This is a genomic window from Nocardia sp. CDC159 (assembly GCF_023740735.1).
GTDB classification, from domain to species: Bacteria; Actinomycetota; Actinomycetes; order Mycobacteriales; family Mycobacteriaceae; genus Nocardia; species Nocardia pulmonis.
Genome location: NZ_JAMRXH010000004.1, coordinates 111309 through 165389 on the forward strand (window position 1 = coordinate 111309; position 54081 = coordinate 165389).

The window sequence follows — 54081 nt, forward strand, 5'->3', positions numbered from 1 at the left end:
CCGAGCGCCGCTTCTACCTCGCCAATTCCGTCGAACTGCGACCGCAGAACGCCGACGGTGAGGTGTATTTCGAGGTGCGCATGTCCGACGCCTGGGTATGGGACATGTACCGCCCCGCCCGGTTCGTCAAACACGTCCGGGTCATCACGTTCAAGGATGTGAACATCGAGGAGCTGGAGAAACCGGATCTGCGGCTGCCCGAGTAGGCCGGACTTGTCCACAGCCCCCCGGTTATCCACAGCCTTTCTGTTTCCCCAGGTCGGCCCCCCGGACCGAGTAGCCGTCCGAGTCATGCTGGGCGGGTGGCAGACAAGCTGGCGCTGGGCGCATTCGGGGAGAGACTGGCGGCGCGGCATCTGCGTGCCGCCGGAATGCGGATCGTCGATCGAAATTGGCGTTGCCGCTACGGTGAGCTGGATCTGATCGCCCGTGACGCGGCGGTGACCGCGTTCGTGGAGGTGAAGACCCGCACCGGACTGTCGTTCGGACGGCCCGCCGAGGCCGTGACCCGAGCCAAACAGCAGCGGATCAGACGCCTGGCCCTGCTGTGGCTGGCCGAACATCCCGGACCGCGGCGGCGCATCCGCTTCGACGTGGTGTCGGTGCTGGTGCTGCCCGACCGCCCGGCCGTGGTCGAACACCTCGAGGCGGTGTTCTGATGGCGCTCGGACGGGCGTATTCGGTGGCGGTGACCGGCGTGGAGGGCCAGCTGGTCGAGATCGAGGCCGATATCGGCCAGGGCCTGCCCTCGGTGCATCTGGTTGGCCTGCCCGACACCACGCTGCAGGAATCGCGCGACCGGGTCCGGGCGGCGGTCACCAATTCCGGGGAGAAATGGCCCGACGGCCGGGTGATCCTGGCCCTGTCCCCGGCGACCCTGCCCAAGGTGGGCAGCGTCTACGACCTGGCGCTGGCCGCGGCCGTACTGGACGCCGGTGACGCGATTCCCTCGGAGCGGCTGGTCGGGACCGTGCTGCTCGGCGAACTGGCGCTGGACGGGCGGGTGCGGCGGGTACGCGGCATCCTGCCCGCCGTGCTGGCCGCCCGCGCCGCGGGCCGCCCGACGGTCGTGGTTCCCGGCGCGGGTCTGGCCGAGGCCGGGTTGGTGGCCGGCATCCGGGTGCTGGGCGCCGATACGCTGCGGGCGCTGATCGACTGGCTGCGCGGCGAGGGCGAGTTGCGCGCCCCCGACGGCCTGCTCCCACCGGTGGACCGCACCTGCGGCGACCTCAGCGAGGTGGTCGGGCAGGACGAGGCGCGCTGGGCACTGGAGGTCGCCGCCGCGGGCGGGCACCACCTGTTGCTCACCGGACCGCCGGGCATCGGCAAAACCATGCTGGCGCAGCGTCTTCCGGGCCTGCTGCCGCCGCTGACCGAACGCGACGCGCTGGAGGTGACGGCGATTCACTCGGTGGCCGGGACACTGCCCAACGACCACCCGTTGATCACCTCCCCACCCTTCGTGGCGCCGCACCATTCGACCTCGGTCACCGCCATCGTCGGCGGCGGTTCCGGTTCGGCCCGCCCGGGTGCGGTGAGCCGGGCTCATCGCGGTGTGCTGTTCCTCGACGAATGCGCCGAGATCGGCACGAAGGTGTTGGAGGCGTTGCGAACGCCGTTGGAGGAGGGCGAGGTTCGCATCGCCCGCCGCGACGGGGTGGCGCGGTATCCGGCCCGCTTCCAATTGATCCTGGCCGCCAATCCGTGTCCGTGCGCCCCGGCCCGCGATGTCGACTGCATCTGCGCGCCACTGGCCCGGCGCAGATATCTGGGCAAACTGTCCGGACCGCTGATGGATCGCATCGATATCTGGGTTCAGATGTACGGCCAGGCGGCGGGTGCCTTCGCCGCGACCGAGGCCGAGAGCAGCGAAACGGTGCGCGGCAGAGTCACCGTCGCGCGGCAGGCGGCGGCGCGGCGCTGGCGGGAATACGGTTGGACCACCAATGCCGAGGTGCCCGGACATGTACTGCGCCAACGCTTCCGGTTGCCGCGCGAATCGCTCGCCCCGGTGGAGAACGCGCTTCGCCAGGGCCGGATGTCGGCCCGCGGGGCGGATCGCGCGATCCGCGTCGCGTGGACGATCTGTGATCTACGCGGCGCGGAGGTGCCGAGTGCGCAGGATGTCATGCAGGCGTTGAATTTTCGCCAGCGGGGTGCGTTGTGAGGTCCGGCGATGAGCGGCGGTTGCGCCTGTGGTGGGCGGCCGAGGCCGTCGCGTTGCTCCGGCGGGTGGGGCGCATGCGCGTTGTGGGGTGGGCGGATCCCGGGTCGTCTCGTCGTTGGGGGAGGGTCGATGATGCCTTCTCCGACCAGGAATCGCCCACTCGGGGCTGGTCTGTCGCGTCGTCGCGGGATGGTCGGGCTCGGGCGAGTACGGCAGCGACCGCCGGGGTTGAACCCGTGGACCGACCGCGGGCGGCTTATGGAGCGGTGGAAGCGGAGATACGCGACGGCGACGCGATGCCGTAGCCGAAGTATCGAATGCACGCGGGCTGGAACGACTCGAAGGGGGAGCGATGAGCGTCGGCGAGGAGGGGAGGGTAAGTGATATGGGCGTCGGAATCTTCGGGCGCACAGCGGATGTGGTGCGGCTCGACGCGGATGAGCGCCGACTGGCGTGGGTGTATCTGTCCCGCGTGGTGCAGGGGCCGTGTGCCGCGCTGTCGGCGCTGATCGAGCAGGTGGGCGTGGTGGAGGCGGCGCGGGCGGTGCGCGAATGCGAATTGCCGGAGTCGTTGCGTGGGCCGACCGAGAAGCGACGCGGAATATGCCGCGCGGAACGGGATCTCGACCTGATCACCCGCCTGGGCGGTCGCGTGGTGACGCCCGACGATGCCGAATGGCCCGCCTGGCGGATGCTCGGCCTCGGCCAGTTGGATCCGGGGCGGGACGCGGATGCGGCTGTGCCGCTGGTGTTGTGGGTGCGGGGGCCGTTGTCGCTGGTGACGTCCACCGAGCGGGCGCTGGCGGTGGTGGGTGCCCGGTGCAGCAGCGGTTACGGCGAACGGGTGACCGCCGAGATCGTCGCCGAGCTGGCGGCCCGCGGCTGGACCATCGTGTCCGGTGCGGCGTTCGGCATCGACGGTGCGGCGCATCGAACCGCACTCGCGATCGGCGGCGTCACCATCGCCGTCCTGGCCTGTGGGGTGGATCGTCCCTATCCCGCCCAGCACCACCGGCTACTGGCGGAAATAGCCGAAACCGGCCTGGTGATCAGCGAATACCCGCCGGGTGCCGTCGCGCACAAACACCACTTCCTGGCGCGTAATCGCCTCGTGGCGTCACTCGCCGACGGCGTCCTGGTCGTCGAGGCGGGTCTGCGCAGCGGCGCGCGCAACACGGTGAAATGGGCGCGCCGCATCGGCCGCCCCGCGCTGGCGGTGCCGGGCCCGGTGACCGCACCCTCCTCGGTCGGCTGCCACCGCATGATCCGCGAGGGTGAGGCCCTGCTGGTCACGCGGGCGGAGGAGGTCCTGGACGAGGCGGGCCCGCTGCATCTGCCGGTCCCCGCGGCCCGGTCCGACGACGAGAACCTCCGCGGCGATGAGGCTCTCGTCTACGCGGCGCTGCCGAAGATCGGTTCCCGGCGGCCCGGCGACCTGGCCGCCCAATTGGGCCTGTCCCTCGCGGCCGTCCGCGCGGCCCTTCCGGCCCTGGAACTCGCGGGCCTGGTCGGCTGCGACGCCACCGGGTGGTTCCGGGTGGCGAGGACAGCGCTATGAGCCCGCACGCCCCGGACGGTTACGAGGTGGACGGCGCGGTACGATTCCGACATGTTCTTCTTCCACCTGCGCTGAGGACCCGTCGGCAAGACGAGGACCCCCCATTGCCGACGAGGCGGGGCGACGCGGCGTCGCTTCGAACCTCGACGTGGGAGAAGAACATTCACATGTCCATCCGCCTGGTGGCGCGGTGTTTGCGTGGACTGGAATCCGTCGTGGCGGCGGAGATCCTCCGGCTCGGACTCGGCACGGTCACCGAGATGAGCCATCGCGAGGTGCATTTCCACACCTCCCGGCCGGATCCGATGATCATCCGCCTGCGGACCGCCGACGATGTGTTCCTGCTAGCCCGCAGCGGCCCGGATATCGGTTCCGGCCGGGCATCGGTGGCCGCGCTGGCCGAACTCGCCGCCGATCTCGATGCGGCGGCGCTGTGCGAATCGAGACGACTGTGCGGAGGCGCGGCGGGGCTGGGCGACGGGGTCGAGGTCTCGGCCTCGTTTCTGGGGAGGCGCAATTTCAACCGGTACGACGTCGAGGACGCCGTCGGCCGCGCACTGGCCGAGCGCACCGGACTCGCCTACCTCTCCCGGCGAAACGGTAACCGTCCGACCGTCTGTCGCGGCGGTTGGCGGGTCGGTCTGGACGGGCGCCGAGCCCAACTGTTGTTGCGCGTAGCCGAGCGCCCGCTGCACCGGCGAGCCTACAAACGGCAGAGCGTGCCGGGGAGCCTGCATCCGCCGTTGGCGGCGGCCATGGCGCAGCTGGCCGATATCCGGCCCGGCCACCGGGTGCTCGATCCGTGCTGTGGCGCGGGGACTTTACTCATCGAGGCCGCCCACCAGCAGGCCGACGCGTCCTACCGCGGCTTCGACCTGGACCCGGTCGCCGTATCTGCCGCCCGCTCGAATGCGCTGCGGCATATGGACATCGAGCGCGCGGACGCCGCGGATCTGCCGATCGCGACGTCCGAGGTCGACCGCATCCTCTGCAATCCGCCATGGGGCGAGCAGGTTCCGGCCCGCGGCCTGCTCGCCACCGCCCACCCGCGATTGTGGTCCGAACTGCACCGCGTGCTCGAATCGGACGGGGTCGCGGTGGTGTTGATTCCGGACACCCGCGAACTGCGCACCACCATCCACGCCGGGCTCGTTCCGACCCACGTCCAGCAGCTGCGGGTGGCGGGCCGACACTCGTACCTCACCCGCCTCACGCCCGTGGCTCACACCCATTCGAGCCGTGCACTCCGGGCGGATCTGCCCGGTGGCACCTGACGAAACCGCCGCCAGCGCACCGCGCCGGTTGCGCACGGCCATGGCGGCCACCACACCTCGGGTCGTGGACCCAGCCGGGCACGTCACCGGCGACATGCCGTTCCGAGAGCACCCGAGGCCAGAGGTGCGCCAGGCCGGTGATCGCGGGGTCGATCGATGAACCGAGTTGCCGACGGGCCACCGACTCGGGCGCACGCGGACTGTGGTGCGGTGGGCGGCCTTCGCCTCGGCGCGGTGGCTTGCCTGGGCGCGAGCGGGGGGTGAACGTGGACGGTATGGACGAGTTGCCCGAGGATCTGCGGGAATTGCTGGAGGAGTATGCGCGGCATCTGCGGCTCGGGCGGAATCGCTCGGCGCACACCGTGCGCGCCTATATCGGGGACGCCCGGTCGCTGCTGCTGCATCTGTGCGCGCGAGCGGCCGATTCCGGGGTGGGGGAGATCGACATCGCGCTGCTGCGGTCCTGGCTGTCGGAGCAGGCCGCGGGGGGCGCGGCGCGCTCGACGATGGCGCGCCGCGCCTCGGCGGCTCGCACCTTCACCGCCTGGCTCACCCGCACGGGCCGTCTCGCGGTGGACCCCGGCTCGCGGCTCGGCTCGGCCCGGGCCCACCGCACGCTGCCCGCGGTACTGGGCCGGGAACAGGCGCAGGCGGCCATGACAGCGGCGGAATCGGGTGCGGCGCAGCATGATCCGATGGCGCTGCGCGACCGCCTGATCGTCGAGATGCTGTACGCCACCGGCATTCGTGTGAGTGAGCTGTGCGGCCTGGACATCGACGACGTCGACCGGGAACGCCGACAGCTCCGCGTCCTGGGCAAGGGCAACAAGGAACGGTCGGTCCCCTTCGGGCTCCCTGCCGACCAGGCTCTCGAGACCTGGCTCCGATACGGCCGCCCCCTCCTGGCGAACGACGAATCCGGCCGCGCACTGCTTCTGGGCCGACGAGGACGCCGCCTCGACCAACGTCAAGCCAGAACCGTTGTCCACGAAGTGATCTCGGCGATCCCCGGCGCCCCCGACATCGGCCCGCACGGCCTCCGCCACACCGCCGCCACCCATCTCCTCGAAGGCGGCGCCGACCTCCGCATCGTCCAGGAACTACTCGGCCACGCCAGCATGGCCACCACCCAGCTCTACACCCACGTCTCCATCGACCGTCTCAAGAAGGCCCACGACCAGGCCCATCCCCGCGCCTGACCGCCGCGGCCCCGTCCCCGCGTACGGTCATGATCATGTCGACGCCCCCGAACGAGCTCCCCCCGCTGCGCTCACGCCTGCGCGCCGCTTTGCCCGCGGCCATGAAAAGCCGCGACCGCGCCGCCGCCGCGGCCCTGCGCTCGGCCCTGGCCGCGATCGACAACGCCGAGGCCGTCGCACCCGCGGAAACCAGCCCGGGAGCCATCGAGGCCAGCCCGATCGGCGCAGGCGCCGCCGAAGCCCCCCGCCGAGACCTCACCGAATCCGATATCGAGCAGATCGTCCGCAAAGAGCTCACCGAAAGACTCACCACCGCGGCGGAATACGACGCCCTCGGCCACACCGACCGCGCGAACCAACTACGGGCGGAGGCCGCGGCGCTCAGCGCACACCTGACGCCCGAGTGAGTGCGAGCAGCGCTGCTGAGGTCGCTCTAATCCGTGAGGACGAACGCATACCACCCTTCGGCGACCTTTTCGAAGGTGCGGATCGCGGTATCGGCAGGCGCGGCGTCGGGGGAGTAGACCCAGCCGCGGATGTGCGGCCCACCGGTGCTGTCGGCATCGTAAAAGTAGATCCGGCCATCCGGTCCCCGCTGTGCCGAGCTGATTTCCAGTCCGCCCAACCGAAGGTCTTCGCGACGATCGGGACCACCGCTCGCCATTTCCCGGGCGATTCGCTCCAGATCCGGTCGAGCCGAATCGAAATCGGCGGGCCTGACCGCGAACCCCACCACCAGACCCACCACCACAACCGCCGGAACCCCCAATACCCACCACGACCACTCGCGCTGCCGCCCCACCACATAGAGGCTTTTGATGGCCCACACGGCCACCGAGACCGCCAACCCGATGGCACCGACCGCCATCCCGATGAGCCTGTCGGCATCGGTCATGTCGCCGCCGAACGGCGGCCGGTCGTAATAACAGACGAGAAGCACCCCGACAGCGATTGCGGCCGTGACCGATACGACAATCCGCGGCGGCTTCACCGAGCCGGGACCGACCTCGTTCTCGCCGTCGCGTGGTCGCACAGTCGAGCCCTCCCGGATCAGCCGAGTCGAAACAGGTGAGAGCCTACCGAGCCGCAGTTACGCGTTCCGATTCCGTGGCGGGCTCAGCCACACCGAAACCCACGCCCGCGAGCGTTACAGTGAGCCCATGTCGACGCTGCTGACCGCCATCCGCGCGAACGACGAGGCGGTCGAATTCCTGAGCACACCAGGAGATTTCGATCTCGGCCGGGGTGACCATGTCGAGGAGGTGCACCTCGCTTCCGGTATGGCCATCGAGGGTTTTGCCGGAGACCACTCCGGCGGCACGTACTTCTTCTGCGGTGCGGGCGGCGAAGAACGGCCGGTTCTGTACGCCGACTCCGAAGGCCGTGCCGATCTCATAGCGGTCGGCCTGCCGGAGTTGTTGCGGCTCTTGCTCGCAGTGCCCTGGTGGCAAAGCTGCCGGGACTTCACCGCCGAGGAGAGCCGCGGGCTGGCGGAGGAGTTCCTGGAGTTCGTACCCGATTTGTTCGACCGGCGCGACCGGGTGGCGGCCGCGCTCGGTGTGGAACTTCCGCTGGAATCCGAAGTCCTGGAACGACTTCGCGCGGTGGTGACCCTGGGTCGCGCAGAGTACACCTTGATCTACACACCCGAGGGCACATGCTACGAACCGCTGTTCGCGCTGTAGCCCCGCCACCGGCTCCCCCGGGCATGTCGGCGAGTCGAATTCGACAGCCTCACCGCACAATTGATCGGCGCACGCCCTCGAGTGCCACGATCAGCACGGGCACGAGGGTCACGTGCATCAGCGACAGGGTGATCGTCGACGGGGTGTCGAAACCGGCGGCGAGGGTTATCGCGATGGTGCCCAATGACAGCACCGATCCGACGCCCGCGGCGACGCGGAGCACTCCGGTCCACAGATAGGAAAGCGCCACCGCGGCGGTGAGACCGACGAACAGCGGGACCGTGGACAACACCACGACGCCACCCGGAGCGACGTCCATCGGTGCGCCGTTGGCATCGACGGTTTGGAAAGAGCCTCCGGCCACTTCACCGATCAGCCAGAGAACCAGATTGGCCAGCACGGCCGCGGCGACACCCCCGAAGACGGCCACTGGGCGGCGGATGGCCGGGATCCAGGTGACGGCACGGGACGTGGCGGTAAGGGTCGACATGATGAACTCCTGATCATCCGATGTGGTTACGGGACTCATCGTCAAACATCAACAATTGTTCAGGTCAAGCCCGGGGCTACCGTTGCTCCGCCTGGGGCACAACGAGATCGAGATCACCGGGGAGTCGGCACGGGACCCTGGGGCCCGCCCGCCCACGCCGCACTGCGCCGCTCATCGCCACGCCGCAACGCTGATCACGTGTCGCGGCGGCACGCCATCGATCAGGCGGCGTCGCGGGTCTCGGCCAGGATGCGCGCCGACAGCAGGCTCATCCACGCGGCCGCCACGACCCCCGCGATCCACAGCGGGACGAAGTTGTAATAACCTTCGGCGTTGCGCATGTTCGTCGGCATCGCGGCCAGGACGAGGTAGCCGATGAGCATCACGACCGTGAGCGCGGCCGAACCGGATCGCCCGGCCCTGCGCCACCGCCACGCGAAAACCACAGCGGCACCGATGAATCCGACAGCGCCGACCATGGGGGCGACCCCGTGCAGCATGCCGTGCCAGCTCATCGTGTCGGGTTCGAGCGGCGGCGCTCCGGCCGGGAATCCGAACGACGGATCGGCGACGAACAACCCACCGGCGATCAGTCCTATCCCATTGAGCGCCAGCCAGCGCGGCCCCCACACCCCGCCCGGTTGCCCGTGCAGGACCCGGCCGATCCCGTAGGCCCCCGCGAGGTACAACAGCCCGGACACCACGAAGTTGGCGATGTTGATCCACCCCCATTCCCCGGTACTCAACAAGCTCAGCGGATGTTTCACCATGTCGAACCCGTCCCGCGTCAGCCCTTGCGCAATGCCTGCCCCGATGAACAGCGAGGCGCCCACTGCCACAGCGGGAACCAGGGCGCGGGCAGTATCCCTGGACGATTCGGCACTACGCTGCCGCTCGACGGTCATGATCGTTCCTCTCGGTCGTGCCCACCCCGATGGCGGGCCTCCGATAGGGCAGACGGCGCACGCCCGCCGGACTCATCGCCCACTCGTCCGTTTCCGGAATGTCTTGGGGTGGCGGTAGTTCGGTTCGGCACCGTGATCGCATTCGTAGGATGGGTGTCATGGAGAGGACGCCTCTGCGGGGTGGTGGCGGCTCGGGTTCGGCACGAAGGGTTTTCGCCGACAGGCTGAGCGAGTTGTTCGAGGCGGCTGGGAAACCGACCCTGAAGCAGGTGGTGCGGGCGACCGCCCGGCGCATGCGGGCCGCACAGGGTCCCGGCGGGCACCAGCCGGTGACGGTGCAACGGGTCAGCGATTGGCGGTCCGGTCGCAACCTGCCGCACACGTTCGAGGCCGCGGCGCCGGTGTTGGTGACATTGTTCGCGATGGCCAAAGCCCAGCCGGGACCCCTCGGTGAGGATCTCGTCGATCTCCGGGCGTGGAAACGGTTGTGGACCTCGGCGGTCACCGAGCCGCCCGGCGGGTCGTCGCCGCTGCGCCCGGTGGCGATTCGGGCGCTGCCTCGTGATGTGGACGCACTGGTCGGCCGCGAGGAACAGTTGCGGCGCATTGTGCAGACGGCGGGGTCGGAGCGGGTGGTGTCGATCCACACGATCAACGGCATGCCGGGTATCGGCAAGACCGCGCTGGCGATCCGTGCCGCCCACGAGTTGGCGCCACGGTTTCCCGACGGGCAGTACTTCGTGCAGTTGCACGCCCACACCCCGGGCCAACCAGTCGCGGATCCGGCGGAGGTGTTGGCCGGACTGCTGACCGATCTGGGCATCGACCCCCGCAGCCTGCCCGACACCCTGGCGGCGCGCCGGAATCTGTGGCGAGATCGGCTGGCCGACAAGCGGGTACTGCTGGTGCTCGACGATGCCCACGGTCTCGCGCAGATCGAACCGCTGCTGCCTTCCGGTGACGGGTGTCTGACGATCGTGACCAGTCGCCGCCGACTTGTCGCTCTCGACGGGGCCATGCCGTTGGCGCTCGAGGTGCTCGACCCCGACGCCGCGGTGAGCTTGTTCGCCTTTCTCGCCCGCCGCGGCATCACCGGTGACACCGATGCGGCCGCCGCGGAGCGAGCAGCGGCCGATCGCCTTGTCGAACTGTGCGGATATCTGCCGCTGGCGATCGTGCTGCTGGCCGGGCGGCTGGCTCATCACGCCGCGTGGAGCATCACCGATCTCGCCGAACGATTCACCGCCACGACCGACCGGCTCGCCGAACTCGACACCTCCGATCGGGCGGTGCGGGCCGCGTTCGAGCTGTCCTACCGGGATCTGCCGGTCGAGCAGCAGACCCTGTTCCGGCAGCTGGGCCTGCATCCGGGCACCGAATTCGATCCAGGGGCGGTGGCGGCGCTGGCCGCCATCCCGCTCGATGCCGCGCGGCGGCATCTGGACGCCCTCTACACCGACCATCTGCTCGAAGAGACCAGGCCCGGCCGTTATCGGCTGCACGACCTGCTGCGCGAATATGTCGGCACCCTCGCCGCGACCACCCCGGCCGCCGACGACATCGCGGCGGTGGAACGGCTGCTGGACTACTACCAGCACACCGCAACCCGTGCCAACCGGTGGCTGACCCACTACGCCCCGCCCACCGACCACGACACCGCACCACTGGCCGGGCCGGACGGTATCGCGGTGCGTGAGTTCGACGACCAGGTACGGGCACTGGCGTGGATGCGCACCGAGCGGGCCAACCTACTGGCATGCCTGGAACACGCCACCGGCCGTGATCCCGCGCGGATGATCGCGTTGACCGGGGTGCTGGCCGGTCTGCTGAGCCTGGAGGGGCCGTGGCCACTGGCCGCGCGGCTGCACCAGCGCGCGGCCGAGACCGCTGCCCGCCAGGGCGACTGCCTCGAGGAGGCGAACGCCCTCACCAACCTCGGCCTCGTGGGCCAGCTCACCGACGATTACGGGCAGGCGGTCAGGGTGCTGCGGCAGGCCCTGACGCTCCATCGCGATCTCGGCAACCGCCGCGGGGAAGCCGACGCCCTCACCAACCTCGGTCTGGCACTGTGGGTGACCGACGATTACGGGCAGGCGGCCAGCCTGTTGCGGCAGGCCCTGACCCTCTACCGCGATCTCGGCAACCGCCACGGGGAAGCCAACGCGCTCACCAACTTCGGCTTCGCACTGTGGCTCGCCGAGGATTACGGGCAAGCGGCCGATCTGCTGCGGCAGGCCCTGACCTGCTGCAGCGATCTCGGCAACCGCGTGGTCGAGGCCTACGCGCGCAACGCACTCGGTTATGTGTGCCGGGAAACCGGAGACTACGAGCAGGCCGTCGCCCTGCACGAACAGGCCCTGGCCCTCTCCCGGGACCTCGGCAATCGCGACCAGGAAGCGAGCGCCCTGACCGCCCTCGGCCAATTGCGCCGCGAAACCGGCGACCACGAGCAGGCCGCCGATCTGCATGAGCAGGCCCTGGCCCACTTCCGCGACGTCGGCAATCGCTACGGAGAAGCCACCGCCCTGAGCGGCCTCGGGCAGGTGCGCCGCGACACCGGCGACCATGCCCAGGCCGCCGACCTGCTGCGGCAGGCCTTGGCCCTGAACCGAGACATCGGCAACCGCCGCAATCAGGCCGACACCCTCGGTCAGCTCGCCATACTGTACGAGCGGACCGGGGACCCGCAGCGGGCCGCCGACCTGCATCGGCAGGCCCTGGTTCGCTACCGCGACCTCGGCAGCCGACTCGGCCGAGCCAGGGAACTCAATGGCGTCGGGCGAGTGTTGCTGGCCACCGGCGAACCGGGCGAGGCGTTGCCGGCCTTCACCGACGCGCTCGAGCTGGCTCGCGAGATCGGACACGCCCTCGAACGTGCCCGCGCTCTCGACGGTGCCGCCCACTGCCGCGCGGCCCTCGGCGATATCGCCGCCGCAGTGGCCGATCTGAGTGCCGCCACCGAGATCTACCGGCGCCTGCGCGTCTCCGAAACAGGTTGCGCCGCCGCCTATCTCGCGACGCTGGACACGCGGGCAACCGTGCGATCGGCGACAACGCCGGACGCAGGATGATCAGCGTGCTGGGTCACCGATCGCCGCAGGCGGTGACCTCGGTGAGCACGGCGCGGGCGAGTTCGCGGCCGCCGCCGGGCAGGGTCCGGAAGGCCCGCACCTCCGCCGCACCGAGGTCCACAACCTGGCTGACGCCGACGCCGGACCGTTCGACCCAGTTCACGAAATACGTACCGGGCGTCAGGTCGTCGACGTGGAGCTCGACCGTGGCGCACTCGCCTTCGGTGGGTCCGGAGAGCGCCCGCCAGTAGAGGGTGAACCCGTCCGGTGAATAACGGTTCTCGATGATCGTCCTGTCGCCGAAGTCGAGATGGAAGGCGCGTCCGGCGAACTCGGGGATGGGTACCCCGGGGCCGCCGTCGGCCTGCTCGTATTCGTAGCGGTAGAACTTGCGATGGTCGAGCAGCTCGTCGGCGGTGACCGGCCACGGGTCGAGCGGTTCGATGCGGCTGATGACCTGCCCGTGTTGCGGATCGGTTTCCGGAAGTGGGTGTGCCGGAAGGTATTCCGCGTCGGGATTGAGGTGCTGCCAGTCGGCCCACAGCTTGTCGATGAATGCGTGCAGTAGCCAGAACACGGGGTCGTTGGGTGAGGTGCCGCCCGCCATCTGGCCGCCGACCCACAGGTGGGCGCGGTTGTGCATCTCGAAGCCGCTCTCCTGCAGGCCGGCGCCCCACCCTTCGAGGGCGTTGCGGAAGCCCTCGTCGAGGGCGACGGTGGTGTCGTAGGGCCAGGCGTCGTAGGGCGTCGTCGACAGGGTACGAGCGGCCTCGGCGCGGGTCGGCAGGGCGACGGGGTCGGCGGGGCGGCCCAGGCGGCGCATGAGGAAGTCGTCTTCGGTCGCCTTGACGTTGATCCGCCAGTTCCCGTGCCGGAAGGCGAAGGGGCCGGTGGTCACCTGCCAGTCCTCGGGGCGGCCGGTGCCGCCGAGGAAGTCCTCGGTCCACGGCAGCCGGGTGGTGCTGGTGTCGCGGGTGAAGTCCCAGTACGGCAGCGAGATGCTGTCGTCGATCGCGCGGAGGTCGGCCTCGAAGTTCAGCAGGTACTGGCGGTGCCAAGCGGTGAACGACGGGGCCATGTGCGCGACCCGGCGGCGGCCCTCACCGTCGGAGATGAAGAACTGATTGTGCAGATGCACGTACTCGTCGTACTTGCCGCGCCTTTTGAGCTCGAGGACGGCGTTGACGTAACGCTTCTGCTCCGACGCGGTGAGGTTGCGGACGTTCTTGCGAATTCGCATGGATCGGTTTCCTGTCGGTTATGCGTGCGGGTGGCTGTGGTGGGGTGCGAGACCGCCGACCTTCATCTCGTCGACCGCGGCCCGGGCGACGCGGATGGGGTCGCGGTGCGGGATGTAGTGGCACACGCTGGAAATGTGTGCCCCGCTGGCCATCCGCATCAGGTGCAGCGGGCGGCCGTCGATGTGAACCGTGAAGGCGGTCTCGGTGGCGGGGTCGGCGTCGGGGTCGGTCTCGATACGGATCCGGCGGCCCCGGTAGACCTCCTCGTACACCTCGTCGTGCGGGTGGTCCGGGTGGGTGGTGTCGGTCATCGCGGTGGCGTCCTTTCGGAAAGTGAGGTCAACTCGTGGGTCGTTGTGCGGTGCAGAGATCGCTCGATCGGCCGTCCGGGCTGTCGGTGACGGCGGCGGTGGCGAGGGAGTGGGCGACATCGGCGGCCCGGTCGACCACCGAGGGCATGCCGGAGGTGAAGAACAGGGTTCCGGATTCGATGTCGCCCATGGCGTATACCGACGGGATCGGCCGACCGTCCACGACGGTGCGGCTGGTGGCCGGATCAACCCACAGCCCGCCGTCGGGGTGATGGCTGGCCAGACCGGCGGCGACCAGGCTGACCAGCAGATCGCGAGCGGCTGGCGGTTGCCGGTGCGCCGCGGCGCCGGTGGCGTTGAGCACCGTGTCGGCGCGGAAGACCCCGTCGGTGGTGAAGATGTCGAAGCCGCCCCCGGCGACCGGCTCGACGTTCCACAAACCGCGTTGCACCGCAAGGCGATTCTGTTCGATACCGGCGGCGATGACGCGGGCGTTGCCGGGCGGCATCGGGCAGCACAGCGACTGCACCGCCCGGTAGTAGCGGCTGCGTACCAGCGCCTGCGCCCTGGGCTGCAGCCGGACCCACAGGTCCGGGCCCGACAGCGGAACGGCCTTCTGGGCCAGCCGGATCGCCGGATCCGGATCGTCGATCATGGCCAGATGCCGGCGCAGCCGTGCCGTCGGGTCCTCGCATTCGACGGCGACGAGCTCGGTCAGCACCGCCGATGGGTCACCGCCCGCCGCGACGATGTCGTCGGCCAGCAGGTAAGCGACGTCGTCGAGTCCGAGTCGGCGGCCCCCGGCGGTGATCGCGGCGAGCGTGTGCGGCGTGCAGGCGGACAGGGCCAGATCGGCGGGACGCTGCCGCACCATCGGCAGCGATCCGCTGCGCGAGGCCAGCACGATCGGCCCGCGGTGCCCGCCCCCGAGCAGCGTCACCGCGACGTCCACCGCGGCCAGTCCCGTCCCCAGCACGGCCACCCCGGCATCCGGATCCAACCCGGCGACGGTCTCGCGCAGCGGATACGGGTCGGCGTGGAAACCTGGATGCCCGGTCAGCCCGAAGTGGTCGTCCGGGGTGGCGGCCCCGACACCGAGCACGAGCCGGTCGGTCCGATAGCGACTGCCGCTGACCGTCGACAGCCGGATGCCGCCGCCGCAGGGCAGCGCCGACACCACCCGGCGCGGCACGATCTCGACTCGGCAACCGCGCTCGCGTAGCCGCGCCACCGCACCCTCGGCCCGGTCGCACAGGTACTGCCCATAGACGTGCCGGGGCGGGAACCGGTCGACATCGGTGAAATCGCGCCCATCGTGATCGAATCCGCGCCCAGCCAGCCAGGTGCTGAAATCGCGGGGCTCCCCCGCGCGGACCGACATGTGTTCGGGCAGGATGTTGACCCGCACGGAATCCAGGTCGTGCTGGTAGGGGCGGCCCCGCCACAACTGCGGCGCCGGGTCGAAGACGGTGATGCGGCCCGGTACCGGATCCGGGCCTCGGGAGAGCCTGTCGAGGAGCGCTACGGTGGCCGCGCCTGCCCCCACAATGGCCAGCTTCATGAAACAGGTCCTTTCGCGGGTTCCTGGTCGCGAGGGATCGAGCCGCCGTCGTGGCACCCCGCCGAGTAGTGCCGGTAACTGTTGTGGCGCAACGTTTCCCGCTACCGGAGCCGGACGTTCGAGGAACACCCGAATGCCCCGGTCGGCTTCCAGGAACGACTTGTCGGTGCTTTTCGTGAATGCGTGCCGAGCCCCCGCGACACCCCCGCGTCGAGTGTGACCGCTGCGCGCTCTCGATCGCAGCCGCGAATCTTCGGGGCACCGATTCCTCGTTCACCGACGAGGTTGCCGACGCCGAGAACCGTGCGGTCCGTCGGTGGCGTGACAACGCCCGGTATTGCTATGCGCGCGCGGAACCGATTGCCGCCCTGTGTGTTTCGCGTAGGATTGTTTCGAGCTTGCCCGATCTGGATGTCAGGCCGTTGCGATGGTGACCAGCAGCGCGATCAGCGCGACCATCTGCAGGCCGACGCGGGGATGGAGAATGCTGTCCCAGCGTTCCTGCAGAGCGCGCGCATCCGGGGGTATGGTTCCAGTCTGTGCCGCCGCCTTCTGTGCGGTGTTGACCGGCTTCGCGATCCGCGCGTAGAGAACCAGCCAGGCCACCAGGGCCAGCACGCTCAGCCCCGCCGAAACGGCGGGCACGGTGTATCCGCCCACACCGGCCAACACCGTGGCGAGCAGTGCGCTCACCAGTCCGGTGATCCCGATCGGGGGCATCCGGAGATCGGCGTAGTAGTGACCCCATCCGGCACTGAGGGTCATGGTGGTGTCGTCGAGCCGGCGGTGGACCGATCGCGTGACGAGCGCGGCGACGGTATCGGTGCCGTAGACGACGGCATTGGTGAGAACCGCGAGGGCAGCGAGGATCTGGATCGGAACGGACATGGCTGGTGGCTCTCCTGGGTTCGCGCGTTCACGTGACTTGTGTTCGGTGGTTGACCACATCACTATGGTTGGGTAACTCTCCATCGGGAAGTACGCACCTCGAGGTGCGTTGGTCACCCCTCGGTAGGAAGGAGCGGTCGATGCCGACACTGACCGCGGCCCAGAAGCGGGCCCAGGCGCAGGTGGAGTACGACGCGTTCCTGGCGGGCTGCCCCAGTCGCCAGCTGCTCAACCGGATCTCCGACAAGTGGGTCGCGCTGATCCTGGCCGCGCTCAGCGGCGACGGCCCGCAGCGTCCCGGGAGCGACTGCGTCGGCGAGCCGCGGTCGATGCGGTACGCCGAGTTGTCTCGCCGGCTGGCCGGGGTCAGCCAGAAGATGCTCACCCAGACGCTGCGCTCCCTCGAGCGTGACGGCCTGCTCACCCGCACCGTGACGCCGACCGTCCCGGTCACGGTCACCTACGAGCTGACCGACCTCGGTCTCTCGCTACACCACGTGATGCGCGGCATCAAAGAGTGGGCCGAGGCGCATATGGACGAGGTGCACGCCAATCGCGAGAAGTATGACAGCCGCGTCGGCTGAACGACGCACCACTAGCAGAGCGGCCGATTGCTTTGTCACGGTGTCGATTTCGTCGGAGAGTGCGACGATCCCGCGACCGCGTGTCGCTGACCCTTGCTCACCCAGCTCTGGTTCGCGACTTCACCGCGGCCCGCGATCGACGGTCGCTCACCTCGGCCTGACGGTGTCGATGTACTTGCCCGCGAAATAGCGCTGCACCAAACGGGTCACGGGTCCGGCGAGGCGGGTGTACCACGTGGCGGGGCGGGAAAACGCGGCCACGACCCCGTACACCGAGTCGTCGGAGGGGTCGTATTCGACGGCGAACAGTTCCTCGCCGCGCTCCGGATGGCCGGGCAGGGTGCCGTAGGCGAATCCGCGGCGGTCGGGTTCGTCGAGGACATAGACCACGCGGCAGGGCGCGGTGATGGCGATCGGGCCCAGGCCGAGTCGGACCAGCACTCGGGTGCCGGGTTCGGCCACGGGGGTGCTCGCCTGGCAGAAGATGCCGGTGCCCTTCTGCATTCGGTAGGTCAGGATCTCGGCGGCGGCCGATTCGAACAGGGCGCGGCCCGATCCGATGCGGCGGCGGAGGCGGAAATGGTCGTAGCCGGGCGGGAATTCGTGGGCGGTGGCACCGACTTCCACATAGGAGAACGGCGGCTGATCGGACATGTCTCCATCCTCCTGCGTGCGGGGCCGCGAGAACAGGGCCGTGGCGCCGGGAAGTGGCGGCACATAGATATATCCCGAGCTATCGCCGATATCTCTTGCTAGGATGGCTTAGGTAACCCTAATTATGGAGGTGTCTTCCTTGGCGCGCACCCGTCACAGTTTCGTGGTCTGCGGCACCGAACGCCTGACCGACCATCTGATCCGGGTTCGGCTGGGCGGCCCCGGCTTCGCGGCCTTCCAGCCCAACGGCTTCACCGATGCCTACGTCAAGCTGCTGTTTCCCCGGCCCGACGGCGAGGTGATGCGCACGTACACCGTCCGCGCGATCGACCCCCGCGCCGAGGAGATCACCATCGACTTCGTGTATCACGGCGACGAGGGCATCGCCGGGCCGTGGGCGGCAGGCGCGCGTGCGGGTGACCCGATCGATCTGTTCGGCCCGGGCGGTGCCTACGCGCCGCGCCCCGATGCGGATTGGCATCTGCTGGCCGGTGACGAATCGGCGTTGCCCGCCATCGCCGCCGCCTGCGCCGCGCTGCCCGCGGACGCGGTCGGCCGCGTATTCATCGAAATCGCCGGTCCCGCAGACGAATTGGTCTTCGAGCGCCCCGCCGGTGTGGAACTCACCTGGCTCCACCGCGGCGACCGTGCGCCGGGCGAGGCCTTGGCGGCCGCGGTGCGTTCCGAGCCGTGGCGCGACGGCCAGGCCCACGTCTTCATCCACGGCGAGGCGCAGGCCGTCATGCACGAGCTGCGCCCCTACATCCGCAAGGAACGCGGCGTCCCGGCCCAGTTCGCCTCCATCTCCGGCTACTGGCGTCGCGGCCGCAGCGAGGAGGGCTTCCGGGAATGGAAGCGCGACCTCGCCGAGCGCGAAGCGGTTGCCGCGCAGTAACATCCGGTCCAGGGCCCGCGGAGTTCCGCGAAAATTCTTGGCGATCAAGGCTTCAGCGGTTTGAGGCGCAGACCGGTGGTGCGCACGAGCCCGAGTGGATCCAGATAGTCGTGACCGCGGCGAACGCCCCAGTGCAGACAGGCGGTGGGACAGCCGGTATGACCGGGTTCCAGCGTCCCCACGATCTCACCGCGCAGCACCCGGCGACCGGACGGGACGGTCGCGCGCACGGGCTCGTAGGTGGTGCGCAGGCCGCCGGGGTGATCGATGGAGACGACGGGTTTGCCGCCCACCTCGTCGGCGAAGGCCGTGACGCCCTCGCCCGCGGCGAGCACCGGTTGCCCGGTGACGCCGCCCAGATCGATCCCGCGGTGACCCGGCAGCCAGTCGCGCGCCGGTTTGTCGAAGGCCCGCACTACCGGTGGCCGCGGGCGCAGCGGCCAGTCGAAGCGGCCCGACGGTGCCGCGTCCGCATCGGGGGCGGGCAGCACGATCGGGAGCAGGAAGCAGATCAGCAGGGTCGTCGACCAGCGCATGTCGCCAGCCTGCTCGCCTCCGGCCGGGGGTGGAAAGATCCTCTTCGGCGAGTGTGGACAACTCGGGGGCTGTGGACAACTTCTCCCGGCCGTCGACCCACCGGGCCCTACCTCAACTGCGCGCCTTCACCGTCACCTCCACCGCCTGCGCGTCGTCGGCCGCCTCGACGGTGATCACCCGGCTGTTCGCCGCCGAGGTGACCCGCCCGCCCCGCACCTCCACGGTGTATCCCTGCGGATAGTGCAGATCCGATGTGCTGATCTCGGTTGGCGCGCCGCGTTTTTCGGGACGGTAGCGAAAGTGCGTCTCGCCGGTGGCCGCGTCGAAGGTCAGCGACAGCGGGATGCCGGACGTGGCGCGGGGATAGGTGCGGACGAGTTGTCTGCCCAGCTCACCGGTGAACGGGTCGGGGCGCACGGTCGGGCCGTCGATGCTGCTGTAATGCCACCACATCCAGCCGAGGAGGCGCTGATCGGCGCGGTCGAGGGTGCGGGCGACGGTGTCGGCTCGGGAGTCGCCGCCGAATTCGGTGACCAGAGCGGGAATCTTGGCGCGTTTGGCGAAGGTCTCGTAGTTGGACCAGGTGCGGTCGTGCTGTGCGCCGCACAGTCCGACCAGCTCGCGCGGCAGGCCCAGATAGATCGCCGCCTCGTTGAACGCGCAGTAGTCGTGGAAGGAGAACACGATCGAGGGATCGGTGATCGCCGGGGTCAGCGGCGGTTCCGCGATATGGGTGGGAATCGTCTGATTCCACATCACATGCGGCTCCCACAGCACCGGCGCGGCCGGATCCCCCTCGCGAATGCGCCGGGTCAGCTTCTCGTGGACGCCCTGATACTGCGCGTCGAACTTGGGACAGCCCGACGGGATGCAGCTGGGGTAGACGACGCCCGGCCAGGGTTCGTTCATGACCTCGTAGCCGAGGACTGCCGGATTGCCGCGCAGCCGCGCCGCGAGCGCCGACAGGGCATCGCCCAGCCGATCCACCACGCCGTGGCGGTTGGTCCAGAAGTTCGACCACGCCAGATTCAGCGACGCCATCGTCGCGCTGTTCAGCGGCCAGCCCGGATTCGGTTCGCCCGGAAACGGTTTCGGATCCACCGCCCACGCCGGGAATCCATTGCCGCGGAATACCGCGCTCATCGAGTCCTGATGGTTGTCCAGCAGCACGTAGATGCCCGCCCGCCCGAGCGCATCCACCGTCCGCGCCAACCGTTCGATGTAGTCGCGGTCGAGCCGCCCCCGCTCGGGCATGAGCCCGGCGAATTCGACACCCAGCCGGACGGCGTTGAAGCCGTGCCGGGCGAGCAACTCGGCGTCGCGGGCGGTGATGGTCAGGCCGTCGCCGGGCGTCACGTACGGCGGATCCTTGTCCACGTTGTTCACCCCGCGCAGCAGGACCACGCGGCCGTGCTCGTCGACGAACGACGACCCCCGCACGCTCAGCCGCGACAGCGGTGGGGGATCGGCCGCGGCCGGTTCGGGGACGGTGATTCCGAAGGTGAGCGCGATGGCCGCGGCCGCGACGGCGGCCCAGCGAGCGCGGGGAAACAGAGAGCGCATGACTTCACGGTGCGCCACGGTGTCCGAATCAGGGCATGTTCTGGACGATTGACCAGATATGCGGGATGTGAATAGGGGTTTCCGGCTCTCGGAACACCCGATGACCACCCCGTTTATGTCGCGACGCGCCGGCCCCGTAAACTGATCGAGCGGTCCGCTCATCACCGGATCGACTTCGCGCGCCCGCAACTGTGGGTCGTCGGCTGGTCCCGAACGTTTCGAGCTAGTGCCGAATCGGGTCCGACGGCCGCGGGCGCCAGGGCAGTGGTCGCCGACCCCTGCGTCAACCAGCAACGAAAGGTTGTTACGGAGCCATGGCTGTCGTAACCATGAAGCAGCTGCTCGACAGCGGCGCGCACTTCGGGCACCAGACCCGCCGGTGGAACCCGAAGATGAAGCGGTTCATCTTCACCGACCGCAACGGCATCTACATCATCGACCTGCAGCAGACGCTGACCTACATCGACAAGGCCTACGAGTTCGTCAAGGAGACCGTGGCCCACGGTGGCACCGTGCTGTTCGTCGGCACCAAGAAGCAGGCGCAGGAGGCCATCGCCTCCGAGGCGACCCGCGTCGGTATGCCGTATGTGAACCAGCGCTGGCTGGGCGGCATGCTCACCAACTTCTCGACCGTCCACAAGCGGCTGCAGCGCCTGAAGGAGCTGGAGTCGATGGAGCAGACCGGCGGTTTCGAGGGTCGCACCAAGAAGGAAATCCTCATGCTCACGCGTGAGAAGAACAAGCTGGAGCGCACCCTCGGCGGTATCCGCGATATGGCCAAGGTGCCCTCGGCCATCTGGGTCGTCGACACCAACAAGGAGCACATCGCCGTCGGCGAGGCCCGCAAGCTGAACATCCCGGTCGTCGCGATCCTGGACACCAACTGCGATCCGGACCTGGTCGACTACCCGATCCCGGGCAACGACGACGCCATCCGCTCGGCCGCGCTGCTGACCAAGGTCGTGGCCTCCGCCGTCGCCGAGGGCGTGCAGGCCCGCGCCGCGCGTGCCACCGGCGATGCCAAGCCCGAGGCCGGTGCCGGCGAGCCGCTCGCCGAGTGGGAGCAGGAGCTGCTGGCCCAGGCCAGCCCGAACGCCGAGACCGCCGAGGCGCCCGCCGAGGCCCCGGCCGCGGCCGAGAGCTGAGCAGTGTCCGACGGCGGCGGCAGCGGGGCCTACGTGGTTACGCAAGCTGCCGCCTTCGGCCCTGACGCTGCCACCGCGGTCCGCACCGCGACGGATTGTTCACCGTGCCGGCCCTTCCTGTTCGGAAGCGGTCGGCATGGTGGTGCTAGAGACCTAGAGACCAATATTCGAGGAGGCTCGCCAGGATGGCGAACTACACTGCCGCCGATGTGAAGCGGCTTCGCGAGCTCACCGGCTCCGGGATGATGGACTGCAAGAAGGCGCTGGAAGAGACCGACGGCGACTTCGACAAGGCCGTCGAGGTCCTGCGCATCAAGGGCGCCAAGGACGTCGGCAAGCGCGCCGAGCGGGCGACCGCCGAGGGCCTGGTCGCCGCGTCGGACGGCGTCATGTTCGAGATCAACTCCGAGACCGACTTCGTCGCCAAGAACGACGAGTTCCAGAACCTGGCCGGCGACATCGCCGAGGCCGCGGCCAAGGCCCGCCCGGCGGACCTGGACGCGCTGAAGGCGCTCGACGTCAACGGCAAGACCGCCGACCAGGCCGTGCAGGAGCTGGCCGCGCGCATCGGCGAGAAGCTGGAGCTGCGCCGCGTCGTGTCGTTCAACGCGCCGGTCGCGACCTACCTGCACAAGCGGTCCTCCGACCTGCCGCCGGCTGTCGGCGTGCTGGTCGAGTACCAGGGCGAGGGCGACAAGGCCGCCGAGGCCGCCCGCGCCGCCGCCATGCAGATCGCCGCGCTGAAGGCCCGCTACGTCACCCGTGACGAGGTTCCGGCCGAGGTCGTCGAGAAGGAGCGCAGCATCGCCGAGGCGACCGCCCGCGAGGAGGGCAAGCCCGAGGCCGCGCTGCCGAAGATCGTCGAGGGCCGCGTCAACGGCTTCTACAAGGACGTCGTCCTGCTGGAGCAGGCGTCGGTGACCGACAGCAAGAAGACCGTGAAGCAGCTGCTGGACGAGGCCGGTGTGACCGTGACCCGGTTCGCCCGCTTCGAGGTCGGCCAGGCCTGATTTCGTCGTAAAGGCCCCTCGCGCGATATTCGCGCGAGGGGCCTTCGCCGTCTTTGGACACCCGAGGGCCGGTGCTGGTAGTTCTGTGGGCTTTCGCCGAAACAGGTTGGGACCCAACGATCGAGTCATGACGATCAAAGTCGATTACGCCGAGCTCGAGAAACTCCAGACCGAGACCGCGCGGGCGCAGAGCGCCCTGGCCCACGGCCTGCAAATCCTCGGCGCCGCCGCCGCGGGTGCCTCGGGTAGAGGAGTACCGACATTCAATATGGGTCGCGTCAGCTATCAGCCGTACACCCCCTTCGGGAATACCTCGGAGGGCGGTGCCTGCGCAGCCGCGCACGGTGACGCGTTCGCCGGAGTGGGGGCGGCCGTGCGGGCGTTCGCCGCCACGGTCGATTCCGACGCCGAGCGTTTGAAGCTGGCGATCACGCTGTACAAGGTGATGGATCATCGCAATGCGGAGGAGTTCCTGCGGAACAATCGCAATGGCCTCGATCTGTTCAGCACCCATTTGAGTAAGAACGACACTTCTGAGCAGGCGCAGCAGCAGCTCATGCAGCTTCGTCATCTGCTCGGCCTGGCCGGGGGCCCGCTCAGCGGTAATACGGTGATCGCGGGTGATCTCAACGCTGTGGCCGATCCGCGTGACGTTCCCAAGGACAAGCCCTTCAAACTGCCGTCGGCGGAGGCGATCCGCAACTTCGACAATCAGAACTTCGACCACCGGGCCGGTGAGATCCACGACGGTCCGGACGGTCGGCTGAAGGGCACCTCGGCCGGTAACGCCCCGATCGATCATGTGCTGCCCAGGGGTGTGGGAACCGCCCCGGCCGAGCGTTGGCAGCGCTGGGAGTCCGACCACGACGGGCAGCGCGTCGATGTCGCGATGCCCGCCTGGTGATCGGACCGCTCAGCGGTTGACGTCGATGTGAACCTTCGTCGTCGAGCGGTTCTCCGTATCTTTCGGGCCGCCGGGCCCGAGGTCGGTGACCGTGGTGCCGCCGGTCGTCACGCCATGGCCGGTGCGCACCACCACGGCATTGCCGAATTCGCTCGGCCAGCCCAGGCGTTCACCCTGGTTCTTGTTCGACGCCGGGCCGAAATGGACCTCCCACTTCTCCCCGGGCGCGGCCCGCTTGTCCAGCTCGGCCTGGAGTTGTTGTGATCCGTTCTTGAAGACTTCCTGTAGCGTCGCCACGTCGACCTTGCCATCGATGATGCGCTGTGCGATCCGGCCGAAATCGCCGTTCTGGGTCCCCTGCTGGTTTTCTCCGGTGGACAGGAAGTTGCCCACCTTGTTGCCGTCGCCGCCCTGCTGAATATTCCAGTTGAGCATCCGCAGGGTGCGTTTGGTCCAGGTTGCTTCCAGGGCCTGCAACCGCGTCGCGGCCGCTCGGATGGTCGCGGTCTGCGCCTTCAGTTGCTGGTCGACCCGGCCGCGAATTTGCTCGTACGCCTTGGCCACCTGGGCGACGAGCTCGGTCTGCTCCTCGTCGGTCGGCATGAGCTCGATGAGCCCGGAGCCGTACTCTCGAATCGCCACCTTGCCGTCGAGTTTCGCCTTCTCGTTGTTCAGCAAGCCCTGATTGAATCGCAGCACGTGGATGCACGCGCCGACCGCCGTGGCCGCCTTGCCGGCGAGTTCCGCGCCCTCGTCGAGGTCGGCGACGAGCTTGCGCCGGTGCTGGTCGTACCGCTCGGAAGCCGGACCGGCCCAGTGTCCGCCGACCACGGTCCTGGCCGCGTTGTTGATGGTGTCCGCCGCCCACGACAGCTTTTCTTTTTGCGCTTTCCAGCCCGCCTCGAATTCTCCGAGTTGACCCAGATCGGCATCGAGATCCTGGACGGTAACCGTGTTCCCCATGCAACGACCTTGTGTTGCTACGCAATTGGGTACAAGCCCGCAATTTCATCGGCCAGACCCGGTTTATTTTGCGGAAATGTCAACCGAGGGCGTATTGCTTTGTCAACCACAAGAATACGTACCGAGGAAATTCGGCCGGTTTTACCGGCCGCCCCGGCCTTTCCGCATCCCACCGCAGCCCACAGCCGATCACACCGGCCCGCGTCCGCGATCGCGAGTCGCACGGCGTGGTGCATCGTCGACTCCGCGGGTACAGTGCCTGCAACGTCCGGACGCGCCCGTTCGACGTTTCGGAGCTCGTGTCCGCCTCGCCCGGTGGATTTTCCGGGGGTCGGGTAACGGTTCGGGCCGGTCGTAGGGCAGGATGGACAGAGCTTTGTCACCGTCTCGTGTCCATCCCGACACCGGATGGTCTTTTCGCATGTGTGTAAGCAGGCTGTCGAAGAGAATGGAGACCGATGTCGGACCCGCAACCCGCCCGTAAGGGCTTTCGCCGAGTACTCCTCAAGCTGGGTGGGGAGATGTTCGGTGGCGGCAGGGTCGGGCTCGACCCGGATGTGGTGCAGACGGTCGCCGAGCAGATCGCCGAGGTGGTGTCGACCGGCGTGCAGGTGGCGGTCGTCATCGGCGGCGGCAACTTCTTCCGCGGCGCCGAACTCGAGGAACGCGGGATGGAGCGCGCCCGTTCGGATTACATGGGCATGCTCGGCACCGTGATGAACAGCCTTGCGCTGCAAGATTTTCTGCAGAAGCAGGGCGTCGACACCCGAGTGCAGACCGCCATCACCATGGGTCAGGTCGCCGAGCCCTACATCCCGTTGCGAGCCAAGCGGCATCTGGAGAAGGGCCGCGTGGTGATCTTCGGTGCGGGCATGGGCATGCCGTACTTCTCCACCGACACCACCGCCGCGCAGCGTGCGTTGGAGATCGGTGCCGAAGTCGTGCTCATGGCCAAGGCGGTGGACGGGGTGTACACCGCCGACCCGCGCGAGGATCCGAACGCCGAGATGTTCTCCGAGATCACGCACAAGGAAGTGCTCGAGCGCGGGCTCAAGGTCGCCGACGCCACCGCATTCAGCCTCTGTATGGACAACCAGATGCCGATGTTGGTGTTCAATCTCTTGACCAAGGGCAATATCGCCCGTGCGGTGGCCGGTGAGAAGATCGGCACACTGGTTCGGTCCTGAACGGATCAACACGATGACGCTGTGGAGGAAACGGTCGTGATTGAAGAAGCGCTCTTCGACGCCGAGGAGAAGATGGAGAAGGCCGTCTCGGTGGCGAAGGACGACCTCGGTTCCATCCGAACGGGTCGCGCGAATCCGAGCATGTTCAACAGAGTCGTCGTCGACTACTACGGTTCGCCGACGCCGATCACCCAGATGTCGAGCATCACGGCCCCCGAGCCGCGCATGCTCGTCATCAAGCCCTACGAGCAGTCCCAGTTACAGCCGATCGAGACCGCGATCCGCAATTCGGATCTGGGCGTGAACCCCACCAATGACGGCAACATCATTCGCGTGGTGGTCCCGCAGCTGACCGAGGAGCGCCGCCGCGAACTCGTCAAGCAGGCCAAGAGCAAGGGCGAGGATGCCAAGATCGCGATCCGCAATGTGCGGCGTAAGGCGATGGACGAGCTGAATCGCATCCAGAAGGACGGCGAGGCCGGTGAGGACGAGGTGGGCCGCGCCGAAAAGGACCTGGACAAGACGACCCACAAATATGTCGCCCAGATCGACGAGTTGGTCAAGCACAAGGAATCGGAACTGCTCGAGGTCTAGGCCGGGTCGGCGCGCCGACCCGCGGTGACAGCTCGTGGGGGACGAAATGGACGACAAGTGAGCGACGGGACAATCGTGGCCGAACAAACCGCGGCCGGTGATGCGGGGCCCGCCGGTGACGTGACCGGTGTACCCGCAGACGAGGCACCGGCTCCGCAGGCGCAGCCCAGCGGTAAGTCTTCGCGTGCCGGTCGCAACCTACCCGCGGCCCTGGCCGTGGGGTTCGCCCTGGGGTTGTCGCTCATCGCGATCCTGCTGTTCGCGCCGAAGATCCTCATCGGCGTGATCGCGGTCGCCATCGCGGTCGCCACCTGGGAGGTCGCCAAGCGGTTACGCGAGGCCGATGTGCTGGTGCCGCGCATTCCCCTGATCGTGGGCGGGCAGGCGATCATCTGGCTGTCCTGGCCCTACGGGGCGCTGGGCGTGGTGGGCGCGTTCGGCACCACCGCGCTGCTGTGCATGATGTGGCGGCTGTTCGACCACGGTCTCGGCGGGCAGCCGCGAAACTTCCTGCGCGACACCGCTATCACGGTGTTCGTGCTGGCCTGGGTCCCGCTGCTGGCCGCGTTCGCCGCGCTGCTGTTGCTCGAGGACAACAAGGGCAATCTGCGGGTGCTGACGTTCATGATCCTGGTCGTCTGCTCGGACGTCGGCGGCTATGTGGCGGGGGTGCTGTTCGGCAAGCATCCGATGGTTCCGGCGATCAGCCCGAAGAAGTCGTGGGAGGGGTTCGCCGGATCCCTGGTGTTCTGCGTGATCGGTGGCCTGCTCACGGTGACGCTGCTGCTGCAGGCCAATTCGATGATCGGCGTGCTCGTCGGTGTCGCCGTCGTGCTCGTGGCGACCTGTGGGGACCTGATCGAATCCCAGGTCAAGCGCGAGCTCGGCATCAAGGACATGGGCACGCTGCTGCCCGGCCACGGCGGCATCATGGACCGCCTGGACTCGATGCTGCCCTCGGCGCTCGTGTCCTGGCTGGTGTTCACCGCCCTGCTGTAGTCAGTTCCGCTTGGCGGCCCGGCGCAGCTGCAGGATGCGCCCGCCGCCGACCAGGGCCATCACCAGTGCGCCCGCGATCACCGACAGCAGGATGGTGACGCCCAGCGGCTGGGTGAAGTCCCAGAAGAACAGGTGCGTCTGAACCTGATTGGAGTTCTGCAGGATGAAGATCAGCAGGACGATGCCGAGGATCGCGGCCGCCACCAGGGCGGTCCAGGTGTAGCCGGTGCGGGTGCGCAGGGATCGGCTGTGTTTGGTGGGTGCCGTCGTTGTCTGCGCCGGTGTGGTCGGTGTGGTCGGGGCGGGCGTACCGGCCGGGGGCGTCGGGGTGGTGGGCGCGGCCGGGTCGGCGCGCGAGACCGGATCCGGGCCGGGGGATGAGACTGCGTCGCTGGTCATGTCTCGATCATTCCCGATAGCTATGGTCGGTACACGTCTATCGCCGCATCGATCGGGGGCATGTCGCGCGATGTGACCGGGATATCGCGGCCTCGCGGCAGGACGGCGCGCGGCGGATGGGACACTGGAGGGGTTATGACTGCCTCCCTGCCGCTCGTCTTCGATGCTCCGCGCCGTGGCATGCCGCCGCGGCATCTCGCCGACCTCGACGCGGACGAGCGGCGCAAGGTGATCGAGGAACTGGGCCTGCCCAAGTTCCGCGCCGATCAGATCGCCCGGCAGTACTACGCCCGCCTGCAGGCCGATCCGGAGCAGATGACCGACCTGCCCGCGCCGATGCGGGCCAAGGTGGCCGAGGCGCTCTTTCCGCCGCTGCTCACCGAGGTGCGCCACGTGGTGTGCGACGACGGCACCACCCGCAAGACGCTGTGGCGGGCGGGCGACGGCACCCTGCTCGAGAGCGTGCTCATGCGCTATCCCGACCGCAACACCCTGTGCATCTCGAGCCAGGCGGGCTGCGGCATGGCCTGCCCGTTCTGCGCCACCGGTCAGGGCGGCCTGAACCGCAACCTGTCCACCGCCGAGATCGTCGACCAGGTCCGCGCCGCGGCCGCCGCGCTGCGCGACGGCGAGGTCGCCGGTGGACCCGGCCGCCTGTCCAACATCGTCTTCATGGGCATGGGCGAGCCCCTGGCCAACTACAAGCGCGTGGTCGCCGCCGTCCGCCGCATCACCTCGCCCGCCCCCGACGGCCTGGGCATCTCCCAGCGCAACGTCGTCGTCTCCACCGTCGGCCTGGCCCCCGCCATCCGCAAACTCGCCGACGAGGGCCTGTCGGTCACCCTGGCCGTCTCCCTGCACACCCCCGACGACGAACTCCGCGACACCCTGGTCCCGGTCAACAACCGCTGGCCGGTCGCCGAGGTCCTCGACGCCGCCCGCTACTACGCCGACAAGACCGGCCGCCGCGTCTCCGTCGAATACGCCCTGATCCGCGACATCAACGACCACCCCTGGCGCGCGGACATGCTGGGCGCGAAGCTACACCAGGCTTTGGGCCCCCGAGTCCACGTCAACCTCATCCCCTTGAACCCCACTCCCGGCAGCAAGTGGGACGCCTCCCCGAAACCTGTTGAGCGGGAATTCGTTCGGCGGGTGGAGGCTCAGGGAGTGCCGTGCACGGTGCGGGATACGCGTGGTCAGGAGATCGCGGCGGCCTGCGGGCAGCTGGCGGCGGAGGGGTAGCCACCGGCTCGGGCAACCGGTCGGGCGATCGCCGAACGCATCCCATGGCCGTGAGGTCTCACTCGACCCGCACCGTCTTCAGCGACTCGCCGGATACGTAGCGGCGCATGGCCGCCACCGCGTTGTCGAGGTTGTCCATATCGGTCGTGACCCGTTCGGGCTGGAAGGAATCGCCGGCCATGAGGTCCAGAACGGCTGGGATCAGGGGGCGGATCGACGGCATGCCGATGTGCAGGGAGATGTCGCGGAGGTACATCGGGGCGGCCGGGATTCGGCTGGTGTGGTGCAGGGTTCCGATGCTCGTGCAGACGCCGCCGGGGACCTCGGAGATGTCCAGCGCCTTGGCGGTCAGGCCCGCGTAGAAGGGCATGCCGACGCTGTGCGGCGGACGACGACGCAGGCCGCCCAGGATGAGCACGCGGGCCTCACCGCCGCGTGCGAGCACCTGCGCGGCATGTGGCGCGATCTTCCAGTAGCCGGCCCCGCGAGCCGCGACCATCAAGGTGCTCGGCCGCAGCCGATTTCACCCTTCCAGCCAGAACGCCGTCCGCTCCCGCCACAGGTGGACCAGCCTCTCGTCTCCGGTGATTTCGACGCGATGGGGTCGGTTGTAGACGAACAGGAGCAGGTCGGTGATCGCTCCGGTGACCGAGGCGGCGGCGGTGGCTCGGCCGCGTCGCCAGGTGGGTTCGGGGCCGGTCAGGTCCACCAGCCAACCGTGGCCGTCGGGGACATGGAAGGCCAGCGTGCGGCCGGGGCCGAGCAGCGGAGGATCCGGTAGATAAGCCTCGGGGGAGCGGGCGTTGTCGAGCCATTCCTCGAAGCAGTCGGCCGCGACGTCGGCGGTCAGCTCGAACGGGCGGTGCAGGGTCTCGGCGGCGTCGGCGCGATGTAGGGCGGTTTCGTGCAGGGCGTGGCGGACCCAGAATTCGGTGCTGCCCGGTCCGGCGGGGGTCCATACGCGGAGTCCGGGTCCGGCGTCGTGCAGTGCGTGCAGCAGTCGGTCCGCGCCCTCGCGTACCCAGGCGATCGCGGCGGTCGGATCGAGCTCGTAGACCGACAGATCGTTGACCAGATCGTCGTCCACGGGATCGGAAGATCGTTTCGCCACAACGGTTTCCACCCAGCGATGCACCCCGCCGACATGCCGCAACAATTGCCCGAGATTCCAGCCGGGGCACGACGGCACCGCGGCGGTCAGGTCGGCCTCGGCCACCGTCGCCGCCAACAGCTCCGTCTGCGCGCCGATCTCGGTGCGGCCGCGATCGAAGTCCAGTACTGCCATGACCTTCAAACTAGTGCTCCGAAATGGTTTCGGCCCAGCGAGATTCGCCCGGCTTAGAGTCTCGGGGGCGAAGCCGCAAGTGTGATCATGCGCACTGGTGCGACCCCTATTCGCGACTGTGAAACCCCTCGGCACAACGGATCCCGCCCCGCTCTCCGGGCTCGGCTGGGTACCCTGGGCGCGTCTGCGGATCCTTTGTCCACCAATGGATTACAGGAGTTTCGCCATGTCTCCATTAGCGCGCCTGTTCACGGTCGTGCTCGGCGCGACGCTCGCGGCAGGACTGTCCACCGCGACCGGCTCGGCCGCCGAAACCGAACAGCGAGAGGTGTTCTCGCCGGACGGTACCATCACCCGGGTCGACGTGCCCGTGCAGCGAGAGGCCCCGGCGCCGCGCTCGGCGGTGCGGGCCGACGTCGTGCCGATTCAACAGACCGGGCCCTCCAGCGAGCGGTTCGATCTGGTGTTCGTCGGTGACGGGTACACCTCGTCCCAGCTGGGCACCTACAAAGAGCATGTGGTCAACCGCTGGAACGAGCTGACCCAGGTCGAGCCGTTCAAGTCCTACAAGCAGCGCTTCAACGTCTGGGCCGTCAACGTGGTGTCGCGGCAGTCGGGCGTGGACCACGATCCACGCGGCACCCTGCGCGACACCGCGCTGGATATGACGTTCTGGTGCGGTGGTACCGAGCGCCTGCTGTGTGTCAACGAGACCAAGGCCTTCCAGTACGCCCGCCTCGCTCCCGAGGTCGACCAGGTGGTCGCGCTGGCCAACACCACCAAGTACGGCGGTGCGGGCGGCCGGGTCGCGACCTCCTCGGGCGGGAACGCCCAGGCCGGGCAGATCGTCGTGCACGAACTCGGACATTCCGTGGGCGGTCTGGCCGACGAGTACGACTACCCCAACGACCGTTACACCGGCCGCGAGCCCAGCGAGGTCAACGCCTCGAAGTACACCAGCGCGCAGATGCGCCAGAACAAGGCCAAGTGGTACCAGTACCTCGGCAAGCAGTCGCCCGACGGCGGCGTGGTCGGCACCTACGAGGGCGCCGTCTACCACAAGCGCGGCGTGTACCGGCCCACGGAGAATTCGCTGATGCGGTCGCTGGGACGTGAGTTCAACCTGATCGGGCTGGACGCGATGAAGGCCGCGATCGAACGCAAGAGCCGTCCGGCCACCGAGGGCGATTCGGTACATTCGCACAGTGGTCGATGACGAACTGCGTTTGGCTGATCTGACGCTGCCCGAGACGAATGCCGCTCGGGCGGCGTGGGTCGTGGCGGGGGAGTACTGCTCGCCCGCCCTACTGAATCATTCGGTGCGCTCCTACGTCTGGGCGGTCGCGCTGGCGCGCGCGGAGCGGATCGAATTCGACGCCGAACTGCTGTATGTGGCGGCGGTGCTGCACGATATCGGCCTGGTCGTCGAATTCGACAGCCACACACTGCCATTCGAGGAGGCGGGCGGGCATGTGGCGGGCGTGTTCGCCGCCGGGGCGGGCTGGTCGGTGCAGCGGCGGCGGCGGTTGCTGGAGATCATCGTGCGGCATATGTGGAGCGAGGTCGACCCGGCCGCCGATCCCGAGGGGTATTTGTTGGAGGCGTCCACGGGTGTCGACATCTCCGGGCGCGGGGTGGACCGCATCGGTGCCGGGCTGCGCGCGGAGGTGCTGGCGCGCTGGCCGCGGCTGGATCTGGCGCAGGAGTTCATCGGGCGCTTCGACGAGCAGGCGCGGCGCAAGCCCGGATGTGCCGCCGCCGCGGCCGTCCGGGGCGGCATCGCCGAACGGATTCGGCGCAATCCGCTCGACGAACCGGAGAATTTCGCGCGAATCGGGCGATAAGGGCCCCGCCCTTCCACTGCGGGGCAATCGGATTCGATGCGCGATTCGCGCGTGAGACTGAGGTCACAGTCCTACGATCGACGCATGACGGACCCGTTGAGCGGATCGATGATGATCGAGGGACGGGTGTCGCGCAGGGCGTCGGGCGAATTGCGGATCGAGTTCCGAAGCGGCCCAGGCGATCCGATCGCCGTGGCGGAACGGGAGGAATCGGTCGCGACCGGGCGTCGATTCCCGATTTCGTTGGGGCGCACGAAGTCTCGCGGTGACACCCACGTCCTGACCTACAGCGACGGATATCGGGTGCGGATCGAATCGAGCCGCGACGAGCCGACGGTGCTGAAGACCGCGACCGGTACGCGGGTCGGCCTCATCCTCGTCACCGACACCGCGACCGCCATCTCGATCACCGCGGGCACCATCTGCCACTTCGTGCCGCACCCCGAGGAGCCGCGCACCGGCGATGTCTTCCGGCTGCTGATCCTGGATGTCTTCGGCGCGGAGCTGGGTCGGCTGAGCCTGATTCGGAGCCCGGAGGGCTGGGGTCGGCGCGGCGACGAGCTGGCCGACAATCATCTGTGGTGGGACCGCGCCGGCGATACGCTGCCCGTCCCGATCCTGGGCACCCGGCTGGCGGTCGGACGTCGCCTGGATCGCGACGAGCGGGATGCCCTGTTGGCCGCGTGCGTCGACATCGCGCTGGGCCTGCGTCCCTACATCACCGAGCTGAAATGCCTCGACGGCTGAGCGGTGCAATACGCTGGCACGAATGAGTGGGTTTGCTCCCGATGCGCTGCGTGTCGGTTACGTGCCCGGCGTGATCGTGTCGAAATGGGAACGGGTCTGGGGTGAGCGATTCCCCGGCAGCCCGCTGGAACTGATCGGGGTGCCCCAGGCCGATCAGGAGACGGCCCTGCGTGCGGGCCGGGTCGACATGTGCTTCGTGCGGCTGCCCATCGAGCGCGAGGGCATGCACGCGATCCCGCTGTATCGCGAGGTCCCCGTCGTCGTGGTCCCCAAGGACCATCCCATCTCGCTGTTCGAGGAGGTCACCCGCGCGGATCTGGCCGACGAGCGCATCCAGGATGCCGACGACATCGACGCGCTGGCCGACACCGTGGCTCTGGTCGCCGCGGTCAGCGGCGCGGCCATCATGCCGCAATCCCTGGCCCGCCTGCACCATCGCCGTGATCTGACCTATCGACCCGTCACCGACGCGCCCGACACCGAGATCGCCCTGGCGTGGCTCATCGACAACACCACCGAGACGGTCGAGGAATTCATCGGCATCGTCCGCGGGCGCACCGCCCGTAGCTCCAGGTCCAGCCGGTCGGAAGCCGTTGAGCCGCAACGCAAGAGCAAGCGTCCGGTGGCCGGGGGGAAGAAGGGTCCGGCCAATCGGGCGAGGCCGCGCCGACGCAGGTGATCACGCTCGAAATAGGGTGGGACGACAAAAACGGGCGCCCGTGTGGGCGCCCGTTTCGAGATCTGCCGACTACCGCGGCTTGTTCTTCAGCCAGCTGTCGCGGATCAGCACTCCGGCCAGCAGGAGGGCGAAGCCGATCAGGAACAGGTAGCCGATGTTGCCGGTGCCCGAGGAGCTGCCCTGGGGGCCCTCGAACAGCATGGCCAGCAGGATCACTACGACAACCCAGCCGGCGGCGCGGAAGGTGCGGCGGGATTCACCGCTCCAACCCCACGCGGCGGACGGAACCTCGGCGGGGTCGACCTTGGTGACGACACCGGCGCTCTTGGTGGGTTCCAGTTCCGTGGCGGCCACGTTCGCTCCCATCGGTTCGTTCAGGTACGTGCTGTCGCCAATATCGTGGCATACGACCGCCCGTCGTAGCCAGCCGACCCGCTCGCCGCGCGGCCCGCGCATGTCCGCGACAATATGGGGGTGTCCGACATCGTGAGAGTCCTGCTGCTGGGCAGCACCGGTTCCATTGGCACGCAGGCGCTGGAGGTGATCGCGGCCGATCCGGATCGGTTCCAGGTCGTGGGCCTGGCCGCCCGCGGCGGCAATACGGACCTGCTGGCCGAGCAGATGCGGGTCACCGGCACCACCAACGTCGCCGTCGCCGATCCGGCCGCCGCCGCGAAACTCGGTGTGGAGCTTGCCGGTCCGGACGCGGCGACCGAACTGGTCCGCCGCACCGAGGCCGATGTGGTGCTCAATGCGCTGGTCGGCTCGCTCGGCCTCGGACCGACCCTGGCCACGCTGGAGTCGGGCCGCCGCCTGGCTTTGGCGAACAAGGAATCGCTGGTGGCGGGCGGCTCGCTGGTCACTCGCGCGGCCGCGCCCGGCCAGATCGTCCCCGTCGACTCCGAACATTCGGCCATGGCCCAGTGCCTGCGCGGCGGCCGCGCGTCGGAGGTGGCCCGGCTGGTGCTGACCGCCTCGGGCGGCCCGTTCCGCGGTTGGACCACCGAGATGCTGGAGTCGGTCAGCCCGGACGAGGCCAAGGCGCATCCGACCTGGTCGATGGGCCAGATGAACACGCTGAACTCGGCGACCCTGGTGAACAAGGGTCTGGAGCTGATCGAGGCGCACATGCTGTTCGGCATCGGCTACGACGACATCGATGTGAGCGTGCACCCGCAGTCGATCGTGCATTCGATGGTCACCTTCACCGACGGCTCCACCATCGCCCAGGCCAGCCCGCCGGATATGAAGCTGCCGATCGCGCTCGCCCTGGGCTGGCCCGATCGCGTCCCCGGCGTCCTCGCCCCGATCGACTTCGGCCAGGCGTTCACCTGGGAGTTCGCCCCGGTCGACAACGAGGTCTTCCCGGCGGTCGAACTGGCCCGGCAGGCCGGGAAGGCGGGCGGCTGCGTGACCGCGGTCTACAACGCCGCCAACGAGATCGCCGTCCAGGCGTTCCTCGACGGCCACCTCCGCTTCCCCGATATCGTGCGCACCGTGGCACGCGTGGTCGAGTCGGCCGACCGTTGGAGCGCCGAACCCGCTACCTTGGACGAGGTGCTCGCGGCGGACGCGTGGGCGCGGGAGCGTGCGCGCACGCACGTGGGTAACTGACGCAGGAGGATTCGAGACCGCATGAGCTTCGCCATCGGATTCGTGCTGTTCGCCGTCTGCATCCTGCTGTCGGTCGCGCTGCACGAATGCGGACACATGTGGGCCGCCCAGGCGACCGGGATGAAGGTTCGCCGGTACTACATCGGCTTCGGGCCGACCCTGTTCTCCTTCCGCCGCGGCGAGACGGAGTACGGGCTCAAGGCCTTGCCGCTGGGCGGGTTCTGCGATATCGCGGGCATGACCGCGTTGGACGAGATCGATCCGCGGGATCTCGATCGCGCGATGTACCGGCAGGCCACCTGGAAACGTCTGGTGGTGATGTTCGGCGGGATCTTCATGAACTTCCTGATCGGCTTCCTCGCGGTCGTCACCATCGCCGTGGTCTGGGGTCTGCCCAGCCGGGAGCCGATACCGGCCACCGCGCTCGGCGACATGTCGTGCGTGGCGGCACAGACCCCGGATCGCAAGGTCCTGCCGTGTGAGGGCCTCGGCCCGGCCCAGCGCGCCGGACTGCAGCGCGGTGACGTCGTGACCGCGGTCAACGGCGTTCCGGTCGATACCTGGGAGAAGTTCGTCGCCGAGACCCGCAAGCACGACGGACCGGTCGCGTACACGATCAAACGCGGCGATCAGTCCCTCACCGTGGAGGTGTCGCCGGAGCGGGTGATGCGATACCCGAAGGACCAGCCCGGTGGTCAGATGACATCGATGATCGGTGTCGCCCCCGATGTTCCCGACACGATCCACTACAACGTGCTGACCGCGATCCCGGCCTCGGCTCTGTTCACCGTGGATACGATGAAGCAGGTCGCGCACTCGCTGGCCCAGATGCCAGCGAAGGTGTCGGCGCTGTGGCACGCGGTGACCGGCGGCGAGCGCGATCCGGAGACGCCGATGAGCGTGTACGGGGCCAGCCGGATCGGCGGCGAGTCCGTCGAGCGCGGCGCGTGGGTGATCTTCGTATCGTTGCTGGCCAGCCTGAATTTCTTCCTGGGCGCGTTCAATCTGCTGCCGTTGCTTCCGCTGGACGGCGGCCATATCGCGGTGGTGATCTACGAGAAGATCCGCAATCTCCTCCGCGGCCGCCGTGGCCTGCCGCCGGGCGCCCCGGTCGATTATCTGAAGCTACTGCCCGCCACCTACGTCGTCGTTGTGATAGGCGGTGCGTACATGCTGTTGACCCTGGCCGCCGATATCGTCAATCCGGTGCGGCTGTTCCAGTAGGTCGGCGGGCAGACGATCCTTTTCCGCTTCCGAAGGCCCTAGGGTCAGCGCCAGCGGTCGGCCCTCCTGGGATTCGCCGGTCGCGAAATGCCCGGCAGGGCGTGTCGACGCGATCGGGCGCATCGCGGCGATAGTGTGAGCTATCCGAAGGTCCTCCGGCAACGAAGGCTTCATCGGCGCGATCCTGTGCCGTTGTCGGACGCATCGCCACCGACACGGCCGAGGCGGTTGCGGTGGAGCTGTGGGTCCAGAAGGGGTGCCTGGAATCGTGATGGAAATACGGTATGACCGAGGTCGTTTTGCCTCCGCGTAAAACGGGCAGGAAACGTCGCTGGCCGTACGTTCTGACGGCCTGCGGTGTGACCGTGGTGTTGGTCGCCGCGACGGTCTGGTTCGTGATCCTGCGCAACCCCGGCTCGACATACGCGGAGCTGGACGCCACCGACAAGGCGATGTTCGACCAGCTGACGCGGCAGTACGAGGCGTTCGCGACGCAACCGGACAAGTTGTGGGACAACGACTATCGTTATGACAAGAAACCGCTGATACTGGTCCGTGCCCGGAAGGATCGCGGAATCGTCTGGCGCTACCTGTATCTGGTCAATGTCTCGGGAATCATCGATACCTCTGGCTACCGGAAAATCGACTTCCCGGGCAATGCCCACCTCCGCGACGTCCACGCCACCAAGACGCTGGGACCGTCCTCGCTCGCCTTGCTGTTCCCCGCGAACTTCACCTCCCTCGACCTGAACGGCACCGAGGTCCTCGCCTTCAAATATCACCCGGGCATGGTCGACCCTGACCGGGATCCGCTGATGAGTTTCCCGTATTTCTCCATGCACGAGGCTTTCCATTACTACAAGCAGGCGAACTGGACCTTCGACAGGAATGGCCGCAGCACCCACGTACAGGACTATCCGTACGACCCTGACCACATGTCTTTGTTGCGAACCGAATTCGCCCTGCTCGACCGCCTCGGCGCCGAGCCCGACCCGGCCGTCTTCACCACCATGGCCCGCGACCTCGCAGCGATCCGCGCCGCCCGCTATCACCGCTGGCCGCAGCTGGTCCCGCAGGACAACGCCGAGGCCATCGAAGGCTCCGCGCGATACCTGGAACGCCGCTACTCCGACCTGATCGGCGGCAAGGTCGGGCTCCTGACCAACAGGGACGGCGCGTCCACCACCTTCACCGCGGTACTGACCTGGATCGAGCAGAACCCCAGCCGAAACACGCTCCTCGAGCGAACCCTCGCCTACGAAACCGGCGCCCAACTCGGCTACATCCTGGACCGGCTCGAGCCGCGCTGGAAGAAACTGATGGACCCGGCCCCGATCGGCGAGCACCTGACCCAACACGACATTCTGAACCGCCACTTCGGCATCACCGCCCCGCCCGCCGACGACGAGCTGGTCCGCATCCAACAGTCCTATCGGTGAACTCGGCCGCCTGCCGCCGCGGGTATGCGGCCGCGTTCGACTCCGGGATTGATCAGTTTTGAAGAAGCCCGCCGCCCCACCCGCTTCATAGCATTGATGCAACGCCATCGAAGCAGGCAGGGAAGGGAAAGACAATGACCGCGAAGAAGCCCACCAAGGCCGCCGCCAAGAAGAACACCGCCTCCGTGGGCTTCTCCGAGGAGGAGCGCGCGGCGATGAAGGAGCACGCCGCGGAGCTGAAGGCCGCCGCGCGGCGCGGTGGCTCCAAGGCGAACTCGGAGCAGGATCTGCTCGCGAAGATCGCCGACCTGGACGAGCCCGACCGCACGATGGCCACCCGAATCCACGCCATCGTCAGGGAAAACGCCCCCGAGCTCACCGCGAAGACCTGGTACGGCATGCCCGCCTGGGCCCGCGACGGGAAGGTCGTCTGCTTCTTCCAGCCCGCCGCGAAGTTCAAATCGCGCTATGCGACTTTGGGTTTCAACGACATCGCGGCCCTCGACGACGGCGGCATGTGGCCCACCGCATACGCCCTCACGGAGCTGACCGCCGACCAGGAGAAGCTGATCGCCGAGCTCGTGCGCAAGGCGGTGGGCTGAGGCTCGCGTCGGCGCACCGCGACTTCGCCTGCGGTGCATGGAAATTCGCCGGAATTACGGCGCGTCGGGCCCGATTCTGCGCGGCTTGGCCTTGCGCCGGATACCGGCGGCCGGGGCATCGTCACCGGCTCGTCGTCGACGCAGTGCGGCGAGATCGATGACGCTCGCGTCCTGCTCTGCTGCGCTCGGGTCGCGCTGCGGGGCGACCGGCCACCCCTCGGTTTCGCCCTGCAGTTCCGATCGCATGACGGGCCTGGTTGCCGCGGGATCGAACAGGGAGTTGCTGCCCTCGGAGCGCCATGTTTTGCGGGGGTGCTCGCCGGGGTCGGGTGAGGTGCGTCGTGGACGGTTCGGCAGCCGGACGAGTTTCGACGCGCCGTCGCCCCGCTCCGGCACTTCCCGGTCCGACATCGCGCTAGCAGCCGACGAGTGCGAGGGCACCCGCCAGCATCATGATCGTCGGTTTCCCGAGCCGATCGCCGAACTTTTTTCTGATTGCATCGTGCACATTTGTATTCTGCCTCAGAATCGCCGCCCGCGGTTTCGTGCCTGTCCGCACCCAGCCGGGCCGCGGCCGGTGCCTGCTCCTCGCCATGGTGTGCGATGAGCCGGTACCGGGTCGCGGCCGCGGTGCGGGCCTGGAGCCCGGTGACGATCTTCCGCCGTGCGGTCAACCTCAACGAATGATCCGGCAACGCCGAATCGTGGGCCGCCTCAATTCCGCAGCAATGCCTGAAACATGCGGAACCCGCCGACGCGTCGCGAGATCCACGACTGGTCCTGCGGCGGGTGGACGTATTCGGCGTGGGCCTTCGCGATGCCGTCGTACCACGTCCGCAGGCGCAGCAGCGCTGCCTGGAAGGTGCCGTCGTCGAGTGCGTGCCCGATCGTTCCGTCGCTGAATCGTTCGGCCCGCGTGATCGCGGTCAGCACTCGGCAGGCGTCGGCCACCGGGGCAGCGGCCAGCTCTCGGCCGCCGCGATATCGCTGGAGACCGTCCCACTGCGTCCAATCGAATCCCACGATCGCGTCCACCTCGTACAGCGCGCGTTCGACGCGATTCACGGCCTCGCTGTAGACGGCGTAGGGCATGCACGTCGAGCCGTCGGCGTTCTGGGTGCGGATTTCCCACGGGCTGGGTTGTTCGGCGAGCAGATCGTCGGCGGCGGACCACAGTAGCTGCCAGCGCTCGGGTGGTGAGATGAGCAACTGCACCTTGATATCGGAATCGCTCGGCTCCATTCCGGGCACGATACCGCGCACGGCAGGCAAAATGTGCGGAGTGAGTCTCGATCTCGACATCCTGCGGTGGCTGTCCCAGCACCGCACCCCGGCGCTCACCACCGTGGCGAGATGGGCGATGGATATGGGGGCGGATGCCGCGGTCATCGCGGTGGCCGGGCTGGCGGGGTTGATCGTCGTGGTCGTGAAACGCTGGTGGTGGCAGGGGATCATGATCGCCGTGGCGGCTGCCGTGGCGGTGGTGACGGCCGGGGTGTTCAAGGTCCTGATCCAGCGGGCGCGGCCGTCGGGGGAGTTGGTTGTGGTTGAGGTGGGCGGGTTTTCGATGCCGTCGACCGTGGCCGCCATGACGGCCGCCGTCGTCGTCGCCACCTATCTGGCCCTGCCCTGGTCGGCGAAGGCCCGGGGCTGGGTCGCCGCCCCACTCGCGGTGATTGTCGGGCTGATCGGTCTTGCGATGGTCTACCTCGGGGCGCACTGGCCGACCGATGTCCTGGCCGGATGGGCCGTGGGAGCCGGTGCCGGTGCGGCGGTCGTGAGCTCGGCGCGCGTCGCCCTCCGCCTGGCGCGCTGAAAGCATTGGCGGAGAACCATACTCAGGTGGTGAGCAGTACTCCCGCATAGGAGACCGCGGCGATCGTCACCCAGGAGGCGAGTCCGAGCGCGGCCATCCGGCTGCCGGTGCGCGTCAGCGACGACAGGTTGATCATCGCGCCGAGGCCGAACAGCGCGGCCGCGAGCAGCAAACCCTGTGTGGCACTGGCGAACTCCAGGATCTCGGCGGGAACCCAGCCCGTGCCGCGAAGCAGGATCATCAGCAGAAAACCCGCGACGAACAGCGGAACGAGCGGAGGTCGTGCACCCCCATCCGATCGGCCTCCGGTGGCGCGACGATGAGCGGCCACCAGCGCGACGAGCGGGGCGAGCAACACGACCCGCATCAACTTCACCAGCACCGCGGCACTCAGCGCGGCCGCGCCCGCCGTCTGCGCCGCCGCGACCACCTGGCCCACATCGTGCACGCTGGCCCCGACCCACCGCCCGAAGGGCTCCGCCCCGAGGCCGAGCGGATGCTGCAGCAGCGGCAGCACGCCAATGGCGAGCGTGCCGCACAACGTCACGACCGCAACGGAATCCGCGATGTCCTCCTCCCGACTGCCCGACACGCGGCTCACCGCCCCGATCGCCGACGCCCCGCAGATCGAATAGCCGGTGGCGACCAGCAGCGGCTGATCACCGGGCAGCCCGATCCGGCGACCGAGCCACAGCGTGCCCAGAAAGGTCACGACCACCACGGTCAGCACCATGACCGCCGTCGCCCAGCCCAGCCGCCCCACATCGGACAGACTCAGCTGCAGGCCCAGCAGCACGATCGCCAGTCGCATCACCTGCTTGGACGCGATGCTCAGTCCGGCACGGGCGCTCGTCCGGACGAAGCCCCGCAACCCCGGCAGATGCGCCGCGATCACGCCCAGCACCACGGCCAGCGTCGGCACCGGGGCCATCGGGAACAGAGAGTGGATCAGCGTCGCCAGGCCGACACCGACGGCGGCCACACTCAGCCCCGTGATCGCGCGTCCACCGGTGGGCCGGAACTGCGGCGCGAGCCAGGAGGCGGACGGGCGCAGCCGCAGACTCATGCTTCCCCGACCGGCGCCGTGTAGACCCGGCGAATGCTGGTGCCGAGCCGGGAGACGTCCGCGCCATACAGATGAATCGAAATCGCTTTGGAGTCACCGGCATTGCGGACGCGATGAATATCGCCGGGCGGTGCGAAGGCCGACACCGCCCCGACCGGATTGAGCACATCCCCGGCCGTGACCAGACGGCAGCTCGATCCATCGGGCACGAGCCGGTACCGCCGCTCGCTCTCCTGACCCTCGTGCACCCCGGCGACACACCAGGACACATGGTCGTGGATCGAGGTCTGCTGGCCGGGCAGCCAGACCAGCGCGACGATCGAGAAGCTGCCGTCGTGCTCGGCGTGTAGGACATGCTGGCGGTAGCGATTCGGGTCGCCCTCGGTCTGCTCCGGAGTGAGCAGGCCGGGCTGGCCCAGCACGGGTTCCAGTGTCCGCCCGATCATTTCGGCCGTCGGCTGCGGCGCGAGGCCGCGCCACACGATGCGGCGGACGGATTCGATCAGTTCGTCGAGAAGCTCGGTATTACGGGTGGCGACCTTGCCGGAGGCAGCGAGTGCGGGCATGTCTGCAGTGTCGAACCGCCAACCTATAACGTCCAATGACTACCTGTTGGTCAATATCGAAGCACTGCTTATGGTTCGGGCCCAGGTAGGTCAGCATCCGACGCGCGCGGCGGCGGCATTCTCCAGTTCGGCCAGTACCAGACCGACCGCCGGGACCCGGCGGTGGTCGGCCAGGACGTAGGCGGAGACCCGGCGCGTCGGCCGCCCCGCCAGCACCCGCCCCGTCACATCCGGATGGCACAGGAACGACAGCACCAGGGCGGGCATCAGCGCGACACCGACTCCTGCCGCCACCAGGCTCTGGACGGCCAGGTTGTCGTCGGTGGTGAATACGATGTCGGGCACGAAGTTCTCCTCCGCGCACAGGTGCAGCAGATTCGCCCGGCACCGTGGGCAGCCCGCGATCCACCGCTCGTCGGCGAGGTCGGCCAGCCGGACGCTGTGGTGGCGGGCGAGCGGATGGCCGGTCGGCAGCAGAATGGTGAGCAGGTCCTCCATCAGCGCGATCCGCTCGATCTCCGCATCGGGTTCGGCCGACGGCTCATGGTAGGAGAAGGCAAGTGCGACATCGCATTCGCCGCGGCTGAGCCGCCACAGCGATTCCGGCGGCTCGGCCTCCTGCAGCTCCACCCGGATACCCGGATGCCCGGCCAGCAGACTGGCCGCCGCTCGCGGCACGAAAGTGGCGTTCGCGCTGGGGAATGCGCACAGCCGGACCAGTCCGGACTCCAGTTTGGCGAGTGCGCGCAGCTGATTGTGCGCCGCCGTCAGATCGCTCACGATGATCTCGGCATGCCGGGCGAGCGCCGTACCCGCCTCGGTCAGCTGCAGCCCGCGTCCCTGCCGAACGAACAGCGGCATACCGACCTCCCGCTCCAATGCCCGCATCTGCTGGGTGATCGCCGGTTGCGTGTAACCCAGACTGCGCGCGGCCGCCGAATGAGATCCGCAGCGAACGACTTCGAGGAACGTCTTGATGTGCCGGGACTCGAGCATCACCGAATCATAAGGAGAATTTTGGTTGTGCCTCCAACACATTCGGTGAATTCGCGCCCGGTCCCGGTGGCCTCATGGAGCGGTGCGGAGGCGTCGTTCCGCCGGGGTCGGCCAGCGGGGGTGGTCGGCATCGATGATGTAGGGGTGGGTGTGCAGGTAGAAGCGGTCGCTCACGCGGACGGCATCGGCCAGCCGGGACGGGTCGATGGTTCCCACCTCGTGCAGGTGGGTGATCATCTCGGGGTCGTGACGCGGCCACATCGACAGTGCCACAACCGTTCCCGCGGCCCCGAGCAGCGCCAGGGTCAGCCAGGTGGTGGTGAAATCGGTGGTGGTGGCCAGCCAACCGGCGATCGGGTAGGTGAGCAGCCACGCCAGGTGGGACAGCGAGAACTGCGCGGCGAAGAGGGCGGGGCGATCGGCGGGCTGCGCGGAGCGGCGCAGCACCTGTCCGGTCGGCGCCAGTATGGCGGCGGTGCCCGCGCCCACCAGCGCCCAGACCGTGATCGCGGCCGCCCAGCGCCAGTCGCCCGTATTCGCCAGTGAGAGAGCGACCGCCGATCCGAGTCCGGTGGTGAGTACGGCCGCACCGATGAGCATGACGGGCCGGGGGCCGAGCCGATCGAGCGTCCGAGGGAGCAGCAGCGCTAGGGCCATGGTTCCGAAACCGTTGGCCGCCAGCAGGATCGCCACCTCGGACTGCCCGCCACCCAGCACGTCACGCACGTAGTTGACGGTATTGACCATGATCACCGAACCGGCGACGGCGACCACGAGGTTCAGGCCGAGCAGACCGCGCAATCGCGGTGTCGCGACGAAGATTCGCATGCCGACGGTGATCCGTTTCCGCGGCGAGGCGGTGGGTGCGGTCGTCGCATCCGGGATGCGGGTGGTGATCACGAGGACCGCCGAGAACGCGAATCCGATTGCGGTGCCGACGAACAGCCAATGGAAGCCGACCACAGTGAGGGCAGCGGCGGCGAGCACCGGGCTGAGCAGGGTCTCCATGGTGGCGGCCAACTGCGCGGCCGACAGCGCCCGGGTGTACTCGCGCTCATCGGGCAAAATGTCGGGGATGATCGCCTGATAGGTGGGAGTGAAAGCGGCCGAGGCGGTTTGCAGGACCGCGATGAGGACGTAGATCTGCCAGATCTGGTCGATGAACGGCAGTGCCAGCACGACCGCGGCACGAACGACGTCGAGTGCGACCAGCAACGTCCGGCGCGGGAAGCGGTCGGCGTAGGCGGCTACGATCGGCGCGATCGTCACGTAGACAACCATTTTGATGGTCAGCGCGGTGCCGAGCACCGCAGCCGCCTCGGCGCCCGCGAGTTCGTACGCGAGCAGGCCGAGGGCGACGGTGGTCAAACCGGTGCCGAAGAGGGCCGATACCTGGGCGGTGAACAGCCGGAGATAGTCGCGGTTGCGGAACAGGGTGAATGTGGACGGGGAACGCATCGAATACATCCTGAATCTCGTCGGGCGGGGCACGGGTGCTGCGACAGTGGCACTCGCACATCGGATTCCTCGTAGGTTTCAGGTCGTCGGCAGGGTGAAGGCCGCGGTGTGGACCACGTCGCGGTGCTTGAAATCCAGGAACAGGCGATAGGTTCCGGGACCGGGGACCGCGGTGTGGAAGGTGACGTCCGGGCCGGGTGCGGTGATTCCGTCGCCGGGTTCGCCGTTCGGATGGACATGAACATAGGCCAGATCGCCCGCACGCAGGATCACCAGATGCCCATAGGCCGCCAGATACGGCTGCAGGTCGGTGACCGGCCGCCCGTCCTCGCGCACGGTCAGGGTGAGCAGGCGGCCCGCCCCGGGAACCAGCTCGCCGTCGAGGGTCACCTCGTAGCCGTCGACGATCGCGGTGCGCGCGGGTTCGGGAGTCGGACGCGGGTCGTATCCACCCGCCACGGCGAGATCGGCGCCGAGGGTGATGGTCCTACCGAGAGCGCGGGGAGCGATATCGGTGAAGACGCGGTAGGCACCCGCCTCCGGAAGATCCAGCCGCACCGCCCACACGCCGTCGGCGCCGAGTTCCGGGTGCACGTGCCAGAACCCGGTCAGCTCGCGCCGCGCCACGATCAGGTGCAACTCACGGTCGTGGATGACGTCGTAGTCGGTGACGGGATTGCCGTCGGGGCCGAGGATGCGGAAGCGGAGGTCGATCTCGCCGGGGGTGGTGATCGGAGTTGTGAGGTCGAGGGTGTAACCGTCCTGGGTGATTTGGAGGCCGCCGGGGGTGGCGGCGGTGTGGGCGTCGTGGTGGTCGGGGGTGGCGTGCTGGTCAGGCGTGGCGTGGTGGTCGGGTGTGGCGTGGTGGCTGTGGGTGGCGTGGTGGTCGATGCGCTGCGGTGCAGGCGCGTACCGCGCGGCCGGGGAGCTCGAAGAATCGAGGTGCGGCCCCTTCTTATTTCCCCGCCCGGTCCGCCCAGCGGGCCGGGCGGGGCTTTGGCCGGCAGTGGCGTATCCGCCATGGGCGGCCTGGACTTCCTGAGCGTGAGGGTGATTGGCGTGGGCCTGCTCGGTGGTCATCGCTGAACTCTTTCCGGCTCTCGTACTGTTCGACATACGTGAAAGTAATACCCCCAGGGGGTATTAGCAAGAGTGGGGGTGGTGATGCACCTCACGCGGTCGCTGCCTCGACCCGCGCGGTGGGAGTCGTTCTGCCTCTCGGTTATGGGCTGCCAGGGAGACGGCGGCGACCGGTGTGGAGTTCGTCGATCAGATCCTCGTAGCCGACGGCGAGCTCGGCGAGGTGCTCCCAGACGTCGCCGAGGGTGGTGGGATGGGAACCGGCCAGGGCGGCGTAGGCGATGGCGGTGAAGTGGGCCATGCGGTCGACGACCGCGCCGATGGTTTCGGTGTGGATGCGGGCGCTGCCGGGGGCAGGCGGAAGGGATCTGGCCACGTGCCGGTCGATCTCGGTGATCAGGCGGGCGCGGTGGGATTTCGATTCGGGAATTCCGGGATGCTCGGCCGCCAAGTGGCTTTCGTGGATTCCGGTGAGGGCGTGGGCCGCGTGCAGAATCGGGTGGTCCGCGTAGTCGATCCCCCGGCAGGCGTGCAGCAGTTGGGTTTTCGTGGGTAGCGGGTTCATGAGCAGCACGAATCGTCCCCCTTCGTTGTTTCGAAATGCGTTGTGTCGGTGCGCGAATGGTGTGTTGTCGGCGGATGTTGGCGTGCTCATAGTGTTACTCTTCGTGCTAGCGGGGTGGAAGTTGTCGGACGGCCTGTCGGCGTGAATGTCCCCTCTTTCCATGAGGGCCTATTCCAATTTGGCAACAAGTAGATAGCGAGGCGAAACTAATGAGTGGCTCGACTCATGCCAGCAGGGCGCTCGGTCGACAGCTGGAGAAGTTCCGGAAGCGTGCGGGGTTGTCGAAGTATGCGGTCTCCAAGATCATCGAGGCCTCACCGCAGACGTACGGGCGGTTGGAGGACGGGCTCAAGCACAACGTGCCCAGCATGGTGATCAACGCGATCTGTGACAAGCTGCAGGTCAGTGACGATGAGCGACGGTTCCTGCTGATGTTGGCCGACGAGACCCGAAAGGCGCAGAAGGCCGGGGGGAAGTGGTGGCGGTCCTACATCGATGAGATGAAGCTTGGCTTCGACTACTTCTTGAATATGGAGCAGTCCGCCAGTCGCGCAACGTCTGTCCAGTCTGCTCTCATTCCAGGTCTGCTGCAGACCACCGAATACCGGCGGCAAGTCGTCTGGGCCGGGCATCCGGAGTGGACACACGACGAGGTTGAGAAGAGCCTCGCGCTGGCCGTATTCAGGCAGGAGCGCCTCGAAGATTCGGGTTTTGAGTACGAGGCTCTTATTTCAGATGCGATTCTTCGGCAACACACCGGGAACCGCGCGATCATGGCCGATCAATTGCGGCACCTCTTGACTCTCAGTGAACAACCCAACGTTTCGATCAGGGTTGTTCCGTACACCGTTGGGAGTCCTATTGCCGCAGTGACAAGTCCGTGCGTCATGTTCGAGTTCCCGCCACACCCGTCCACCAAGCTGACCGAGCGCCCGGTGGTGTTCGTCGAAAGCCTCACCGGTGCGCTCTACCTCGAACGAGGCACCGAGGTCGATGTTTATCGCGATGCGATCGCCCGTGTCAGGCGTGTAGCGTTGGAACCGGATGCAACCAGGGATCTGGTCGTGGCGCTTGTAAGGGAGTATTCCGAGTGATCGGCGATCTATCGAAGGCGGCATGGTTCAAGTCGAGTCACAGCCACGGTGATGGCGATTGCGTCGAGATCGCGCACCTCGACGGTGGCATGATCGGAGTCCGCGACTCCAAGAATCCGGCCGGACCCCCACTCGTCTTCACGCCCGGCGAGTGGGATTCCTTCACATCAGGGGTAAAGAACGGCGACTTCGACCGAATCTAGCCTTCCCGCAACAACATCCGGCAAAGATGATCGGCCTGGCGCGTGGTCTCCGGCTGGCGATACCTGGGGGTCAGCGCCAGCACCTGCGCACAAGCCGTCTCGAGATCTATCCGGTGCCCCACCGAAACATAGACCGGCTTGACTCCGGACTGCGTCCGCACCGCCCGCCCGACCACCTCGCCATCGATGGTGATGTCCCCGAATGCCCCTCGCTCGCGCCCCGGCTCGACGTACTCCCCCCAAACCGTCTTGGCGACACCGATACTCGGCACCCCCGTCAATACCCCCAGATGGCAAGCAAGCCCGAACCGCCGCGGATGAGCAATCCCCTGCCCATCGCAAACCAACAGATCCGGCACGGTCCCAAGCTTCTCCAGCGCCGCAATAGTGGTCGGCAACTCCCGAAAGGCCAACAGCCCAGGCACATAAGGAAAGCTGACCCGCCCCCGAGCGGTAGCGGTATCGACCAGCTCCAGCGTCGCCACATTTAGAACCACCACGGCCGCAACAACATTCCCAGCATCGTCATAGGCCGAATCAACCCCGGCCACCGTCCGAAACTCGGCCCGCCCTGGATTCTCCGTCTCCACCAACCCCCGCAACCGATCCTGAAGCCCCACCGCCGCTCCCGGATCGGTCGGCAGCTCGGGCACCATCACCAACCGCACCCCCGCACCGTACCCCCGGCTATCCAGCTTCGTTCTTGCAGGGCGGAGCTATATGGAGCAACGACGCTGCTCAACTGGTCGGAGGTATCCGTACGATCTGGAGTCCGTCGACGAAGGCGTCGATATCGGGTTGGTACCTGTCCCGATCGGCGGCCGTGGCCTTGGCCGACATTCCTATCGGATACTTCATTCCGTCTGTCATGTAAGAGAATCCGAGGTACTCGTGGTAGAGGTCGACTCCATCGGCACCGGAGGCGGGCTCGATTCCGGAGGCCCGGATGGCGCGCTGGCCGCACACCCCGACGGTCTCGGATCGCGACTGCTGCCATGTATCGTCCACCATGAACGCGGTTATGGTGGTGACAGCGATCGCTGGACGGGACACGCCGACGGTGACGGTCGCGCCGCCGATCCGCCCCGCGTGCCGATCGAGACGATACAACACCAAATCGCCCCCTTCCCCCTGCCTGACCTGCCAGCCCGTCAGCCGTGGAAGCTGGATCGTGAACGGCGTATCAGGGCGCTGTTCGGTGGCAAAGACGGATCCGGTAGCCGCAGCGTCGCAGGTCGTCCGAAGCATCGGAGCCGATGTCCTCTCCGACGAATCCGACCCCGACACGCCGCTCGCGGTCACACTCATCGCCACGATGCCGGTCAATATCAGATGCCGACTCCTGATCACGATCACGGTCGCCAACCTATCGGCCGACCATCACATGACACAGACCGTAATACCTTTGTCCCGCACCCACTGTCGCAGTTCGACATGGTCGTATGCGTTTGGTATCGGCGGCCGATATCGCCGCCCTCGATCGACGCGGTTCGGGCCGGTCAGAGGTCCCCTTTTCCGCCCGGACCGATGCGCTGACCAAGACCGCGCGGTGCAGCCGCCGCCACATCCGGGCTTCGGTCCAATCAATGAAGCGTCGACGCGCGTCGGCACGAGTTCGCTTGGCAATCAACGGTTTCGACGGGATTATGGGCACTTCTGCTCGGCACGACAGGCTGAACCGATCGGATCATCGTGCCGCGCGGGCGGCGCTCCCCAGCGTGTCTGCGAGGTCTGGGTGCAATGTCAGGCGACTACGTGATCGGGCTGGATGTGGAGAATCACCCGCTCGACATTCCGTCTCTGCTCGTAGGGATAGGTATCCAGATCAAGGTACTTGCGCGCCAACCGGTCCAGGAATGCCTTCTCGGGATCTGGCTCGATCTCGACTACCCGGCCGCGGACTTCCAGATAGCGATAAGGGTCGTCAGGATCGAGGATCGAGACCGACACCCGCGGATCTCGCTCGATGTTGCGGTACTTTTGCCGGTCGGTGCCGGTCGACACCAGTAGTCGCCCGTGGACGGCGTCGAAGTCGAACCACACAGGATGTGACTGCGGCTCACCGTCGGGCCCCAGAGACGCGAGGTGCGCGAAGCCTTGCTTGTCCAGGATGTCGGTGTGGCTGCTGGAAATCGTGGCATGCCCTGTCTTCCTGCGTGTTCGCCGGTTGATGTCGTCGATATCGTCTGCCTTGTTGCGGATCTCAGCCATCGCCACTCCCTGCCATCGTGAATATCGAGTCAAAGCCGGGCGACCGCACCCCTTCGGGGGAATTGCACTCCGCCGGCATGTCAGCATGTTGACATACAGAGTTTGTGTCAACATGCTGACATGAGTCAAGAGGAGACAGTGGGCGAACTGGAGCAGTCGGTGGGCTATGTCCTCAAGCAGGCCCAGGCCACGCTGCACTCTGCGATGGACGCGGTGCTGCGCCCGCTGGAACTGACCGTGTCGCAATACGCTTGCCTCGAACTGCTCGGCCAGCGCCCTGGGATATCCAACGCCGAACTCGCCCGTGGCGCGTTCGTCACCCGTCAATCGATGAACCTGGTCCTTCGCGGGTTGCAAGATCGCGGACTGCTCACCCGACCCGAGCGAGCCCCCCACGGCCGCGTGCTGCCCACCCAGCTCACGAGCTCCGGACAGGAAAAACTGCACGCCGCCAGCGTGGCCGTGCGCGCCATCGAACGGCAAATGTTCTCCCCGCTGTCCGCGGAAGAGCAACGTCGGCTGCGCAACGACCTTGCGGTCTGCATTGCCGCCAATCCCCTGGCCACACCCAAGCAGTAACAGCCCCGCCATACGTCATCACCGACGACGCGAGACACGGACTTGGGGCGACAGGATCAGTCTTCGCATCGGTCCAGGCGATCAGTGAGGCACGTGCCGACTCGGTCAGCATCGCGTCCATCTCTGCGCGGATCGCGTTCGCGCCACGCACCGTGGCCGCGTCCGCGGCGTCCATCGCGGTCGGGTCGGCCCCAACCTCGCTGTGCATCTCGGTGCTGGCGGCCGTCTTGTCGTCATTTCCGGTCTATCGCCTGCGCGACAACCTATTTCGGGTCCCCGTCGGGGCAGTATATGCGCTGCCCGGTCGCGTCGTAGGCGGGCCGACCCTGCGCATCGCGCCATTCACCCGTGGCCGGATCGGTGGTCCAGCCTTCGAACTCGGTGCCCACCAAGTCGTCGCGATAATTCTTGCTGTCCAGATAGGTTGGGGTGCCTTCGGGAAGTGGTGGGGTATCGCGCTCGGTGTCGGCGAACATCTTCTTCAGCTCGGCGGTGCGCTCAAGGCTGTGCTCCGGCATTTTCCATCCCCGCGCTTCAGCTTCCTCTCGCGTATAAAAGCTCTTTCCTCCGACATGATCGGGCATGGCTTCCCCCTACGTTTCTTCTATTACAACTGGATTTCGGTTTCGGCGGTGTGGATTCCGGAGACCAGGGCCTGGGCGGTGTCTTGGACGAAGCGGCCCGCATCTTGCACGTTTTCGGGTATGATCGCGAGAGCTGTTGTCGGCGTGCCGGACTGGTCGGTCATGGGGTGCCTCCTCGAAGGTCGTGCGGTGATGCGGGTGCCGGGTCAGCGGCGGGTGCGTAGGTATTCGTCGTGTTCGCGGTCCTCGGTGTGGTAGCGCTGGGTGAGCGTGGTGAGGCGGTGGATTTCGGCTGTCATGCGGGTGGGGTCGAGGGGTTTGGCGATTATGGGGTCGCCGGTTTTCACGTAGTAGCGGCCGTCTTCGTAGTCCATCCACCAGAAGCCGCGGCCGGGGGTGGGGCGGGAGTCGAAAGCGGGGCTTGCGAGGACGGTGACTTCGCCCAGGCCCAGGCGTTGGCGTTTGAAGATGGTGTTGAGTTGGTCGACGACATTGCCGGGGGTGGTGATCGGGCGGTTGCGTTCGGCTGTGACCTGTTCGCGGCGGATCTCCAGCGGTGGGCGGGTGCCTGGGCCGCGCGGGGGGAGGGCGGCGACGGCCTGGTGGGCCACGTGGGCCGGATCGCCATAGGAGACAAGGACGTCCGCGCCGATGTCCTCGCTCGGGCCGGGGAATTGGCGCAGGGCCGCGCCCTCGCTGCCGCGGATGGCGCCGTGGAAGCGGATGACCTCGGCGAGGTCGGGGCCGGTGAAGCCCTTGATCTCCACGCGCACATCGGGTTCGAGGAGAACCTGGAGGGCGCGGGGGAGGTCGTCGGTGTACTTGGCCAGCAGGGCTGCCACGGCCGCCTCGCGCTGCTGCCGCAGGACCTCGAAATCGTTGACCAGCGGCCGGAATCGCAGCGGATACGGCAAACGGTCGCGACCGTAAGCGGCCCAGAGGATTTCGAATTCCTGGGCGGTGAATCTCCAATCAGGCACGGTCGTAATCTCCACCGATGACCGGGGGGACCGCCTTGGTGTTCGGGCCGATCAGTTCCTCACCGTGTTCCTTGGTCACGAGGTAGTCCGGGGTGGACTTGGTGCGGTCCTCGTCATCCTTCTTCGCGGCCGCACCGGGCGCGCCCATGCCGGGCATGCCCGCGTTGGGCTGCCCAGGCATGCCGGTGAGGCGGGCGGCGGCGGGAACGACCCCAGGCGTGCCCGAAGTGCCTGGCACGCCGGGGATTCCACGGCCCGGTGCGCCACCCGTGCTGCCGCCGCGGCCACTTGTCCCGCCGCCGGTGCCACCGCCCGATCCGCCACGGGCGAAGCCGCCGTAGCCGGTGGTTCCGGTGCTGCCGGAGGAGGATGTGCCGCCTGATCCGGCTGGGGTGGTGGAAGTTCCGGAGCCGGGCTGAGCACCGGCTGTGCCGGTCGTGTTGCCGGGCGAGGTCGAATCGGAAGCCGAACTCGGCGTTGTGCTCGCGGCCTGCGTTTCGGGATTCCGGGTGGGATCGTCGCCGGGCTTGTCGCCGCTCTGCTCCGTCGGATCGCCGGGTTTGCCGTCGCCCCCGCCGTTTTCGGTTCCGTCGCCCAGTCCGGAGGTACCGCCGGGCCACTGGTTGCCACCGGGGCCGACCGGCTCGACGGGGGCACCCTCGGCAATCTTCGGAGGCATCGGCAAAACCGGCACCCCTCTATCGGCTTGCACGACGACCTGACCGTAGACAGTTCGCAGGATGCGGCGGGCCTCCTCGGTCTGCTCCTCTTTGCTGTAGTCGTCCGCCTTCATCACCCCGTCCTGGGACAGGGTCTTGCCGACGACGGTTGGCCGCTCGTCCACTCCTGGGAACAGTGCTTGGGTCTGTTCGAGACCGGTGTGCAATTCCGCGAGTTTGAGTGCGATCAACTGTGCGGCCGACACGAGATCATGCGACCGATCGGAGTAGTTGTTGACGGCTCGGACCGCGGCGGAAGCGGATTGCCCTGTCCACCCGGCATGCGCACCGTCGCCGTTCACGGTCTTGGCGAATTCGCTATTGAAAGCGTTGGAGGCCGCAGTGAGTTCCGTTCCGATCTTCGACCAGACCTCTGCCGCCGCGCGCAACTGATCGGGACGCATGTCGTTGACGCACTTGCGCATTGCTTCCAGAGACATGCCGTCGTAAACCTCGCAATAATTGATAGCGAGTGGATCGAAGTCGCCTTGGAATGTCGAGTTCAGTGCTTGGGTCTGCCCGTAGATCCGCTGCCGCTCTTGGTTCCACTGGTCCTGGGCCTCGATGATACGTCGCTGGTAGTCCTCGTAGGAACTCATTGCTGCTGCCCGTCCATCCGGGGAGTACGGCCAGCGTTCTGCTGATCTATCTCGGTGAAGTTCGCAATAGCCTTTGCTACAACTTCTTTGGCTGTCTTCACAACATCGATGTGATGCTCGAGAACCTTGGTCAGTGATTGGGCGTTGCCTACCGCTTTTCCTCTGAACTTTTTCTCCAGGTCGATGCCCGATGGCAGAGAGCCGAAACCGCCGAGGACAAAGAGTTGGTTGGCCGCCCGCATGAGACCGTCGAGACGGTCCATGTAGTCGTCGCAAACTTTTTCCAGTCCTCTCCCGATCTCCGGGTCGAGCGACAACTGACCAGAATTCGCCTGCCCCAGCAGGTTTCGCCACTCGGCAGGATCAACTCCCGCTACCATGATCCCCTCCTCAATTCGCGGGTAGAAACTTGACCAGGTCGTCGGCGTGGCGGCGTGCCTCCACACACGGGTCTCCCTGCTTCCCGGCCGAGTACCGGGTCAGAGTCTGGAAGATGACGATGCCCTGCTTCAGGCCGACAGCCAGGCCGCACCGTTGTCGTCCCGGGTCGGTGGTCTCGAAGAACTGGACCGCTTCGTGTGAACCGACCGTCGTCGGAGTGAACTGCTCGAAGTCCGGGCGTTCGCGGACCTCCTGCAAGGTTCTGTTGATCGAGTAGACGCTGAGGTCGTACCACTTCGCGTCGGATCGCCAAGCGCACGTCTTCGATCCGGGGAACTGGTCTCCGAACAGGCCGGTCTGCTTCGAAGCCGGGTCCAACCCGCTGCTGCGCAACGCCGACTCCGGCAGCGTGCACGGGTCCCACAAGGCTGCTGCCTGGGTGGTCGTGGTGGTCGCCGCCGCACTACTCGTCGTAGTACCAGTCCCTCCACCCCCGGACTTCCCACACCCCGCAACCAACGCCACCACCCCCAGCGCTACCCCAACCCAGCGCACACCCATCCCATGGCCCGCCATACCTGCCCCTTCGCTCAGAACCCCGCCGACTGGCCAGCACACTACCGCTCGATAAATTGGACGCGCCCCGCTCGCCGTCGGTTCCCTGTCGCCCCACTCACACGGCGAGTGGTATGCGGACCGCACTAGACTCGGGGCGAACGGG

62 protein-coding genes (2 of these 62 running past the window's edge) are annotated in these 54081 nt (G+C 67.7%); 30 read left to right on the forward strand and 32 right to left on the reverse strand.

What is annotated here, in order from left to right; all coding sequences use genetic code 11:
* The 7 genes from NDR87_RS10415 to NDR87_RS10445 form a co-directional block, all read left to right on the forward strand.
* Positions 1 to 206 carry the 3' portion of a DUF2469 domain-containing protein gene (locus NDR87_RS10415; protein WP_011210678.1) on the forward strand. Its footprint begins 100 nt before the window's first position, so 206 of the gene's 306 nt are visible here — the last part of the coding sequence; its start codon lies beyond the left edge, outside the window; it ends in the stop codon at positions 204 to 206.
* Between the two features lie 96 nt (positions 207 to 302).
* Positions 303 to 659: a YraN family protein gene (locus tag NDR87_RS10420; RefSeq protein WP_251910961.1), complete on the forward strand. Its 357-nt coding sequence runs from the start codon at positions 303 to 305 to the stop codon at positions 657 to 659.
* Positions 659 to 2167 carry a YifB family Mg chelatase-like AAA ATPase gene (locus NDR87_RS10425; protein WP_251910962.1) on the forward strand — a complete coding sequence of 503 codons (1509 nt, stop codon included), beginning with the start codon at positions 659 to 661 and terminating at the stop codon, positions 2165 to 2167. The genes NDR87_RS10420 and NDR87_RS10425 overlap by 1 nt, the downstream gene beginning before the upstream one ends.
* 385 nt (positions 2168 to 2552) lie before the next feature.
* Complete coding sequence (gene dprA / locus NDR87_RS10430) at positions 2553 to 3725, forward strand: DNA-processing protein DprA (protein ID WP_251910963.1); 1173 nt, start codon at positions 2553 to 2555, stop codon at positions 3723 to 3725.
* Positions 3726 to 3892: 167 nt separating this feature from the next.
* A complete protein-coding gene (locus NDR87_RS10435; protein ID WP_251910964.1) occupies positions 3893 to 4999 on the forward strand; it encodes a methyltransferase domain-containing protein in 1107 nt (368 codons plus the stop codon).
* A gap of 275 nt (positions 5000 to 5274) precedes the next feature.
* The gene (locus NDR87_RS10440; RefSeq protein ID WP_251910965.1) at positions 5275 to 6198 is read left to right on the forward strand and encodes a tyrosine recombinase XerC; all 924 of its coding nucleotides are present in this window, start codon (positions 5275 to 5277) and stop codon (positions 6196 to 6198) included.
* A gap of 35 nt (positions 6199 to 6233) precedes the next feature.
* Positions 6234 to 6605, forward strand: a complete 372-nt coding sequence (locus NDR87_RS10445) for a GatB/YqeY domain-containing protein (protein ID WP_251910966.1) — start codon at positions 6234 to 6236, stop codon at positions 6603 to 6605.
* A 26-nt stretch (positions 6606 to 6631) separates the two neighbouring features.
* Here the strand turns inward: NDR87_RS10445 and NDR87_RS10450 are convergent, their stop codons facing one another.
* Positions 6632 to 7231 carry a hypothetical protein gene (locus tag NDR87_RS10450; RefSeq protein ID WP_251910967.1) on the reverse strand — a complete coding sequence of 200 codons (600 nt, stop codon included), beginning with the start codon at positions 7229 to 7231 and terminating at the stop codon, positions 6632 to 6634.
* Between the two features lie 127 nt (positions 7232 to 7358).
* Between NDR87_RS10450 and NDR87_RS10455 the strand changes: the two genes are divergently transcribed.
* Complete coding sequence (locus tag NDR87_RS10455) at positions 7359 to 7883, forward strand: hypothetical protein (protein WP_251910968.1); 525 nt, start codon at positions 7359 to 7361, stop codon at positions 7881 to 7883.
* A gap of 49 nt (positions 7884 to 7932) precedes the next feature.
* Here the strand turns inward: NDR87_RS10455 and NDR87_RS10460 are convergent, their stop codons facing one another.
* A complete protein-coding gene (locus NDR87_RS10460) occupies positions 7933 to 8373 on the reverse strand; it encodes a DUF6069 family protein (RefSeq protein WP_251910969.1) in 441 nt (146 codons plus the stop codon).
* A 221-nt stretch (positions 8374 to 8594) separates the two neighbouring features.
* Complete coding sequence (locus NDR87_RS10465) at positions 8595 to 9278, reverse strand: DUF998 domain-containing protein (protein ID WP_251910970.1); 684 nt, start codon at positions 9276 to 9278, stop codon at positions 8595 to 8597.
* Positions 9279 to 9436: 158 nt separating this feature from the next.
* On the opposite strand from NDR87_RS10465, the gene NDR87_RS10470 reads away from it, so the two are divergent.
* Positions 9437 to 12349 carry a tetratricopeptide repeat protein gene (locus NDR87_RS10470; protein WP_251910971.1) on the forward strand — a complete coding sequence of 971 codons (2913 nt, stop codon included), beginning with the start codon at positions 9437 to 9439 and terminating at the stop codon, positions 12347 to 12349.
* Positions 12350 to 12362: 13 nt separating this feature from the next.
* Here NDR87_RS10470 and NDR87_RS10475 read toward each other — a convergent pair whose 3' ends face one another.
* The 4 genes from NDR87_RS10475 to NDR87_RS10490 all read right to left on the reverse strand — a co-directional run bounded on the left by NDR87_RS10475 (position 12363) and on the right by NDR87_RS10490 (position 16350).
* Entirely contained in the window at positions 12363 to 13589 is a 1227-nt protein-coding gene (locus NDR87_RS10475) for a tyrosinase family protein (RefSeq protein WP_251910972.1), read from the reverse strand.
* A gap of 18 nt (positions 13590 to 13607) precedes the next feature.
* Positions 13608 to 13901 carry a tyrosinase cofactor gene (locus tag NDR87_RS10480; protein ID WP_251910973.1) on the reverse strand — a complete coding sequence of 98 codons (294 nt, stop codon included), beginning with the start codon at positions 13899 to 13901 and terminating at the stop codon, positions 13608 to 13610.
* 28 nt (positions 13902 to 13929) lie between these two features.
* Entirely contained in the window at positions 13930 to 15462 is a 1533-nt protein-coding gene (locus NDR87_RS10485; RefSeq protein ID WP_251910974.1) for an FAD/NAD(P)-binding protein, read from the reverse strand.
* Positions 15463 to 15876: 414 nt separating this feature from the next.
* The gene (locus NDR87_RS10490) at positions 15877 to 16350 is read right to left on the reverse strand and encodes a DUF1772 domain-containing protein (protein ID WP_251910975.1); all 474 of its coding nucleotides are present in this window, start codon (positions 16348 to 16350) and stop codon (positions 15877 to 15879) included.
* A gap of 140 nt (positions 16351 to 16490) precedes the next feature.
* Between NDR87_RS10490 and NDR87_RS10495 the strand changes: the two genes are divergently transcribed.
* Positions 16491 to 16934 carry a helix-turn-helix domain-containing protein gene (locus NDR87_RS10495; protein ID WP_251910976.1) on the forward strand — a complete coding sequence of 148 codons (444 nt, stop codon included), beginning with the start codon at positions 16491 to 16493 and terminating at the stop codon, positions 16932 to 16934.
* A 147-nt stretch (positions 16935 to 17081) separates the two neighbouring features.
* Here NDR87_RS10495 and NDR87_RS10500 read toward each other — a convergent pair whose 3' ends face one another.
* Positions 17082 to 17588: a DUF1990 family protein gene (locus tag NDR87_RS10500; RefSeq protein WP_251910977.1), complete on the reverse strand. Its 507-nt coding sequence runs from the start codon at positions 17586 to 17588 to the stop codon at positions 17082 to 17084.
* A 139-nt stretch (positions 17589 to 17727) separates the two neighbouring features.
* On the opposite strand from NDR87_RS10500, the gene NDR87_RS10505 reads away from it, so the two are divergent.
* Positions 17728 to 18483 (forward strand): siderophore-interacting protein, encoded by a 756-nt coding sequence (locus tag NDR87_RS10505; RefSeq protein WP_251910978.1) that lies wholly within the window; start codon positions 17728 to 17730, stop codon positions 18481 to 18483.
* Positions 18484 to 18527: 44 nt separating this feature from the next.
* Here NDR87_RS10505 and NDR87_RS10510 read toward each other — a convergent pair whose 3' ends face one another.
* Positions 18528 to 19019 carry a M23 family metallopeptidase gene (locus NDR87_RS10510; RefSeq protein WP_251910979.1) on the reverse strand — a complete coding sequence of 164 codons (492 nt, stop codon included), beginning with the start codon at positions 19017 to 19019 and terminating at the stop codon, positions 18528 to 18530.
* 112 nt (positions 19020 to 19131) lie between these two features.
* On the reverse strand, positions 19132 to 20583 hold the full coding sequence (locus NDR87_RS10515; RefSeq protein WP_251910980.1) for a cellulase family glycosylhydrolase: 1452 nt from the start codon (positions 20581 to 20583) through the stop codon (positions 19132 to 19134).
* Between the two features lie 314 nt (positions 20584 to 20897).
* Between NDR87_RS10515 and rpsB the strand changes: the two genes are divergently transcribed.
* The 3 genes from rpsB (at position 20898) to NDR87_RS10530 (ending at position 23642) form a co-directional block, all read left to right on the forward strand.
* A complete protein-coding gene (rpsB, locus tag NDR87_RS10520; RefSeq protein ID WP_251910981.1) occupies positions 20898 to 21728 on the forward strand; it encodes a 30S ribosomal protein S2 in 831 nt (276 codons plus the stop codon).
* 185 nt (positions 21729 to 21913) lie between these two features.
* A complete protein-coding gene (gene tsf / locus NDR87_RS10525) occupies positions 21914 to 22738 on the forward strand; it encodes a translation elongation factor Ts (protein WP_251910982.1) in 825 nt (274 codons plus the stop codon).
* A 127-nt stretch (positions 22739 to 22865) separates the two neighbouring features.
* On the forward strand, positions 22866 to 23642 hold the full coding sequence (locus NDR87_RS10530) for an endonuclease/exonuclease/phosphatase family protein (RefSeq protein WP_251910983.1): 777 nt from the start codon (positions 22866 to 22868) through the stop codon (positions 23640 to 23642).
* A 9-nt stretch (positions 23643 to 23651) separates the two neighbouring features.
* On the opposite strand, the gene NDR87_RS10535 is transcribed toward NDR87_RS10530, so the two are convergent.
* Positions 23652 to 24605, reverse strand: a complete 954-nt coding sequence (locus tag NDR87_RS10535; RefSeq protein WP_251910984.1) for a hypothetical protein — start codon at positions 24603 to 24605, stop codon at positions 23652 to 23654.
* A 458-nt stretch (positions 24606 to 25063) separates the two neighbouring features.
* Between NDR87_RS10535 and pyrH the strand changes: the two genes are divergently transcribed.
* The 3 genes from pyrH (at position 25064) to NDR87_RS10550 (ending at position 27385) form a co-directional block, all read left to right on the forward strand.
* Complete coding sequence (pyrH, locus tag NDR87_RS10540) at positions 25064 to 25792, forward strand: UMP kinase (protein ID WP_251910985.1); 729 nt, start codon at positions 25064 to 25066, stop codon at positions 25790 to 25792.
* 36 nt (positions 25793 to 25828) lie between these two features.
* Entirely contained in the window at positions 25829 to 26386 is a 558-nt protein-coding gene (gene frr / locus NDR87_RS10545) for a ribosome recycling factor (protein ID WP_251910986.1), read from the forward strand.
* A 75-nt stretch (positions 26387 to 26461) separates the two neighbouring features.
* Positions 26462 to 27385, forward strand: coding sequence for a phosphatidate cytidylyltransferase (locus tag NDR87_RS10550; RefSeq protein ID WP_372494145.1), 924 nt, complete (start codon positions 26462 to 26464; stop codon positions 27383 to 27385).
* Here NDR87_RS10550 and NDR87_RS10555 read toward each other — a convergent pair whose 3' ends face one another.
* Complete coding sequence (locus NDR87_RS10555; RefSeq protein ID WP_251910987.1) at positions 27386 to 27784, reverse strand: lipopolysaccharide assembly LapA domain-containing protein; 399 nt, start codon at positions 27782 to 27784, stop codon at positions 27386 to 27388.
* Between the two features lie 135 nt (positions 27785 to 27919).
* Between NDR87_RS10555 and rlmN the strand changes: the two genes are divergently transcribed.
* Entirely contained in the window at positions 27920 to 29029 is a 1110-nt protein-coding gene (gene rlmN / locus NDR87_RS10560) for a 23S rRNA (adenine(2503)-C(2))-methyltransferase RlmN (protein WP_251910989.1), read from the forward strand.
* Between the two features lie 58 nt (positions 29030 to 29087).
* Here the strand turns inward: rlmN and NDR87_RS10565 are convergent, their stop codons facing one another.
* Positions 29088 to 29528 carry a hypothetical protein gene (locus NDR87_RS10565; RefSeq protein ID WP_251910991.1) on the reverse strand — a complete coding sequence of 147 codons (441 nt, stop codon included), beginning with the start codon at positions 29526 to 29528 and terminating at the stop codon, positions 29088 to 29090.
* Positions 29529 to 29552: 24 nt separating this feature from the next.
* On the reverse strand, positions 29553 to 30314 hold the full coding sequence (locus NDR87_RS10570; protein WP_251910993.1) for a maleylpyruvate isomerase family mycothiol-dependent enzyme: 762 nt from the start codon (positions 30312 to 30314) through the stop codon (positions 29553 to 29555).
* Positions 30315 to 30540: 226 nt separating this feature from the next.
* Here NDR87_RS10570 and NDR87_RS10575 point away from each other — a divergent pair, with 226 nt between their 5' ends.
* The 4 genes from NDR87_RS10575 (at position 30541) to NDR87_RS10590 (ending at position 33584) form a co-directional block, all read left to right on the forward strand.
* Positions 30541 to 31530 carry a M64 family metallopeptidase gene (locus tag NDR87_RS10575; protein WP_251910995.1) on the forward strand — a complete coding sequence of 330 codons (990 nt, stop codon included), beginning with the start codon at positions 30541 to 30543 and terminating at the stop codon, positions 31528 to 31530.
* Positions 31520 to 32158, forward strand: coding sequence for an HD domain-containing protein (locus NDR87_RS10580; protein WP_251910997.1), 639 nt, complete (start codon positions 31520 to 31522; stop codon positions 32156 to 32158). The genes NDR87_RS10575 and NDR87_RS10580 overlap by 11 nt, the downstream gene beginning before the upstream one ends.
* Positions 32159 to 32242: 84 nt before the next feature.
* A complete protein-coding gene (locus tag NDR87_RS10585) occupies positions 32243 to 32905 on the forward strand; it encodes a hypothetical protein (protein WP_251910999.1) in 663 nt (220 codons plus the stop codon).
* A gap of 22 nt (positions 32906 to 32927) precedes the next feature.
* Positions 32928 to 33584, forward strand: a complete 657-nt coding sequence (locus tag NDR87_RS10590; RefSeq protein WP_251911001.1) for a LysR family substrate-binding domain-containing protein — start codon at positions 32928 to 32930, stop codon at positions 33582 to 33584.
* 69 nt (positions 33585 to 33653) lie between these two features.
* Here the strand turns inward: NDR87_RS10590 and NDR87_RS10595 are convergent, their stop codons facing one another.
* The gene (locus NDR87_RS10595; RefSeq protein ID WP_251911003.1) at positions 33654 to 33938 is read right to left on the reverse strand and encodes a DUF2631 domain-containing protein; all 285 of its coding nucleotides are present in this window, start codon (positions 33936 to 33938) and stop codon (positions 33654 to 33656) included.
* Positions 33939 to 34052: 114 nt separating this feature from the next.
* On the opposite strand from NDR87_RS10595, the gene dxr reads away from it, so the two are divergent.
* The 4 genes from dxr (at position 34053) to NDR87_RS10615 (ending at position 38463) form a co-directional block, all read left to right on the forward strand.
* On the forward strand, positions 34053 to 35198 hold the full coding sequence (gene dxr / locus NDR87_RS10600; RefSeq protein ID WP_251911005.1) for a 1-deoxy-D-xylulose-5-phosphate reductoisomerase: 1146 nt from the start codon (positions 34053 to 34055) through the stop codon (positions 35196 to 35198).
* Positions 35199 to 35219: 21 nt separating this feature from the next.
* Positions 35220 to 36422: an RIP metalloprotease gene (locus NDR87_RS10605; protein ID WP_251911007.1), complete on the forward strand. Its 1203-nt coding sequence runs from the start codon at positions 35220 to 35222 to the stop codon at positions 36420 to 36422.
* Positions 36423 to 36706: 284 nt separating this feature from the next.
* Positions 36707 to 37861 carry a hypothetical protein gene (locus tag NDR87_RS10610; RefSeq protein ID WP_251911008.1) on the forward strand — a complete coding sequence of 385 codons (1155 nt, stop codon included), beginning with the start codon at positions 36707 to 36709 and terminating at the stop codon, positions 37859 to 37861.
* Between the two features lie 134 nt (positions 37862 to 37995).
* Positions 37996 to 38463, forward strand: coding sequence for an iron chaperone (locus NDR87_RS10615; RefSeq protein ID WP_251911010.1), 468 nt, complete (start codon positions 37996 to 37998; stop codon positions 38461 to 38463).
* 54 nt (positions 38464 to 38517) lie between these two features.
* Here the strand turns inward: NDR87_RS10615 and NDR87_RS10620 are convergent, their stop codons facing one another.
* Together NDR87_RS10620 and NDR87_RS10625 are read right to left on the reverse strand one after the other, a co-directional pair.
* On the reverse strand, positions 38518 to 38874 hold the full coding sequence (locus NDR87_RS10620) for a hypothetical protein (protein WP_251941112.1): 357 nt from the start codon (positions 38872 to 38874) through the stop codon (positions 38518 to 38520).
* A gap of 303 nt (positions 38875 to 39177) precedes the next feature.
* Entirely contained in the window at positions 39178 to 39705 is a 528-nt protein-coding gene (locus tag NDR87_RS10625; protein WP_251911013.1) for a DUF6508 domain-containing protein, read from the reverse strand.
* Between the two features lie 40 nt (positions 39706 to 39745).
* Between NDR87_RS10625 and NDR87_RS10630 the strand changes: the two genes are divergently transcribed.
* Positions 39746 to 40279, forward strand: coding sequence for a phosphatase PAP2 family protein (locus NDR87_RS10630; RefSeq protein ID WP_251911015.1), 534 nt, complete (start codon positions 39746 to 39748; stop codon positions 40277 to 40279).
* 22 nt (positions 40280 to 40301) lie between these two features.
* On the opposite strand, the gene NDR87_RS10635 is transcribed toward NDR87_RS10630, so the two are convergent.
* From NDR87_RS10635 to NDR87_RS10660, 6 genes are all read right to left on the reverse strand, one after another.
* On the reverse strand, positions 40302 to 41345 hold the full coding sequence (locus NDR87_RS10635) for a YeiH family protein (protein ID WP_251911017.1): 1044 nt from the start codon (positions 41343 to 41345) through the stop codon (positions 40302 to 40304).
* On the reverse strand, positions 41342 to 41911 hold the full coding sequence (locus NDR87_RS10640; protein WP_251911019.1) for a cysteine dioxygenase family protein: 570 nt from the start codon (positions 41909 to 41911) through the stop codon (positions 41342 to 41344). Before NDR87_RS10640 ends, NDR87_RS10635 begins: the two co-directional genes overlap by 4 nt.
* A 90-nt stretch (positions 41912 to 42001) precedes the next feature.
* The gene (locus NDR87_RS10645) at positions 42002 to 42907 is read right to left on the reverse strand and encodes a LysR family transcriptional regulator (protein WP_251911020.1); all 906 of its coding nucleotides are present in this window, start codon (positions 42905 to 42907) and stop codon (positions 42002 to 42004) included.
* A gap of 72 nt (positions 42908 to 42979) precedes the next feature.
* Positions 42980 to 44365: an MFS transporter gene (locus NDR87_RS10650; RefSeq protein WP_251911022.1), complete on the reverse strand. Its 1386-nt coding sequence runs from the start codon at positions 44363 to 44365 to the stop codon at positions 42980 to 42982.
* A gap of 78 nt (positions 44366 to 44443) precedes the next feature.
* Positions 44444 to 45445 (reverse strand): hypothetical protein, encoded by a 1002-nt coding sequence (locus NDR87_RS10655; protein WP_251911024.1) that lies wholly within the window; start codon positions 45443 to 45445, stop codon positions 44444 to 44446.
* 142 nt (positions 45446 to 45587) lie between these two features.
* Positions 45588 to 46010, reverse strand: coding sequence for a DUF4254 domain-containing protein (locus tag NDR87_RS10660; protein ID WP_251911829.1), 423 nt, complete (start codon positions 46008 to 46010; stop codon positions 45588 to 45590).
* Positions 46011 to 46219: 209 nt separating this feature from the next.
* Between NDR87_RS10660 and NDR87_RS10665 the strand changes: the two genes are divergently transcribed.
* Both NDR87_RS10665 and NDR87_RS10670 read left to right on the forward strand, forming a co-directional pair.
* On the forward strand, positions 46220 to 47104 hold the full coding sequence (locus tag NDR87_RS10665) for a helix-turn-helix transcriptional regulator (protein ID WP_251911026.1): 885 nt from the start codon (positions 46220 to 46222) through the stop codon (positions 47102 to 47104).
* Positions 47101 to 47307, forward strand: a complete 207-nt coding sequence (locus tag NDR87_RS10670; protein WP_251911027.1) for a DUF397 domain-containing protein — start codon at positions 47101 to 47103, stop codon at positions 47305 to 47307. The genes NDR87_RS10665 and NDR87_RS10670 overlap by 4 nt, the downstream gene beginning before the upstream one ends.
* Here NDR87_RS10670 and NDR87_RS10675 read toward each other — a convergent pair.
* The 3 genes from NDR87_RS10675 to NDR87_RS10685 all read right to left on the reverse strand — a co-directional run bounded on the left by NDR87_RS10675 (position 47304) and on the right by NDR87_RS10685 (position 49518).
* A complete protein-coding gene (locus NDR87_RS10675) occupies positions 47304 to 47975 on the reverse strand; it encodes an endonuclease V (RefSeq protein WP_251911029.1) in 672 nt (223 codons plus the stop codon). The genes NDR87_RS10670 and NDR87_RS10675 overlap by 4 nt on opposite strands.
* A gap of 70 nt (positions 47976 to 48045) precedes the next feature.
* Positions 48046 to 48633: a hypothetical protein gene (locus tag NDR87_RS10680; RefSeq protein ID WP_251941115.1), complete on the reverse strand. Its 588-nt coding sequence runs from the start codon at positions 48631 to 48633 to the stop codon at positions 48046 to 48048.
* Between the two features lie 417 nt (positions 48634 to 49050).
* On the reverse strand, positions 49051 to 49518 hold the full coding sequence (locus NDR87_RS10685; RefSeq protein WP_251911033.1) for a PPOX class F420-dependent oxidoreductase: 468 nt from the start codon (positions 49516 to 49518) through the stop codon (positions 49051 to 49053).
* Between the two features lie 120 nt (positions 49519 to 49638).
* Between NDR87_RS10685 and NDR87_RS10690 the strand changes: the two genes are divergently transcribed.
* Positions 49639 to 50097 (forward strand): MarR family winged helix-turn-helix transcriptional regulator, encoded by a 459-nt coding sequence (locus NDR87_RS10690; protein ID WP_251911035.1) that lies wholly within the window; start codon positions 49639 to 49641, stop codon positions 50095 to 50097.
* 263 nt (positions 50098 to 50360) lie between these two features.
* On the opposite strand, the gene NDR87_RS10695 is transcribed toward NDR87_RS10690, so the two are convergent.
* The 6 genes in view from NDR87_RS10695 to NDR87_RS10720 are tightly spaced (at most 42 nt apart) and all read right to left on the reverse strand, a layout consistent with a single transcriptional unit that may run on beyond the window.
* Positions 50361 to 50681 (reverse strand): hypothetical protein, encoded by a 321-nt coding sequence (locus NDR87_RS10695; protein ID WP_251911037.1) that lies wholly within the window; start codon positions 50679 to 50681, stop codon positions 50361 to 50363.
* Between the two features lie 23 nt (positions 50682 to 50704).
* Positions 50705 to 50845, reverse strand: a complete 141-nt coding sequence (locus NDR87_RS10700) for a hypothetical protein (RefSeq protein ID WP_251911039.1) — start codon at positions 50843 to 50845, stop codon at positions 50705 to 50707.
* Between the two features lie 42 nt (positions 50846 to 50887).
* Entirely contained in the window at positions 50888 to 51661 is a 774-nt protein-coding gene (locus NDR87_RS10705; RefSeq protein ID WP_251911041.1) for an ESX secretion-associated protein EspG, read from the reverse strand.
* Entirely contained in the window at positions 51654 to 52979 is a 1326-nt protein-coding gene (locus NDR87_RS10710; RefSeq protein WP_251911042.1) for a hypothetical protein, read from the reverse strand. Before NDR87_RS10710 ends, NDR87_RS10705 begins: the two co-directional genes overlap by 8 nt.
* Positions 52976 to 53359 carry a hypothetical protein gene (locus tag NDR87_RS10715; protein WP_251911044.1) on the reverse strand — a complete coding sequence of 128 codons (384 nt, stop codon included), beginning with the start codon at positions 53357 to 53359 and terminating at the stop codon, positions 52976 to 52978. Before NDR87_RS10715 ends, NDR87_RS10710 begins: the two co-directional genes overlap by 4 nt.
* Before the next feature lie 10 nt (positions 53360 to 53369).
* Positions 53370 to 54081: the 3' portion of a DUF3558 domain-containing protein gene (locus tag NDR87_RS10720; protein ID WP_308212076.1), read on the reverse strand. The gene runs 47 nt beyond the window's last position; 712 of the gene's 759 nt are visible here — the last part of the coding sequence; its start codon lies off the right edge, out of view — the gene reads right to left on this strand; it ends in the stop codon at positions 53370 to 53372.

Bases quoted from the DNA above. Each gene is read 5' to 3' on its own strand.
- NDR87_RS10425 (WP_251910962.1), top strand. From the start codon at position 659: ATGGCGCTCGGACGGGCGTATTCGGTGGCGGTGACCGGCGTGGAGGGC.
- dprA (WP_251910963.1), top strand. From the start codon at position 2,553: ATGGGCGTCGGAATCTTCGGGCGCACAGCGGATGTGGTGCGGCTCGAC.
- NDR87_RS10435 (WP_251910964.1), top strand. From the start codon at position 3,893: ATGTCCATCCGCCTGGTGGCGCGGTGTTTGCGTGGACTGGAATCCGTC.
- NDR87_RS10440 (WP_251910965.1), top strand. From the start codon at position 5,275: ATGGACGAGTTGCCCGAGGATCTGCGGGAATTGCTGGAGGAGTATGCG.
- NDR87_RS10445 (WP_251910966.1), top strand. From the start codon at position 6,234: ATGTCGACGCCCCCGAACGAGCTCCCCCCGCTGCGCTCACGCCTGCGC.
- NDR87_RS10455 (WP_251910968.1), top strand. From the start codon at position 7,359: ATGTCGACGCTGCTGACCGCCATCCGCGCGAACGACGAGGCGGTCGAA.
- NDR87_RS10460 (WP_251910969.1), bottom strand. From the start codon at position 8,373: ATGTCGACCCTTACCGCCACGTCCCGTGCCGTCACCTGGATCCCGGCC.
- NDR87_RS10465 (WP_251910970.1), bottom strand. From the start codon at position 9,278: ATGACCGTCGAGCGGCAGCGTAGTGCCGAATCGTCCAGGGATACTGCC.
- NDR87_RS10470 (WP_251910971.1), top strand. From the start codon at position 9,437: ATGGAGAGGACGCCTCTGCGGGGTGGTGGCGGCTCGGGTTCGGCACGA.
- NDR87_RS10475 (WP_251910972.1), bottom strand. From the start codon at position 13,589: ATGCGAATTCGCAAGAACGTCCGCAACCTCACCGCGTCGGAGCAGAAG.
- NDR87_RS10480 (WP_251910973.1), bottom strand. From the start codon at position 13,901: ATGACCGACACCACCCACCCGGACCACCCGCACGACGAGGTGTACGAG.
- NDR87_RS10485 (WP_251910974.1), bottom strand. From the start codon at position 15,462: ATGAAGCTGGCCATTGTGGGGGCAGGCGCGGCCACCGTAGCGCTCCTC.
- NDR87_RS10490 (WP_251910975.1), bottom strand. From the start codon at position 16,350: ATGTCCGTTCCGATCCAGATCCTCGCTGCCCTCGCGGTTCTCACCAAT.
- NDR87_RS10495 (WP_251910976.1), top strand. From the start codon at position 16,491: ATGCCGACACTGACCGCGGCCCAGAAGCGGGCCCAGGCGCAGGTGGAG.
- NDR87_RS10500 (WP_251910977.1), bottom strand. From the start codon at position 17,588: ATGTCCGATCAGCCGCCGTTCTCCTATGTGGAAGTCGGTGCCACCGCC.
- NDR87_RS10510 (WP_251910979.1), bottom strand. From the start codon at position 19,019: ATGCGCTGGTCGACGACCCTGCTGATCTGCTTCCTGCTCCCGATCGTG.
- NDR87_RS10515 (WP_251910980.1), bottom strand. From the start codon at position 20,583: ATGCGCTCTCTGTTTCCCCGCGCTCGCTGGGCCGCCGTCGCGGCCGCG.
- rpsB (WP_251910981.1), top strand. From the start codon at position 20,898: ATGGCTGTCGTAACCATGAAGCAGCTGCTCGACAGCGGCGCGCACTTC.
- tsf (WP_251910982.1), top strand. From the start codon at position 21,914: ATGGCGAACTACACTGCCGCCGATGTGAAGCGGCTTCGCGAGCTCACC.
- NDR87_RS10530 (WP_251910983.1), top strand. From the start codon at position 22,866: ATGACGATCAAAGTCGATTACGCCGAGCTCGAGAAACTCCAGACCGAG.
- NDR87_RS10535 (WP_251910984.1), bottom strand. From the start codon at position 24,605: ATGGGGAACACGGTTACCGTCCAGGATCTCGATGCCGATCTGGGTCAA.
- pyrH (WP_251910985.1), top strand. From the start codon at position 25,064: ATGTCGGACCCGCAACCCGCCCGTAAGGGCTTTCGCCGAGTACTCCTC.
- NDR87_RS10555 (WP_251910987.1), bottom strand. From the start codon at position 27,784: ATGACCAGCGACGCAGTCTCATCCCCCGGCCCGGATCCGGTCTCGCGC.
- rlmN (WP_251910989.1), top strand. From the start codon at position 27,920: ATGACTGCCTCCCTGCCGCTCGTCTTCGATGCTCCGCGCCGTGGCATG.
- NDR87_RS10565 (WP_251910991.1), bottom strand. From the start codon at position 29,528: ATGGTCGCGGCTCGCGGGGCCGGCTACTGGAAGATCGCGCCACATGCC.
- NDR87_RS10570 (WP_251910993.1), bottom strand. From the start codon at position 30,314: ATGGCAGTACTGGACTTCGATCGCGGCCGCACCGAGATCGGCGCGCAG.
- NDR87_RS10575 (WP_251910995.1), top strand. From the start codon at position 30,541: ATGTCTCCATTAGCGCGCCTGTTCACGGTCGTGCTCGGCGCGACGCTC.
- NDR87_RS10585 (WP_251910999.1), top strand. From the start codon at position 32,243: ATGACGGACCCGTTGAGCGGATCGATGATGATCGAGGGACGGGTGTCG.
- NDR87_RS10590 (WP_251911001.1), top strand. From the start codon at position 32,928: ATGAGTGGGTTTGCTCCCGATGCGCTGCGTGTCGGTTACGTGCCCGGC.
- dxr (WP_251911005.1), top strand. From the start codon at position 34,053: ATGGGGGTGTCCGACATCGTGAGAGTCCTGCTGCTGGGCAGCACCGGT.
- NDR87_RS10605 (WP_251911007.1), top strand. From the start codon at position 35,220: ATGAGCTTCGCCATCGGATTCGTGCTGTTCGCCGTCTGCATCCTGCTG.
- NDR87_RS10610 (WP_251911008.1), top strand. From the start codon at position 36,707: ATGACCGAGGTCGTTTTGCCTCCGCGTAAAACGGGCAGGAAACGTCGC.
- NDR87_RS10615 (WP_251911010.1), top strand. From the start codon at position 37,996: ATGACCGCGAAGAAGCCCACCAAGGCCGCCGCCAAGAAGAACACCGCC.
- NDR87_RS10620 (WP_251941112.1), bottom strand. From the start codon at position 38,874: ATGTCGGACCGGGAAGTGCCGGAGCGGGGCGACGGCGCGTCGAAACTC.
- NDR87_RS10625 (WP_251911013.1), bottom strand. From the start codon at position 39,705: ATGGAGCCGAGCGATTCCGATATCAAGGTGCAGTTGCTCATCTCACCA.
- NDR87_RS10635 (WP_251911017.1), bottom strand. From the start codon at position 41,345: ATGAGTCTGCGGCTGCGCCCGTCCGCCTCCTGGCTCGCGCCGCAGTTC.
- NDR87_RS10640 (WP_251911019.1), bottom strand. From the start codon at position 41,911: ATGCCCGCACTCGCTGCCTCCGGCAAGGTCGCCACCCGTAATACCGAG.
- NDR87_RS10645 (WP_251911020.1), bottom strand. From the start codon at position 42,907: ATGCTCGAGTCCCGGCACATCAAGACGTTCCTCGAAGTCGTTCGCTGC.
- NDR87_RS10650 (WP_251911022.1), bottom strand. From the start codon at position 44,365: ATGCGTTCCCCGTCCACATTCACCCTGTTCCGCAACCGCGACTATCTC.
- NDR87_RS10655 (WP_251911024.1), bottom strand. From the start codon at position 45,445: ATGACCACCGAGCAGGCCCACGCCAATCACCCTCACGCTCAGGAAGTC.
- NDR87_RS10660 (WP_251911829.1), bottom strand. From the start codon at position 46,010: ATGAACCCGCTACCCACGAAAACCCAACTGCTGCACGCCTGCCGGGGG.
- NDR87_RS10665 (WP_251911026.1), top strand. From the start codon at position 46,220: ATGAGTGGCTCGACTCATGCCAGCAGGGCGCTCGGTCGACAGCTGGAG.
- NDR87_RS10685 (WP_251911033.1), bottom strand. From the start codon at position 49,518: ATGGCTGAGATCCGCAACAAGGCAGACGATATCGACGACATCAACCGG.
- NDR87_RS10690 (WP_251911035.1), top strand. From the start codon at position 49,639: ATGAGTCAAGAGGAGACAGTGGGCGAACTGGAGCAGTCGGTGGGCTAT.
- NDR87_RS10695 (WP_251911037.1), bottom strand. From the start codon at position 50,681: ATGCCCGATCATGTCGGAGGAAAGAGCTTTTATACGCGAGAGGAAGCT.
- NDR87_RS10700 (WP_251911039.1), bottom strand. From the start codon at position 50,845: ATGACCGACCAGTCCGGCACGCCGACAACAGCTCTCGCGATCATACCC.
- NDR87_RS10710 (WP_251911042.1), bottom strand. From the start codon at position 52,979: ATGAGTTCCTACGAGGACTACCAGCGACGTATCATCGAGGCCCAGGAC.
- NDR87_RS10715 (WP_251911044.1), bottom strand. From the start codon at position 53,359: ATGGTAGCGGGAGTTGATCCTGCCGAGTGGCGAAACCTGCTGGGGCAG.